50 protein-coding genes and 1 tRNA gene (2 of these 51 only partly in view) are annotated in these 57,112 nt (G+C 61.9%); 27 read left to right on the top strand and 24 right to left on the bottom strand.

Annotation, left to right across the window (positions count from 1 at the left end; genetic code table 11):
* On the bottom strand, positions 1-957 hold the start of the coding sequence (locus ABIE32_RS05245; protein WP_429014522.1) for a heavy metal translocating P-type ATPase. It extends 1,290 nt beyond the left edge of the window; the window shows 957 of its 2,247 coding nt (coding positions 1-957); its start codon is at positions 955-957; the stop codon falls past the left edge of the window.
* A 40-nt stretch (positions 958-997) separates the two neighbouring features.
* Here ABIE32_RS05245 and ABIE32_RS05250 point away from each other — a divergent pair, with 40 nt between their 5' ends.
* The 3 genes from ABIE32_RS05250 (at position 998) to ABIE32_RS05260 (ending at position 2,983) form a co-directional block, all read left to right on the top strand.
* Entirely contained in the window at positions 998-1,459 is a 462-nt protein-coding gene (locus ABIE32_RS05250; RefSeq protein WP_429014524.1) for a Cd(II)/Pb(II)-responsive transcriptional regulator, read from the top strand.
* A 198-nt stretch (positions 1,460-1,657) separates the two neighbouring features.
* Positions 1,658-2,473: an MlaE family ABC transporter permease gene (locus ABIE32_RS05255; protein ID WP_224152130.1), complete on the top strand. Its 816-nt coding sequence runs from the start codon at positions 1,658-1,660 to the stop codon at positions 2,471-2,473.
* A gap of 78 nt (positions 2,474-2,551) precedes the next feature.
* Positions 2,552-2,983 (top strand): helix-turn-helix domain-containing protein, encoded by a 432-nt coding sequence (locus ABIE32_RS05260; protein ID WP_224152131.1) that lies wholly within the window; start codon positions 2,552-2,554, stop codon positions 2,981-2,983.
* A gap of 46 nt (positions 2,984-3,029) precedes the next feature.
* Here the strand turns inward: ABIE32_RS05260 and metE are convergent, their stop codons facing one another.
* Positions 3,030-5,387, bottom strand: coding sequence for a 5-methyltetrahydropteroyltriglutamate--homocysteine S-methyltransferase (metE, locus tag ABIE32_RS05265; protein WP_429014526.1), 2,358 nt, complete (start codon positions 5,385-5,387; stop codon positions 3,030-3,032).
* A gap of 136 nt (positions 5,388-5,523) precedes the next feature.
* On the opposite strand from metE, the gene ABIE32_RS05270 reads away from it, so the two are divergent.
* Positions 5,524-6,417, top strand: coding sequence for a LysR family transcriptional regulator (locus ABIE32_RS05270; protein WP_429014528.1), 894 nt, complete (start codon positions 5,524-5,526; stop codon positions 6,415-6,417).
* A 32-nt stretch (positions 6,418-6,449) separates the two neighbouring features.
* On the opposite strand, the gene ABIE32_RS05275 is transcribed toward ABIE32_RS05270, so the two are convergent.
* The gene (locus ABIE32_RS05275; protein ID WP_429014529.1) at positions 6,450-7,664 is read right to left on the bottom strand and encodes an MFS transporter; all 1,215 of its coding nucleotides are present in this window, start codon (positions 7,662-7,664) and stop codon (positions 6,450-6,452) included.
* Positions 7,665-7,811: 147 nt separating this feature from the next.
* Between ABIE32_RS05275 and ABIE32_RS05280 the strand changes: the two genes are divergently transcribed.
* A complete protein-coding gene (locus ABIE32_RS05280) occupies positions 7,812-8,414 on the top strand; it encodes a TetR/AcrR family transcriptional regulator (RefSeq protein ID WP_429014530.1) in 603 nt (200 codons plus the stop codon).
* A 123-nt stretch (positions 8,415-8,537) separates the two neighbouring features.
* On the opposite strand, the gene ABIE32_RS05285 is transcribed toward ABIE32_RS05280, so the two are convergent.
* The 5 genes from ABIE32_RS05285 to prpC all read right to left on the bottom strand — a co-directional run bounded on the left by ABIE32_RS05285 (position 8,538) and on the right by prpC (position 15,088).
* Entirely contained in the window at positions 8,538-9,398 is an 861-nt protein-coding gene (locus ABIE32_RS05285; protein ID WP_429014531.1) for an isocitrate lyase/PEP mutase family protein, read from the bottom strand.
* Positions 9,399-9,484: 86 nt separating this feature from the next.
* Positions 9,485-10,702, bottom strand: coding sequence for a 2-methylaconitate cis-trans isomerase PrpF (gene prpF, locus ABIE32_RS05290; RefSeq protein WP_429014532.1), 1,218 nt, complete (start codon positions 10,700-10,702; stop codon positions 9,485-9,487).
* A 90-nt stretch (positions 10,703-10,792) separates the two neighbouring features.
* The gene (gene acnD / locus ABIE32_RS05295; protein ID WP_429014534.1) at positions 10,793-13,420 is read right to left on the bottom strand and encodes a Fe/S-dependent 2-methylisocitrate dehydratase AcnD; all 2,628 of its coding nucleotides are present in this window, start codon (positions 13,418-13,420) and stop codon (positions 10,793-10,795) included.
* A 21-nt stretch (positions 13,421-13,441) separates the two neighbouring features.
* Positions 13,442-13,876, bottom strand: a complete 435-nt coding sequence (locus ABIE32_RS05300; protein ID WP_429014536.1) for a GntR family transcriptional regulator — start codon at positions 13,874-13,876, stop codon at positions 13,442-13,444.
* A gap of 27 nt (positions 13,877-13,903) precedes the next feature.
* Positions 13,904-15,088, bottom strand: coding sequence for a bifunctional 2-methylcitrate synthase/citrate synthase (prpC, locus tag ABIE32_RS05305; protein ID WP_429014537.1), 1,185 nt, complete (start codon positions 15,086-15,088; stop codon positions 13,904-13,906).
* Positions 15,089-15,283: 195 nt separating this feature from the next.
* On the opposite strand from prpC, the gene ABIE32_RS05310 reads away from it, so the two are divergent.
* The 3 genes from ABIE32_RS05310 (at position 15,284) to ABIE32_RS05320 (ending at position 19,318) form a co-directional block, all read left to right on the top strand.
* Positions 15,284-16,765, top strand: coding sequence for a short-chain fatty acyl-CoA regulator family protein (locus tag ABIE32_RS05310; RefSeq protein ID WP_429014539.1), 1,482 nt, complete (start codon positions 15,284-15,286; stop codon positions 16,763-16,765).
* A gap of 152 nt (positions 16,766-16,917) precedes the next feature.
* Positions 16,918-17,331, top strand: coding sequence for a hypothetical protein (locus ABIE32_RS05315; protein ID WP_429014541.1), 414 nt, complete (start codon positions 16,918-16,920; stop codon positions 17,329-17,331).
* A 118-nt stretch (positions 17,332-17,449) separates the two neighbouring features.
* Positions 17,450-19,318, top strand: a complete 1,869-nt coding sequence (locus ABIE32_RS05320) for a diguanylate cyclase (protein ID WP_429014542.1) — start codon at positions 17,450-17,452, stop codon at positions 19,316-19,318.
* A gap of 591 nt (positions 19,319-19,909) precedes the next feature.
* Here the strand turns inward: ABIE32_RS05320 and ABIE32_RS05325 are convergent.
* Positions 19,910-20,000, bottom strand: a tRNA-Ser gene (locus ABIE32_RS05325).
* 285 nt (positions 20,001-20,285) lie between these two features.
* Here ABIE32_RS05325 and ABIE32_RS05330 point away from each other — a divergent pair.
* The gene (locus tag ABIE32_RS05330) at positions 20,286-20,942 is read left to right on the top strand and encodes a GDSL-type esterase/lipase family protein (protein ID WP_429014543.1); all 657 of its coding nucleotides are present in this window, start codon (positions 20,286-20,288) and stop codon (positions 20,940-20,942) included.
* A gap of 183 nt (positions 20,943-21,125) precedes the next feature.
* Complete coding sequence (locus ABIE32_RS05335; RefSeq protein WP_224152158.1) at positions 21,126-21,320, top strand: hypothetical protein; 195 nt, start codon at positions 21,126-21,128, stop codon at positions 21,318-21,320.
* Positions 21,321-21,377: 57 nt separating this feature from the next.
* Here ABIE32_RS05335 and ABIE32_RS05340 read toward each other — a convergent pair whose 3' ends face one another.
* Entirely contained in the window at positions 21,378-22,337 is a 960-nt protein-coding gene (locus tag ABIE32_RS05340) for a LysR family transcriptional regulator (RefSeq protein ID WP_429014545.1), read from the bottom strand.
* Between the two features lie 152 nt (positions 22,338-22,489).
* Between ABIE32_RS05340 and ABIE32_RS05345 the strand changes: the two genes are divergently transcribed.
* Positions 22,490-22,735 (top strand): hypothetical protein, encoded by a 246-nt coding sequence (locus ABIE32_RS05345; RefSeq protein WP_429014547.1) that lies wholly within the window; start codon positions 22,490-22,492, stop codon positions 22,733-22,735.
* A gap of 113 nt (positions 22,736-22,848) precedes the next feature.
* Here ABIE32_RS05345 and ABIE32_RS05350 read toward each other — a convergent pair whose 3' ends face one another.
* The 14 genes from ABIE32_RS05350 to ABIE32_RS05415 all read right to left on the bottom strand — a co-directional run bounded on the left by ABIE32_RS05350 (position 22,849) and on the right by ABIE32_RS05415 (position 37,135).
* Positions 22,849-23,157: a hypothetical protein gene (locus tag ABIE32_RS05350; protein WP_429014548.1), complete on the bottom strand. Its 309-nt coding sequence runs from the start codon at positions 23,155-23,157 to the stop codon at positions 22,849-22,851.
* A gap of 80 nt (positions 23,158-23,237) precedes the next feature.
* The gene (locus tag ABIE32_RS05355; RefSeq protein WP_429014550.1) at positions 23,238-24,146 is read right to left on the bottom strand and encodes a ZIP family metal transporter; all 909 of its coding nucleotides are present in this window, start codon (positions 24,144-24,146) and stop codon (positions 23,238-23,240) included.
* A 30-nt stretch (positions 24,147-24,176) separates the two neighbouring features.
* Positions 24,177-24,803 (bottom strand): superoxide dismutase, encoded by a 627-nt coding sequence (locus tag ABIE32_RS05360; RefSeq protein ID WP_429014552.1) that lies wholly within the window; start codon positions 24,801-24,803, stop codon positions 24,177-24,179.
* 51 nt (positions 24,804-24,854) lie between these two features.
* Positions 24,855-25,328 carry a hypothetical protein gene (locus ABIE32_RS05365; RefSeq protein WP_429014553.1) on the bottom strand — a complete coding sequence of 158 codons (474 nt, stop codon included), beginning with the start codon at positions 25,326-25,328 and terminating at the stop codon, positions 24,855-24,857.
* A complete protein-coding gene (locus ABIE32_RS05370) occupies positions 25,325-25,855 on the bottom strand; it encodes a DUF2325 domain-containing protein (protein WP_224152164.1) in 531 nt (176 codons plus the stop codon). Before ABIE32_RS05370 ends, ABIE32_RS05365 begins: the two co-directional genes overlap by 4 nt.
* A 177-nt stretch (positions 25,856-26,032) precedes the next feature.
* Entirely contained in the window at positions 26,033-27,253 is a 1,221-nt protein-coding gene (locus ABIE32_RS05375; RefSeq protein WP_429014556.1) for a DUF1513 domain-containing protein, read from the bottom strand.
* Between the two features lie 67 nt (positions 27,254-27,320).
* A complete protein-coding gene (locus tag ABIE32_RS05380) occupies positions 27,321-28,352 on the bottom strand; it encodes an imelysin family protein (RefSeq protein WP_429014558.1) in 1,032 nt (343 codons plus the stop codon).
* A gap of 16 nt (positions 28,353-28,368) precedes the next feature.
* Positions 28,369-29,847 (bottom strand): di-heme oxidoredictase family protein, encoded by a 1,479-nt coding sequence (locus ABIE32_RS05385; protein ID WP_429014560.1) that lies wholly within the window; start codon positions 29,845-29,847, stop codon positions 28,369-28,371.
* 79 nt (positions 29,848-29,926) lie between these two features.
* Positions 29,927-31,147 (bottom strand): imelysin family protein, encoded by a 1,221-nt coding sequence (locus ABIE32_RS05390; RefSeq protein WP_429014562.1) that lies wholly within the window; start codon positions 31,145-31,147, stop codon positions 29,927-29,929.
* Positions 31,148-31,245: 98 nt separating this feature from the next.
* Positions 31,246-33,396 (bottom strand): TonB-dependent receptor, encoded by a 2,151-nt coding sequence (locus ABIE32_RS05395; RefSeq protein ID WP_429014564.1) that lies wholly within the window; start codon positions 33,394-33,396, stop codon positions 31,246-31,248.
* A gap of 83 nt (positions 33,397-33,479) precedes the next feature.
* Complete coding sequence (locus ABIE32_RS05400; RefSeq protein WP_429014566.1) at positions 33,480-34,982, bottom strand: PepSY-associated TM helix domain-containing protein; 1,503 nt, start codon at positions 34,980-34,982, stop codon at positions 33,480-33,482.
* Positions 34,979-35,269 carry a hypothetical protein gene (locus tag ABIE32_RS05405; RefSeq protein WP_429014568.1) on the bottom strand — a complete coding sequence of 97 codons (291 nt, stop codon included), beginning with the start codon at positions 35,267-35,269 and terminating at the stop codon, positions 34,979-34,981. Before ABIE32_RS05405 ends, ABIE32_RS05400 begins: the two co-directional genes overlap by 4 nt.
* Positions 35,266-35,526 (bottom strand): hypothetical protein, encoded by a 261-nt coding sequence (locus ABIE32_RS05410; protein ID WP_224152172.1) that lies wholly within the window; start codon positions 35,524-35,526, stop codon positions 35,266-35,268. The genes ABIE32_RS05405 and ABIE32_RS05410 overlap by 4 nt, the downstream gene beginning before the upstream one ends.
* 667 nt (positions 35,527-36,193) lie before the next feature.
* The gene (locus tag ABIE32_RS05415; protein ID WP_429014570.1) at positions 36,194-37,135 is read right to left on the bottom strand and encodes a LysR family transcriptional regulator; all 942 of its coding nucleotides are present in this window, start codon (positions 37,133-37,135) and stop codon (positions 36,194-36,196) included.
* Between the two features lie 122 nt (positions 37,136-37,257).
* On the opposite strand from ABIE32_RS05415, the gene ABIE32_RS05420 reads away from it, so the two are divergent.
* The 16 genes from ABIE32_RS05420 to ABIE32_RS05495 all read left to right on the top strand — a co-directional run.
* Positions 37,258-37,809 (top strand): alpha/beta hydrolase, encoded by a 552-nt coding sequence (locus ABIE32_RS05420; RefSeq protein WP_429014572.1) that lies wholly within the window; start codon positions 37,258-37,260, stop codon positions 37,807-37,809.
* Positions 37,749-38,186: a hypothetical protein gene (locus ABIE32_RS05425; protein WP_429014574.1), complete on the top strand. Its 438-nt coding sequence runs from the start codon at positions 37,749-37,751 to the stop codon at positions 38,184-38,186. The genes ABIE32_RS05420 and ABIE32_RS05425 overlap by 61 nt, the downstream gene beginning before the upstream one ends.
* A gap of 70 nt (positions 38,187-38,256) precedes the next feature.
* The gene (locus ABIE32_RS05430) at positions 38,257-39,195 is read left to right on the top strand and encodes an alpha/beta hydrolase (RefSeq protein ID WP_429014575.1); all 939 of its coding nucleotides are present in this window, start codon (positions 38,257-38,259) and stop codon (positions 39,193-39,195) included.
* 23 nt (positions 39,196-39,218) lie between these two features.
* Positions 39,219-39,587: an NAD(P)H-binding protein gene (locus tag ABIE32_RS05435; RefSeq protein ID WP_429014576.1), complete on the top strand. Its 369-nt coding sequence runs from the start codon at positions 39,219-39,221 to the stop codon at positions 39,585-39,587.
* 680 nt (positions 39,588-40,267) lie between these two features.
* Positions 40,268-41,218: a midcut-by-XrtH protein gene (locus tag ABIE32_RS05440; protein ID WP_429014577.1), complete on the top strand. Its 951-nt coding sequence runs from the start codon at positions 40,268-40,270 to the stop codon at positions 41,216-41,218.
* A gap of 556 nt (positions 41,219-41,774) precedes the next feature.
* Entirely contained in the window at positions 41,775-44,009 is a 2,235-nt protein-coding gene (locus tag ABIE32_RS05445; protein ID WP_429014578.1) for a TonB-dependent siderophore receptor, read from the top strand.
* A gap of 12 nt (positions 44,010-44,021) precedes the next feature.
* Positions 44,022-44,315: a hypothetical protein gene (locus ABIE32_RS05450; protein WP_429014580.1), complete on the top strand. Its 294-nt coding sequence runs from the start codon at positions 44,022-44,024 to the stop codon at positions 44,313-44,315.
* Complete coding sequence (locus ABIE32_RS05455; RefSeq protein ID WP_429014582.1) at positions 44,315-46,018, top strand: PepSY-associated TM helix domain-containing protein; 1,704 nt, start codon at positions 44,315-44,317, stop codon at positions 46,016-46,018. The genes ABIE32_RS05450 and ABIE32_RS05455 overlap by 1 nt, the downstream gene beginning before the upstream one ends.
* Positions 46,015-46,368, top strand: a complete 354-nt coding sequence (locus ABIE32_RS05460) for a DUF3325 domain-containing protein (protein ID WP_429014584.1) — start codon at positions 46,015-46,017, stop codon at positions 46,366-46,368. Before ABIE32_RS05455 ends, ABIE32_RS05460 begins: the two co-directional genes overlap by 4 nt.
* An 84-nt stretch (positions 46,369-46,452) precedes the next feature.
* Positions 46,453-47,640, top strand: coding sequence for an efflux RND transporter periplasmic adaptor subunit (locus ABIE32_RS05465; RefSeq protein WP_224152181.1), 1,188 nt, complete (start codon positions 46,453-46,455; stop codon positions 47,638-47,640).
* Positions 47,634-49,634 (top strand): ABC transporter permease, encoded by a 2,001-nt coding sequence (locus ABIE32_RS05470; protein ID WP_429014621.1) that lies wholly within the window; start codon positions 47,634-47,636, stop codon positions 49,632-49,634. The genes ABIE32_RS05465 and ABIE32_RS05470 overlap by 7 nt, the downstream gene beginning before the upstream one ends.
* A 12-nt stretch (positions 49,635-49,646) precedes the next feature.
* Complete coding sequence (locus tag ABIE32_RS05475; RefSeq protein WP_429014585.1) at positions 49,647-51,023, top strand: efflux transporter outer membrane subunit; 1,377 nt, start codon at positions 49,647-49,649, stop codon at positions 51,021-51,023.
* A 158-nt stretch (positions 51,024-51,181) separates the two neighbouring features.
* Positions 51,182-51,730 (top strand): sigma-70 family RNA polymerase sigma factor, encoded by a 549-nt coding sequence (locus tag ABIE32_RS05480; RefSeq protein ID WP_429014586.1) that lies wholly within the window; start codon positions 51,182-51,184, stop codon positions 51,728-51,730.
* The gene (locus tag ABIE32_RS05485; RefSeq protein ID WP_429014588.1) at positions 51,727-52,722 is read left to right on the top strand and encodes a FecR domain-containing protein; all 996 of its coding nucleotides are present in this window, start codon (positions 51,727-51,729) and stop codon (positions 52,720-52,722) included. Before ABIE32_RS05480 ends, ABIE32_RS05485 begins: the two co-directional genes overlap by 4 nt.
* 285 nt (positions 52,723-53,007) lie before the next feature.
* The gene (locus tag ABIE32_RS05490) at positions 53,008-55,479 is read left to right on the top strand and encodes a TonB-dependent siderophore receptor (protein ID WP_429014590.1); all 2,472 of its coding nucleotides are present in this window, start codon (positions 53,008-53,010) and stop codon (positions 55,477-55,479) included.
* Positions 55,480-55,545: 66 nt separating this feature from the next.
* Positions 55,546-57,112, top strand: partial view of a PepSY-associated TM helix domain-containing protein gene (locus ABIE32_RS05495; RefSeq protein ID WP_429014592.1) — the 5' portion only. The gene runs 35 nt beyond the window's last position; 1,567 of the gene's 1,602 nt are visible here — the first part of the coding sequence; its start codon is at positions 55,546-55,548; the stop codon falls past the right edge of the window.

The raw sequence follows: 57,112 nt of genomic DNA on the forward strand, positions 1-57,112 counted from the left end.
GTCCACACGCATCTGCAGCTCGCCTTGCTGGTTGACGCTGCCTGCATACAAAGGGTCGCCCACGGATTTTTCTGCTAGCGCGCTTTCGCCGGTGATGGGCGCCTGGTCGACCGCGCTCTGGCCCTGGGTGATTGTTCCGTCCAGCGGAACGCGTGCACCTGGTGCAATGCGCACCACCGAGCCCATGGGCACATCGGCGGCCAGCATGCGCTGCGTGCTGCCGTCGGGCTGCAGTACATCGGCCTCTTGCGGAGCGAGGTTCAGCAGGTCGCGGATGGCATTGCGTGCACGGTCCATGGCCATGTCTTCAATGCGTTCGGCAGCGGCATACAGCGCCATCACCATGGCCGCTTCAGGCCATTGGCCGATGATGAAGGCGCCAGTGACGGCAACCGCCATCAGTGCGTGGATGCCCAGCTTGAGCTGCAGCAGGCCCTTGATGCCGGCTTTGTAGACCCCGAGGCCTGAAAGTGCAATGGCCACCAGGGCCAGCGCCATTCCGCCATAGTGCAGCACGTTGTAGTTGGCGCTGCCGGGCTCGCCGCTGGCCCAATGAAAGGCTTCGGCCGCCACGGCTGCTACGAGGGCCGCGCCGATGCGGCCCCAACCGGGCAGGGCACCGTGGTCGTGGCCATGGTCATCGCCGCCTTCACTGGCGTGGTCATGGCTCTCGTGGTTGTGTGCATTGGCCTGCGCTGCCTTGCGCTTGCCAAAGCTGAGGTCGATGGTGCCGCAGTCGCAGCACCCCGCAACACCCTTGGCGGGCGTGCAGTTGCCAGCCGCAGCGCTGGTGACGGACGGGCCGTGGTGCCCATGCGCCTGGTGATCATGCCGGTGGGCATGGCCCTGTTCGCCGGTATGCGTGTGGGCGTGTGAATGGGTGTGCGCATTGGCGCGCGAAGAGGAGTCCGAGTGGAGATCCAAATGGGCAGGGGCTGTCAGGTTTTTATCGCTCATGCGAAGATTGGAAACCTTAAAGTCACTTCAAAGTCAAGCCATGGTTGCAACCGGCGTACTCTACAAAATCGGCGAAGCGGCTACGCGCTCGGGCGTGTCGGCCGCCAATATCCGTTATTACGAGAAAGAAGGCCTGCTCAGCGCTGGCGCCAGAAGCGAGAGCAGCTATCGTTTGTATAGCGATGCAGAGATTCACCAACTGCGCTTCATCCGCCTGTGCCGGGCCATGGACATGTCCCTGGACGAAGTGCGTTCTTTGCTCGCCCTCGATTGGCACAGTACGGAAGACTGCACCGCCGCCCGCACGACGGTAGATGCGCACCTGCACCATGTGCGCGAGCGCCTGCAGGAGTTGCAGACCCTGGAGAAGGAGCTGGTCGCCCTCAGGGATTGCTGCGATGGCCACTCTGGCGTGTGCCGCACCATCGAGGCATTGCACCGGCGTGCCGATACGCAGGACCTGGGAGCCACCGTAGGCTCAGCCGTCAAGCGGCATGTCTGACGCGGTGCCGTTGCCGCGCATTGGTTGGATAGAAATTTGCTATTAAATATATAGCTTATCGCCTGGTATGGGTGGGCGTTGAATGTCTGCAGCGCCTGGGTTCTATACGGCGCTGGCATGGCTCACCGGGATCTGCAGGGTGTGGGTGGAGATGGCGCCCGGGTTGGCCAGCCCTGTTCATGGCCTATGATTCTTCGTATGTTGGCAAGCCTGCTTCAACCCCAATGGCCCCACCGCCTCTGGCGCACCGCGCAGCGCTGGGTGGTGGCCTGGTCGCGCATCGTGTACCTGGGCGCCGTCGTGCTGGTGATGCTGCTCACGCCCAGCAGCTACGGCGCAGTGACCCGCGCGCGGCTTTTGCGACGCATGTATGTGGATACTGCTCCCATCCTGCTGGGGTTTACTGCGCTGGCCGCGCTGCTGTGCCTCGTGGTGGCGCGCATCGTCTTCGTGACCGCAACGAGCTACGGCCTCTCGCGCGTGGCCGTCGAGATGGTGATCCGCGTGCTGGTGCTGGAGTTGATTCCGCTCACCGCAGCGCTGTTTGTGGCCATGCGCTGCTCCATTCCGGCGGGCGCCACGCTGGCGCGTCTGCGTGAGAGCGGGCACTTTGACCGCTTGCGCGCGCAGGGGTTCGATCCGGTGCGCAGCGAGATGCTGCCGCTGGTGGTGGCCAGCATGTATGCATCCGTCACGCTCGCAGCGCTGTCCTGCGTGGTGTCGCTGGTCATGGTGTATTTCAGTGTCTATGGCTTCAGCCTGGTGGGGGTGGAGTTGTATACGCGCATGTTCGGCAATGTGTTCAGCCCCATGGTGACCTGGCTGTTCGCCCTCAAGACGCTGCTGTTCAGCCTGGCTGTCGCCTTGATACCCACGGCATCTGCCATGTATCGTCCCTATGGCATGCGCGATGAAGAGGTGCTGGGCCCGGAATCCGACCTTTCCGGACTGGCGCGCATGTTTGCCGTGCTGCTGCTGATTGAAGTTGCCTCCTTGCTCGGCAACTATTTTTGACGGGGTTTTGCGGGGCGTGCAAATGGGCTGGGGCTTGCACCATTTGCCAGACATTGGGGAGTTGCCGCAAAATGGCTCATGCCCAACATTGCTGCACTCCTCAAATCCGAGATCACGCGCGTGGCCCGCAAGGAAATCCGCGCAGAGATCGAATCCCTGCGCAAGGCGGTGAGCGCGCAACGCTCGGCCATTGCGGCACTCAAGCGCGAAATCGCCGAGGTGCGCAAGGTGGCCAGCAAAGGCGGGCAGGCGCCCAAGGCAGAGGCAGGCACGGGTGAGGCGGCAGAAGCTGGCATCCAGCGGCGCTTCAGTCCGTCGCGCCTGGCGGCGCACCGCCAGAAAATCGGGCTGTCTGCGGCGCAATATGGTGCCCTGGTTGGGGTAACAGGCCAAAGCATCTACAAGTACGAGCAGGGCAAGGCGCGGCCGCATGCCGCCACGGTGCGCAAGCTGTCAGAACTCAAGGAGCGCAGCAAGGCGCAGATTCTGGCTGGCCTGCAGGAGGGGTGAGCGAGCCAGCGGCAGCTTGCACTGCCGCCACACCCGCGCGGTACCGTCAGGCGGCTGCACTCACCACGTCCCTGTGATCCTGTGCCGCGCTGCGCAAAACCTTGGCTGCGGCCACCATCTGCGCCAGTGCCGGTAGTACCTCGCCCCATTGGCGTGTCTTGAGGCCGCAGTCGGGGTTGACCCAGAGGCGCTGCGCCGGAATGCGCTCTGCCGCTTTTTTCATGAGGCCCACGATGTGTTCCTGTGTCGGAATGTTGGGTGAATGGATGTCGTACACGCCGGGGCCGATCTCATTGGGATATTGAAAGTTCTCGAAGGCGTCGAGCAACTCCATGTCCGAGCGGGAGGTTTCGATGGTGATCACATCGGCATCCATGTCGGCAATCGACGCGATGATGTCGTTGAATTCTGAATAGCACATATGGGTGTGGATCTGCGTTTCGTCGCCCACGCCATTGGCGGTAATGCGGAAGGATTCCACGGCCCAGTGCAGGTACTGTTGCCACTGTGACTTGCGCAGCGGCAAGCCTTCGCGCAGAGCGGCCTCGTCGATCTGGATGATGCCCACACCGGCCTTTTCCAGGTCGAGCACTTCCTCGCGGATGGCCAGCGCCAGCTGGTAGCACGACTGCCAGCGTGGCTGGTCGTCGCGCACGAATGACCAGTTGAGAATGGTGACCGGGCCGGTCAGCATGCCCTTCATCGGGCGGTGGGTGAGCGACTGGGCAAACCGTGTCCATTCCACCGTCATCGCCTTGGGTCGGCTGATGTCGCCAAACAGGATCGGCGGCTTCACGCAGCGCGAACCATAGGACTGCACCCAGCCAAACTGGCTGAAGGCGTAGCCGTCGAGCTGTTCTCCAAAGTATTCGACCATGTCGTTGCGCTCGGCTTCGCCATGCACGAGCACGTCCAAATCCAGCGCTTCCTGTTCGCGCACGCTGCGCTTGATCTCGGCGCGCATGGCGGCCTGGTAGCCATCCTGATCGAGCCGACCTGCCTTGAATTCACTGCGCGCATGGCGGATTTCTGCGGTCTGCGGAAACGAGCCGATGGTGGTGGTGGGAAAGGTGGGCAAGCCAAGCCGGGCCGCCTGCCTGGCCGCACGCACGGGGTAGGCGCTTTGGCGCTGGCCCAGGGCTGTAGTGATCTGCGCCACGGCGGCGCGCACTGCAGGGTTGTGAACGCGGGGCGAATTACGCCGCGCCTGCAACGCCGCTGCGTTGGCTGCGAGCTCTGCCGCCACGGACGCTCGGCCCTCAGACAGCGCCTTGCCCAGCACGCGCAGTTCATCCAGCTTTTGCAGTGCGTAAGCGAGCCAGGATTTGACCTCGGCATCCAGCTTTTGTTCGCTGTCCAGATCCACAGGCACATGCAGCAGGGAGCAGGTGGGAGCAATCCACAGACGATCGCCCAACTGCTCGGCCAGCGGTTCCACCCAGTCGAGCACGGCGCCCAGATCGGTTTTCCAGATATTGCGGCCATTGATCACGCCCAGCGACAGCACCTTGTGGGGCGGCAGCAGCCCCAGCAGTTGCTGCACATCCCCCTGGCCCTGGATGGCGTCGATGTGCAGGCCTGCAACGGGCAGGTTGGCCGCTAGGTATTTGTTCTCGGCCAGGTCGCCAAAATAGGTGGTCAGCAGGAGCTTGGCCTTGCTGGCCTTGAGGTGGTGGTAGGCGGTGTTGAGGGCATGCTGCCAGTCGGCATCCAGCTCGGTCACCAGAATCGGCTCATCGATCTGCACCCATTCCACGCCCTGCGCGGCCAGCATGTCCAGCAGCTCGGCATAGACGGGCAGAATGCGCTCCAGCAGATCCAGCTTGCTGGAGCCGTCCTTGGCCTTGCCGATGGAGAGGTAAGTCACCGGGCCGATGATCACCGGCTTGGCGCGCACGCCCAGGGCGCGGGCCTCGGCCAATTGTTCCACGAGGCGCGTGGCATCAAGCTGGAACCGGGTGCCTGCCGTGAACTCGGGCACGATGTAGTGGTAGTTGGTATCAAACCACTTGGTCATCTCGCCGGCGGCCACGCCACCGCTGCAGCAGGCGGTGTGTTCTGCGTGGCCCCCCGTGGCAGAGCCGGAGGCTTCTGCGGTTGTTGCCGAGCGACCACGGGCGACGCGGAAGTAGTTGTCCAGTGCGTCGCCATGGAAGCCCTGTACCCGCTCGGGCAGGTTGCCCAGGGTGAAGCTCATGTCCAGCACCTGGTCGTAGAAGGAGAAATCGCCCACGGGCACCAGATCGAGCTCTTGCTGGCTGGCCCAGTGGTGTGCGCGCAGCTGGGCGCCCAGTGTCTTCAACTCGCTGCGCGAGGATTCGCCCCTCCAGTAGGACTCCAGCGCAAACTTGAGTTCGCGCCGCGCGCCGATGCGTGGAAAGCCGAGGTTGTGGATGGTGGTCATACAGATCTTCCGGTATCAATGAACAGGCCCTGCCTGTGAACGTGAGCACGTTCCGAGAGCGACGGACGCATCGTCTGGGATTTGATGTATGAAGTAAAATGGTTTTATTTCACATATCAATGAATTTTGTTCACTTATGCTGGAACGTATCCATCTCGCCATCGTTCAAGAGGTTGAAAAACAAGGCTCATTGACCGCCGCAGCCGATGTGCTGTGCGTGACCCAGTCGGCCCTCAGCCACAGCATGAAAAAGCTGGAAGGCCAGCTGGGCACCGCGATCTGGCTACGCGAAGGCCGCAGCCTGCGCCTGACGCAGGCCGGGCAGTACCTGCTGGCCGTGGCAGGGCGCGTGCTGCCACAGCTCGATCTGGCCGAAGCGCGCCTGCAGCAGTTTGCGCAGGGCGAGCGCGGCAGCCTGCGCATCGGCATGGAATGCCACCCGTGCTACCAGTGGCTGCTCAAGATCGTCTCTCCGTATCTGGCGGCGTGGCCGGATGTGGATGTGGACGTAAAGCAGAAATTCCAGTTCGGCGGCATTGGCGCGCTTTTTGGCTACGAGATCGACATGCTGGTCACGCCCGATCCCCTGTTCAAGCCCGGCCTGCACTTTGAGCCGGTGTTCGATTACGAACAGGTGCTGGTGGTGGCTGCCACGCACCCCTTGGCTGCTGCCAGCTACGTGCGCCCTGCCGATCTGGCGCGCGAAGTGCTGATCACCTACCCCGTTGCGGTGGACCGGCTCGACATCTATACCCAGTTTCTGCTGCCCAAGGGCATTACGCCCCGGCGCCACAAGACCATCGAGACCACCGACATCATGATGCAGATGGTGGCCAGCGGCCGTGGGGTGGCAGCGCTGCCGCGCTGGCTGGCGCTGGAATACGCGCAGAAGATGGCCGTGGTGCCACTGCGCCTGGGCGCCAAGGGCATCGCCAAGCAGATCTACCTGGGCGCACGAGAAGCCGATCTGCACATCGATTACCTGCAGGCCTTCATTGCGCTTGCGCGCCAACCGCTGGTAGCGGGGTGATACCCGCGGTCTGGCTCTTGGCCTGAAACCGGTCAGCCCGTGCAGGCAGCGTGCTCTGCAGGCGCTTCGTGACGGGCCAGGCGCCCCGCCTGCGCACCCCAGGCCCACATGGCCGCGCCCGCAACCAGCGCCACTACAAAGGACATCTGCGGGCCCAGGTGGTCGGTCACCCAGCCGGCGGCTGCCGCTCCCAGGGCCACGCCCATGGCCAGGCCCGTCAGCAGCCAGGTCATGCCCTCGGTCAGGCGGCTGGCTGCCACCTGCTGCTCCACCAGGCCCATGGCCACGGTGATCGTGGGCCCGAAGGTGATGCCGGCCAGCAGCACGGCCAGGGTCAGGGCCGTGAGGTTGCTGGCCAGCAGCAGCGGCACGGCCGTGATCGCCACCGAAGCACCCACCCAGACGATCTGGCGGTGGAGCGGCATCTGCAGGCGCAGGGCCCCGAACACCAGGCCCATCACGCAGGAACCCAGTGCGTAGAACGACAGCACCACGCTCGCCATGGCAGGCTGGCCGTGCTGAGTGGCAAAGGCCACGGCCGCCACATCGATGGTGCCCACGATGATGCCTTGGGCGAGCATGAACAGTGCGAGCGAACGCACCACGGGCTGGTGGCGCACCAGCGAACGCTGGCGTGCCTGCTGGTCGTGGGGAGTGACGGGGGGCTCGGTGCGGCGCTGCAGCACAAAGAGGGTGACGCCTGCCAGCAGCAACAGCGCGGCAGCCATGGGGCCTGCTTCGGGGAACAGCACCATGCTCAGTCCCACGGACAGTGGCGGGCCGATGATGAAGCACAGGTCATCCAGCACGGCTTCGAACGCATAGGCGGTCTGCAACTGCGGCGTGCCCCGGTACAGCACCGTCCAGCGCGCGCGCACCATGGCGGGCATGCTGGGCAGGCTCCCTACCAGCGCGGCCAGTAGCAGCAGCAGCCAGTCCGGCCCTTGCCAGTGGGCGCAGGCCAGCAGGGCGAACATGGCGCTGGCGCTGGTTGCAGCGGCCACGGGCAGCACCTTGCGCTGGCCGCGGCGATCCACCAGGGCGGAGATGCGTGGTGCCAGCACGGCAATCGACAGTGCAAAACAGGCCGCCACGGCGCCCGCCAGCGTATAGGCGCCGCGCTGTTGCGACAGCATGGTGATGAGGCCGATACCTGTCATCGACAAGGGCAGGCGGGCAATCAGGCCGGCCAGTACAAAACTGGCGGTGCCGGGCGCGGCAAACAGCTGGCGGTAGGCGTGAAACATCGAAACCTCGGTGCAGAAAAGACTCGGCGGCGGCAGCCGCAGCGCAGGGCGCATGAAAATACATACGCAGCGTATGTGAGTGATTCTACGCAAGACGGTGCCTCGACGTATCATTGGCATACGATTTGTATGTGAATGGAGTCCAGCATGCGCCAAAGCCGCGCCAGCATGATTGAGGCCACCCGCGCCAAACTGGTTGCGGCAGGCAGGCGTGCGTTTGCGGCGCAGGGGTATGCGCAGGCCTCGATGGACGAGCTGACCGCGCAGGCGGGGCTGACGCGTGGCGCGCTGTACCACCACTTTGGCGGCAAGCCTGGCCTGCTGGCGGCGGTGGTGGCGCAGATGGATGCCGAAATGGACGAGCGGCTCGAAGCCGTGCTGCAGGCCCATACCGATCCGTGGGAGGGCTTTCTGGCCTATTGCCGCGCCTATCTGGCCATGGCGCAGGAGGCGGAGATCCGCCGCATCGTGCTGCAGGATGCGCGCTCCGTCCTCACCGGCACGGACCAGGGTGAGCAGCACCGCAAGTGCATCCAGTTTGTTGCCAATTACCTGCAAGGGCTGATGGAGCAGGGCGTGATCGTTCGCGCAAGCCCCCAGGCGCTGGCCCGCGTGCTCAACGGCTGCCTCGTCGAAGCGGCATTCTGGATAGCGGAGGAAGGCGCACCTGCCTCACGTCTGGCCGACGCCATGCAGGCGCTGGAGTTGATGCTGCAGGGCTGGCGGCCACGCGGGGCGGCGCTGCCGTAGAAGCCGCCCCACGTGGTAGCTGACGGAGCGTAGTCTGCTATCGATAAGGGAGCGAATGGCGCTTTATGTACGAGCACCATAGCCCGATTTCATTCAGATTCTCAATCGCCATAGCTCTGGCGCTTACCTGTACTTCTGCTCCAGCGAATCCCAGAAATCCTTGTTCACGAGGCGCTGGCGTTCCAGAAACGGGGCGACGATGGCCGGGTCTTCGTTCACCTGATGGGTATCGCGCAGCAGCGTCAGGCACTTCTGCATACCGGTCACGGCGCCCTGCAGGGCCGCGTTGGCGTAGAGCACAAAGCCAAAGCCCAGCTGGCCCAATTCATCGGCATTGAAGATGGGGGTCTTGCCGCCGATCACCATGTTCATGAGCTGGGGCGCCTTGACCTGCTGGGGCAGGGCGCGCACCTGTGCCTGCTCGGTCACGGCTTCGACGAACAGAATGTCGGCACCTGCTTCCTCAAAGGCCTGGGCGCGTTCGATGGCGGCCTCGAAACCGTGAACGGCGGCCGCATCGGTGCGGGCCATGATGAGGGTGCCTTCGTCGCGCCGGGCGTCGACGGCGGCCTTGATCTTGCCCAGCATCTCGCTGGTCTCGATCACCGCCTTGCCATTGAAGTGGCCGCAGCGCTTGGGGCTGACCTGGTCTTCGAGCTGAATGCAGTCAGCGCCTGCGCGCTCCAGCGTGCGCACGGCCTGGTAGGTGTTGACGGCGTTGCCAAAACCCGTGTCGGCGTCGACGAGCAGCGGCACCTCCACCGCGTCGCGGATGCGGGCTGTGTGGTCGGCAATGTCGGTCAGGCCCATGAAGCCCTGGTCGGGCATGCCGAACCACATATTGGTGACACCGGCGCCGGTCACGTAAATCGCTTCAAAGCCCAGGTCGGCGATCAGCCGGGCCGACAAGGCATTGAAGGCGCCCGGTACGATGACGCCCCGGCGTGCATCAGCCAAGGCTTTGAGTTGTTGCCTGGAATTCATGGTTTCTCTCTTGTCTTCTCTGTTTTTGATAGCGTAAGGCGCGCTTGTGTAAAGCGCGGAAGAGTGGTTGGGTATGTTGAGACCCGCTACTTGGCAAGCAGCACCTCGCCGGGTACCCGAATCCAGCCTTCCATCAGAATCCGCGCGCTGCGGCTCATCAAGGCCTTGGTGACCTGCCACTCGCCGTTGACGAGCCGTGCCTCGGCGCCCACGCGCAGCGTGCCGCTTGGGTGGCCAAAGCGCACGGCCTGCCGCTCGCCACCGCCTGCGGCCAGGTTCACCAGCGTGCCGGGTATCGCCGCTGCGGTGCCGATGGCCACGGCTGCGGTGCCCATCATGGCGTGGTGCAGCTTGCCCATGGAGAGGGCGCGCACCGTCAGGTCGATGTCCCTCGCGTCAATGCTTTTGCCGCCTGCCGCCTGGTAGCCCACGGGTGGTGCCACAAAGGCAATCTTGGGCGTATGCTGGCGCGTGGTCGCCTCTGCCAGATCGTGAATCAGGCCCATGCGGAGCGCGCCGTGGGCACGGATGGTTTCCAGCCTGGCCAGGGCGTCCGCATCGTTGTTGATGGCGTCCTGCAGTTCGGTGCCGTTGTAGCCCAGGTCACCGGCGTTCAGGAAGATGGTGGGGATACCGGAATTGACCATGGTCACGGCAAAGCGGCCGATACCGGGCACGTCCAGCTGATCGATCAGGTTGCCAGTCGGGAAAATCCCGGCGCCTGCATCACCCGCGTCGCCTTCATCGGCCGGGTCAACAAACTCCAGCGCCACTTCGGCAGCGGGGAAGGTGACGCCATCCAGCTCGAAATTGCCGGTTTCCTGAACCTGCCCTTCGGTGATGGGAATGTGCGCCACGATGGTCTTGCCGATATTGGCCTGCCAGATGCGCACGGTGACCGTGCCGTTGTGCGGAATTCTCTCCGGGCTGATCAGGCCCATGTGGATGGCGCAGGGGCCGACGGCGGCGCTGAGGTTGCCGCAGTTGCCGCTCCAGTCCACAAATGGCCTGTCGATGGAAACCTGGCCGAAAAGGTAATCCACATCATGGCCTTCGCGCGTGCTGCGGCTCAGGATGACGCCTTTGCTGGTGCTGGACGATGCATTTCCCAGGCCGTCGATCTGCTTGCCATATGGGTCGGGGCTGCCCAGCGCGCGCAGAAAGATGGCATCGCGCACGGGGCCCGGCTGCTGGGCGGCGGCTGGCAGGTCCTGCAGATGGAAGAAAACACCTTTACTCGTGCCACCGCGCAGGTAGGTGGCGGCAATCCTGATTTGCGGTGCTGTCCGCTGCTTGTCTCTCATGCTGTCTTTCTGTATGGGTTGCGTGCAGGCTGCGGCGCACCGCATATTGGTTGTATCTGGTGCATCAAATTTGATAGCGTTTGGCGCTTTCTACGCTTGCGGCTCCAGCAGTTTTTCATCATTTTCTGCCAGAAAATCCTGTGCAAAGCGCTGCAGCACGCCACCCGCCTCGTAAATGCTGACTTCCTCTGCGGTATCGAGGCGGCAGATCACCGGCACCTCCAGGTGGGAGCCATCGCGGCGGTGCACGGCCAATACCAGGCGGGCACGCGGCTCGCGCGTGCCAAGCACGTCAAAGGTTTCCGTGCCATCGAGGCCCAGTGTCAGGCGCGTGGTGCCGGGTACAAACTCCAGCGGCAGCACGCCCATGCCGATCAGGTTGGTGCGGTGGATGCGCTCGAAGCCTTCCGCTGCGATGGCTTCCACGCCTGCGAGGCGCACGCCCTTGGCTGCCCAGTCGCGGCTGGAGCCCTGGCCGTAGTCGGCGCCCGCAATGATGATGAGCGGCTGCCTGCGGTCCATATAGGTTTCTATGGCTTCCCACATGCGCATGACGCGGCCTTCCGGCTCCACGCGTGCCAGAGAGCCTTGTCTTACGCTGCCATCGGCGTTCCTCACCATTTCGTTGAACAGTTGGGGGTTGGCGAAGGTGGCGCGCTGGGCCGTGAGGTGGTCGCCGCGATGGGTGGCGTAGGAGTTGAAGTCTTCTTCCGGCAGGCCCATGCGGTGCAGGTATTCGCCTGCGGCAGAGTCCATCAGGATGGCGTTGGAGGGCGAGAGATGGTCGGTGGTGATGTTGTCCGGCAGGATGGCCAGGGGCCGCATGCCGCGCAGCGAGCGCTCGCCAGCCAGGGCACCCTCCCAGTAGGGTGGGCGGCGGATGTAGGTGCTTTGCGGGCGCCAGGGGTAGAGCGCCTCTTCCTGGGCGCTGGCGTTATGGTGAATGGCGAACATGGGCTCGTACACGGCGAGGAACTGCTCGGGCCTGACAGCCGCTTTTGCCACCGTGTCGATCTCTTCATCGCTGGGCCAGATGTCCCTGAGCCGGATCTCGCGCCCCTGGTGCATGCCCAGCACGTCGTTTTCGATGTCAAAGCGGATGGTGCCTGCAATTGCGTAGGCCACCACAAGCGGCGGAGAGGCGAGGAACGCCTGCCTGGCGTAGGGGTGGATGCGCCCGTCAAAGTTGCGGTTGCCCGAGAGCACAGCTGTGGTGTAGAGATCGCGGTCGATGATCTCCTGCTGAATGGCCGGGCTGAGCGCGCCGCTCATGCCGTTGCAGGTGGTGCAGGCAAAGGCGACCACGCCAAAGCCCAGCGCTTCCAGATCGCCAAGCAGCCCCGCCTGCTGCAGGTACAGCGGCACCGTTCTGGAACCCGGAGCCAGCGATGACTTGACCCAGGGTTTGCGCGCCAGGCCCAGGTTGCGGGCATTGCGCGCCAGCAGGCCGGCGGCGATCACGTTGCGCGGGTTGCTGGTGTTGGTGCAACTGGTGATGGCAGCGATGATGACGGCCCCGTCTGGCATGCGGCCATCTTCCTCCACCCATGCACCGGCAATGCCTCGCGCAGCCAGATCGGTGGTGGGGAGCCGCGCATGCGGGTTGGAGGGGCCCGCCATATTGCGCACGACGGAGGACAGGTCGAAGTGCAAGGTGCGCTCGTACTCGGCATGTTCCAGCGTGTCGGCCCACAGGCCTGCCTGCCGGGCATAGGTTTCCACCAGTTGCACCTGCGCGGGATCGCGGCCTGTCAGCCGCAGGTAATCGATGGTCTGCTCGTCGATGGCGAACATGGCGGCCGTGGCGCCGTATTCGGGCGCCATGTTGGAGATGGAGGCGCGGTCGCCAATGGTGAGGCTGCGCGCGCCGTCGCCAAAGAATTCCAGGTAGGCGCCCACCACTTTCTGCTGGCGCAGAAACTGCGTCAGCGCGAGCACGATATCCGTGGCGGTGATCCCCGGCTGGCGCTTGCCTTGTAGCTGCACGCCGACGATCTCGGGCAGGCGCATCCAGGAGGCGCGGCCCAGCATCACGCTCTCGGCTTCGAGCCCGCCCACGCCCACGGCGATGACGCCCAGTGCATCGACATGCGGCGTGTGGCTGTCGGTGCCCACTAGGGTGTCGGGGTAGGCCTCGCCGTTGACGGCGTGGACCACGGGGCTCATGCGTTCCAGATTGATCTGGTGCATGATGCCGTTGCCCGGTGCGATCACCTCCACATTCTGGAAGGCGCGCTTGCACCAGTCGATGAAGTGGAAGCGGTCTTCATTGCGCCGGTCTTCAATGGCGCGGTTCTTCTCAAAGGCCTGCGGGTCGAAGCCACCGCACTCCACGGAGAGCGAATGGTCCACGATGAGCTGCACGGGCACGACCGGGTTCACCGCCGCCGGATCGCCCCCCTGGCTTGCAATGGCATCGCGCAGGCCGGCCAGATCCACCAGCGCGGTCTGGCCCAGGATGTCGTGGCACACCACGCGCGCCGGAAACCATGGAAAGTCGCGTTCGCGTTTGCGCAACGTGATCTGGGTCAAGCATTCGGTGAGGATGGCAGGATCGCAGCGGCGCACCAGGTTTTCGGCGTGAACGCGACTGGTATAGGGCAGCGTGGCCCAGGCGCCGGGGTGGATGGCATCCACTGCGGCCTGGGCGTTGTAGTAGTGCAGCGATGTGCCTGCCAATGGCTGGCGGTAGAGATTGCTGCTGGGAGGCGTACGCATGGTTCGGTCTTCTCGTGGTTTTCAGTCGGCCAATGCGGGTTGGGCCGGCGCGGATGGTGTGGTGGAAAAGTTCAGCGGCATGCAGGCATCCGGCTCGCGCGCCAGTTGCAGGCGGGCGTGGGCCACGCCATAGAGCTGGCGCGTCAGCCCCGTGCTGGCGGCGGAGGGCTGTCTCTGCAATTGGGCCAGGTGGCTCGCCAGCAGGCTGCACAGCTGCTGGGCTTCGGCCACCTGGGCGGGGGTGAGCCGTGTCACGCTCATGCCTCGCCGGGGCTGTGCGGTCAGCAGGCCTTCGTGGCACAGGAGCTTCATCGCTTCACGCACCGGCGTGCGGCTCACGCCGAATTCCCGGGCCAGCGCACCATCGTTGATGTCGCTGCCGGGCGGCATCTGGTGGTTCAGGATGCGCGTGCGCAGCTTCTCGGCAATGGCAATGCACAGGGAATGGGGTTGCATGGATGACGCCGTCATGGGGCTCCGTACTTATTGACGCTCGTCAATCGGCACAAACTGCTGGTCGTCCGGGCCGGTGTAGTTGGCGCTCGGGCGGATGATCTTGTTGTCCTGCCGTTGCTCGATGATGTGGGCCGCCCAGCCGCTGGTGCGCGCAATCACGAACAGGGGCGTGAACATGGCAGTGGGCACGCCCATCATGTGGTAGCTCACGGCGCTGAACCAGTCGAGGTTGGGGAACATCTTCTTGACGTCCCACATCACCGATTCCAGGCGCTCGGCAATGTCGTACATCTTGGTGCTGCCTGCTTCATCGGACAGCTGCCTGGCCACGCCCTTGATCACCACGTTGCGTGGGTCGCTGACCGTGTAGACCGGGTGGCCAAATCCGATCACCACCTCCTTGGCTTCCACGCGCCGCCGGATATCCGCCTCTGCTTCGGCCGGGTTGTCATAGCGTTTCTGGATCTCGAAGGCCACCTCGTTGGCACCGCCATGCTTGGGGCCGCGCAGCGCGCCGATGGCGCCCGTGATGGCCGAATACACATCGCTGCCGGTACCTGCCACCACGCGGGCGGTGAAGGTGGACGCATTGAATTCGTGCTCGGCATACAGATTGAGCGATGTATGCATGGCGCGCACCCAGCTGTCCGATGGCCTGGTGCCATGCAGCAGGTGCAGAAAATGGCCGCCAATGGATTCATCGTCGGTCTCGACCTCGATGCGGCGGCCCGAATTGCTGAAGTGGTACCAATACAGCAGCATGCTGCCAAGCGAGGCCATCAGCCGGTCGGCGATATCCCGGCTGCCTGCCAGGTTGTGGTCGTCCTTCTCGGGAAGCGCGCAGCCCAGGGCAGATACGCCGGTGCGCATCACATCCATGGGGTGGCTGGCGGCTGGCAACTGTTCGAGCGCGGCCTTTACGCTGCCGGGCAGACCGCGCAGTGACTTGAGCCGGGTCTTGTAGGCCCTGAGTTCGGCGCGCGTGGGCAACTTGCCGTGCACCAGCAGGTGGGCGATTTCCTCGAAGTCGCAAACTTCAGCGATGTCCAGAATGTCATAGCCACGGTAGTGCAGATCGTTGCCAGTCTTGCCGACGGTGCATAGCGCGGTATTGCCGGCCGTCACGCCCGACAGGGCCACGGATTTCTTGGGTTTGAAACTGCCAGCCGCCGGGGCTGCAGGCTGGATGCTGGGTTCTGCCACGATGCGCATACGAATCTCCTGAAGTAGGGGGCAGTCACGACCAGCACAGGTTTGAAGGCGCTGGTGAATCTGCCATACTTCGCAATCTACGCAATTGCATGCGGTAAGCCCAGGCCTGAATTGGCGAATGATTGCGAAAGAGAAATGAAAAGTTTGCGAATTTTGCAAATTTCTCGGTGACTCACCAGAGTGGAGACGGAAGAAATGGCCAAGACCTTCATGGGCGTGCGACTGCGGAGCCTGCGTGCCGAACGCGGCATGACCCAGGCCGCGCTGGCGCAGGCGCTGGAGCTATCGCCCAGCTATCTCAACCAGATCGAGCAGGACCAGCGCCCGCTCACCGTGCCGGTGCTGCTCAAGATTCACAAAGTGCTGGGCGTGGACATTCAGCAATTCTCCGAAGACGAGGAGGCGCGCCTGCTGGCCCGGCTGCGCGATGCCATGGCCGCCATGCCCGCGCCGGAAGGTGCTGTGCCGCTGCCGGAGCTGCGCGAGGTTGCATCTCGGCTGCCGCAACTGGCGCAGGCGCTGCTGGCCATGCACCAGCGTCACCTGGCCGATACCGAACGGCTGGAGGCGCTGGCTGCGCGCCTGGGTGACGGGCGTGCCGAGCTGGACGAGGGAGCGGTTGCCATCCAGGTGCACGGGCCCCACCGGCAAATGCCGTTTGAGGCGGTACGCGACTTCTTCTTTGCCCATCGCAACCATTTTGATGCGCTGGACCGTGCAGCCGAAAATCTGGCACAGCAGGCCAGGGAGCAAGCCAGCTCGCAGGCCGGCAGCCAGCAGGAATGGCTGCAGTACCGCTTGCAGGCGCGGCACCAGGTGCTGGTGCTGCGATCTCCGAACCACCAGCGCCACCGCTACTTTGATGCCGCCACGCGAACCCTCCATGTGGCCACCCAGCTGCGCCCTGCCCAGCAGGCGTTTCAGCTGGCTACGCAACTGGCCCTGCTGGAGTTTGACGGCTTGATCGAACAAGTGCTGAACGCCAGCCATTGGCAGGACGATGCCACGCGGCGCCTCGCGCGCATGGGGCTGGCCAATTACGTGGCGGGGGCGTTTGTACTGCCCTATGGCGAGTTTTTGCAGGCGGCGGAGCGTCTGCAATACGACATCGATCTGCTGGCGCGTCGCTTTGGTGTGGGGTTCGAGACCGTGTGCCACCGCCTCTCGACCTTGCAGCGGGCTGACGCACCGGGCGTGCCGTTCTTCTTCATCCGCGTGGACCGCGCAGGCAACATCAGCAAACGCCAATCGGCCACGCATTTTCATTTCTCCAGGACGGGCGGCACCTGCCCGCTGTGGGGTGTGTACGAGGCCTTCACCCAGCCGGGCCGCATCGTGCCGCAGCTGGCCAGCATGCCAGACGGCCGCATCTACCTGTGGATTGCCCGCACCATCAGCCATGCCGGTCATGGCTGGGGGGCCCCGGGCAAAACCTTCTCCATCGGCCTGGGGTGCGATCTGCAGCACGCGGCGCGCCTCGTGTATTCGAAAGGCCTGGACCTGCGCAACCTGGAGGCTGCCACGCCCATCGGCATGGGCTGCAAGGTGTGCGAGCGCAGTGCCTGCCCCCAGCGCGCCTTTCCCTTCGTGGGCAAGCCGCTGCGGGTCAACGAACATGAAAGCGGATTCGTGCCCTACGGGGGAGCGGGCGTTGTGGGCAGCTCACAAGCCCGGTGAAGCACAGTGATGGGGCCAAAATCCCCTTGGCGCTTCTGCCCTTGTGCGGACATTGAGTGATTGATAGGTTGACGGATGGCTATGCTGCGACAAAGTCTTAGCCAAGGGGGATGTGCCTTTCAGGCGCTGAACCCTACCCAAGTGAGCGAACCATGAAGCCAAACGCGAAAAAGGACAGTGACGAGCTATATCTGGATTTGTTTTTGAGCGAGTCGGCATCGGTCACGGATGCACAGATCGCTTACTTTCGAGAACACCCGGAACAGATTGACGAAGTCTCCGCACCTCTCAATATCTATCGCTTTTTCCTGTGGGCCGGAGCGCTCCTGGGTGTCGTGCTTGTAGCAATCGCCAAGTTTCTGAAGTTCTCTCTACTGCTGGGGTTCATGTCGGAGGGTGTGAGGGAGTTTGTTGTCGACATTCTGTACGAGAGCGGCGTTGCGCTCATCAGCGCGGTGATCACTGCATATATCCTCGGCATTCTGCTGAAGAAGCACCAGGAAAATGCGGTGGCCTGGAGGGCAGAGCTTCGCCGAAAACTGGGTGAGCAGCCGCCTTCCAAATGATGGGATGGGAGATGAATGCATCGGGAGAGTACTCGCCGCGTGTATTGATTGCAATCGCAACTTTTCTTTTGCTGATGAATTGAATTGGGATGCATCGTGAATCAGGTACAACTCGGGGTTGGAGGGCCTGGGATGGGAGTACCATCCGGAAAAACGATCCGTGCAGTTGGAAATGCCTAATTTGCGCCAGATTTCCGATAACAGCTATGCCACACCGGCCATGTCCGACTGGTTGCGGGCACAGGCAAGTCTGGATTGGCATGCAGTCGGACTGCCTGATTTTGACCAGTGGGATCAGGCCATTGTCTCCGTGGCCTATTTGATGGCACATTCTCGTTCGCCCATGGCTTTGATGCTTGGTGCTGAAGGCGTGCTTTTTGCCAACGAAAGCGCCCAGCATCTTTTTGCCGGGGATGTGGGTGCATGCAATGCGCGGTCGGTGCTTGAGGTGGTGCCGCAGCATGTCTTGCTGTTCTCTTCGGCACTCAGCAGGGTGATGAGAGGTGAATCATTCAGCGTGCAGCAGCAGCCGCTGAGTGTGCAGAAGCAGGGTCGGGTGCACAAGCAATGGCTTCACTTTGACTTCATGCCAGTTCTGGGATCGGATGGCCGGACTGTTGCCGCTTTGTGCATTCCATTCGATGTCACCGACATGGTGCTGCGCATTCAGCAGCTCACGGATTCCGTGCATGGATTGCGGTATGCCCTGGAAGGGTCTGGTCTGGTGGGAACCTGGGCCGTGGATCTGGCGACACAGATCAGCAAAGCAGACGCCAATGTTGCAAGAATGTACGGCTTGCCGGAAGGCGATTGCAAAAAGGGCATTCCGGTCAGCCGCTTCCATGAGGCGATTCATCCAGAGGATCGGGAGCGGGTTGCTGGGGCCATCAGGCAGCCTGTCGAAACCTCCAATGCGTACCGGTGCCGCTACCGCGTAGTGGATCTCGGAGGCCAGATTCGTTGGGTAGTTTCCTCAGGCAGGCCGAGCAGGTCGGACGATGAAAAGGCCACCCAGTTCCTGGGTGTGGTGGTCGAGGTGACGGAGCAGATGGAGACGGCGTCCGCATTGGCTGCAAGCCGCTTCCATTTCGAAACCTTGACGGAGGCCTTGCCCCAGATTGTCTGGAGTTGCAATGAAACAGGCCAGCATGACTATTTCTCCAGACGGTGGAGCGAATTTACCGGCATCAATCCGCAGGACGCCGACGAGCACACCTGGAAGACGCTGGTTTTTCCTGATCATTGGGATCGGGTCTGGACAACCTGGCAAAACGCCTTGCACACGGGCGGCGCCTACGACATTGACTACCGCTTTCGTCATTTTTCAGGGGAATACCGCTGGTTGCGGGTGATGGCCTTGCCCATCCGCGACGAAGAAGGGCGCATCGTGCGCTGGTTCGGCACCAGTACCGACATTCATGAAGCCTACAAGGCAACTGAAGAGCGGGAGCGCCTTGCGCATGAGCTGGAGCGCATTGCTGCAGAGGATCAACTCACCAGTGTTTTGACGCGGCGTGCTTTTTTTGCGCAAGCCGAGCAGTTGATCAAGGCCGCGCAGGGGCATCGCAGGCACCTGAGCCTTCTGATGCTCGATATCGACCATTTCAAGGTGGTCAACGACACCTATGGGCATGTCATTGGCGACAGGGTGTTGGCCGCATCCGCCGAAAGGATTCAAGCAGCAGTGCGGGCGCCGGATCTGGTCGGGCGCCTGGGAGGAGAGGAGTTTGCGGTGCTGCTGCCAGGATGCTCGAAAAGCGAGGCCATCAAAGTGGCGGAGCGTATCCGCTCCTTCGTGGAGGACAACCTGATTCAAATGGAAGACGGCCGCGTCATTGCCGCAACGGTCAGCGTTGGTGTGGCCACTACGCTCAAAAAGACAGATGTGATTCACCATCTGCTCTCTTCTGCAGATGTGGCGCTCTACAAGGCCAAGTCGAGCGGCCGCAATCGGGTCTGCATTTTTGACGGAGCCTGCAAATCGTAGATGAGGTGTGAGGTGCGCACGCGTGGCTGGCGCTCTGCCTTTCTTCAGCCTGTAGTCCTCAAGCCCGTGTCTCGCCCAAGTGGCGCGTGGAAGGAGCAATGAAGGGCTCTCCGCGATGCATTTGTTTATCCAAATCGATCAATCGGCGATGTGCAGACCGGTGACGGTCAATCCTGCCACCTTTGCCTCGCGGGCCTCGCCATGGGGGCGCGCAACTGTTGTTCTCTGCGAATCGGGCCCAGAAAGTGGCCGAGCAGCTCAAAGGCAGAAGCGGCGCTCATTGAGCCAGTAAAACCCCCATCCGGTCACATCGGTGGCACAGGCCCTGGATGCCAAATCTTCAAGAGGTTTTATTTCCTCATTCATCCCAATGCAGCAGATTGGCCCTGCCGTTCGTGCCTATCTGGCCAGCTTTGTGTTCCGGTACAAAGGAATGCGCGCAAACCCAATGACTGGGCGGCATCCCTATTGAGCGCCGGCACTTGACTTCCGAGACTGAGAGCCTGCGCACAAACAAAAAATGCCGCAAGCCAAAGCTTGCAGCATTTCTATGGAGAAAATCAAATGCGGTATTTGACCTTCTGTTTATCTTGGCGGAGAGGGCGGGATTCGAACCCGCGGTAGGCTATTAACCTACACACGCTTTCCAGGCGTGCGACTTAAACCGCTCATCCACCTCTCCGGGAAGCCGCTATTCTAGCACTGCTTTTGGACACGAAATTTAAAACGTCGAAATTTCTGTCGTTTGCTACGAGGCAGGTGACGGGCTGTGGCTGGTGCGACAGAAACCGCGAAGGCAGCAGTGTAAGGTGGATGCGAACCGTCGCTTCGGACTGCTTTGCCGCGATGGAGTCTGCCGGGCCGGCAGCCCGGGCTCCTGCATCGGCTTTCAAACATCTTTCGGGTAAGGGTAAGGCTTGGCATGCCACATGTCCGGCCATTTCCTGGCCCTGTAAGGAGCAATGAATTGGGTATTCGTGAATTGATCTGCAGGCTTGTGCGCAAGTTTTGCGTGCGATGTTGCCCCCTGTCTGTGGAACTAAATGGAGACAGTATTCTGTTTGGCTGGGATTGTCCGGATACTCCGGTTCTGCAGATGCGCGCCCGACGCCCCAAATGGACGATCACGGACCGCAACGCCTGCGGGCTGCGCATGGCAGATTTCATGGTGGGTTACCAGGAGCCATTTCCAGGTGCGCCGTCCAACATGTTTCCCGCGGGGCCGCAGCCAGCATTCGGGGAGGCGGTGCATGCCTCGCAGGTCATTATGCTTGGGCTGGGGCTGAACGATTCCTACGGCCTGCTTTCTCCAGAGGGGTACCGCCAGCAATTGCTCGATGCGCTGGCGATCATTCGCAGTAGCGGAGCAGTGCCCGTCTTTACAGGGCTTGCCCACATCCCCAGTGGCTACTACGATCCGGCGCAGGATGCCAATCTCGATGCGTTCCACCAAGTCATGCGCGATGTCGCACAGGAGCAGGGCGTCATTCACGCAGGCTGGGACGAGGAGTACCAGGGAGAGGGGGATCTGCAACCCGATCACATCCACCGTACGCAACCGGCAACAGACCGACTGACTGCGCGGTTGATTGCAGCGATTGATCGGGCCGCTCGGCGCGCTTGAAAACGGTTTACCAGAATCAGGGCGCGACGGGTCTAGGCGTGGCCTGGGTCATCACCATGGAGTTCTCTCTTCAAGAGAGGAGTGTAGGAATCGTTCCCCTTTTCACATGGCCTTGACATAGATCGGTTAGCATTTATTTACTTTTGCGGTAAAGTTTGACTACCTAGAACTAGGAGGTGAACCATGCAGCGATCCAAACAGGATGATCATCCAGAAGACACGTACCTGGACCAGCTCAAAGGTGAAGGGGCGGAGCTTCTGATTCGAAGCCCACCAGAAGGCACGGTCGACCGGGCCAGGCTTTCGCTCATCGATGCAAAGATTGAGCAATTGACCAGCCCCATTGTGGTGGCGGACTGGAAAAAGCCAACGGCCTAGCAACTCCGGCGGTTCTGGCTGTTCCGCATTGCACGGTGTCGAAGGGCGTTGGGTTCTTCAACCGGCGTGATCGGGCAGGCGCTTCAGGGAAGGGTGCTCTGGCAGAGCCTCCAGCAAGAAGTCGACGAAGGCTCGCACCTTGGCGGGCACATATTTTCGATCCCGGAAGCAGGCAAAAAAATCCAGCGTCTCTGCCCGGAACTCCAACTGCCCCTTCTGCCTTCTGCCAGCAGGTTTGAGCGCCAGAGGCACAAGCCGACCCTCCTGTATATGGAGGCGGGCGACGAAGGCTCCCACCCAGGCAATGCCGCCACCCGCTGCGGCAAGCGCCGTCACGGTGTCGATGTCGGTGCCTATGGCGGCGATCTTCAACGGCGGATCTGTACGCCGCCCGTCGCGAAAGAAGGGCCAGCGCATGGTGCGGCCATCGCGCTCGCGCCGATAGAGCAGGCAATCGTGCTGCAGCAGATCCTCGGCCACCTGCGGATGACCATGTTGTATCAGATATGCGGGCGAGGCGCACAGGATTCGAGGCACCTCCGCCAGTGGCCGCACCGACATGCCAGGCTCCAGCACGTCGCGGTAGCAGAGGCTGATGTCCACATCCTCCTTGAGTACATCCACGTGGCGATCGGTGACCAGCAACTCCAGGCTCAACAGGGGATGGCGATGCTTGAAGGCCGGCAGCAGTGGCGCAAGGATATGGCGGCCAAACGCCGCCATGCAGGCCACCCGCAGGCGCCCATGCAGTTCTCCTTGAGCCAGGGATGCATCAGACTGGGCCTTTTCGAGCTCGTCCAGCACCGGGGCCACACGGGCCAGATAGCGTTCACCAGCTTCTGTGAGTGCCAGGGAACGCGTCGTGCGTGTAATGAGGCGCGTACCCAGTTCGCGCTCCAGACGCGCGAGGTTCTGGCTGGCGGCGGCCGGGGAGATTCCCAACTGGCGCGCGGCAGAGGCGATCGAGCCGCCTTCGAGGGCTTTGACAAAGGTTTCGATGGCACGCAGATTTGGCATAGAGACAAATATATTGCCAAATCCATTCGTAAGTCCAGCTTATGACTGCCGCAAGCTTTGGCCGTCTTCTGCAGAAGTACTGCACTGCTTACAGTTTCCGATAGTTCCATGGGCCGCGTGTGCGCACGGCCTGGATTGTCTGAGGAGATGGTATGCAGAATGTGGTCGAGGCGGTGACGCCAAAGGGTGACGTGGTTTTTCGCGTTCCCGACGGAAGTTATGTGGTGGCACAGCAGATAGATGCAAAGCCCTTGAGGCGCGAGCAGATTTTGGAAGGCGCTTTGGACAGCATCGGTATCGAGAGTGCGCGGGACCCGGCCACGGGGGCGATCTACGAGTTTTTCATTGCAGCCTACGGCCTCTCACGCGAGGGAGCATTCGGGGCACCGGAGTCGTGACCTCGGCAGTGCTCCCATGGCGCAATTTTTCCGACCCGGATCGCCATGCGAATCGATTCCGCAGTTGTCTTGTGCCCAGGCGCTGCCGAATGTGACGACGATGGCTCTCGATGCTAGCCAGTCATGAAAGAGCCCATGTCGTTCTTTTCGAGCGACTTCAGCAAGGCCGCCACGGCAGGGTCGGTCACAACGCGCGACGAAGTGGTACAGATGTTCAGGCGGGCCGCAGGCACACGTCCTGGCCTGGAATATCGTTCGTGGGAAAACGGCCTGTATGGCAGCAGGGCGCGTGCATTGTCATGCGATACCAGGAAACGCATCGACGTGACGGCGTTGCATCCTTGCGCATGTCGCTCGTCCTCCTGACCTGCTCCGAAAACGTCGCTCTGTGGCACTACCTGCATGAAACGGGCTTGAGCCACTGGCGTTCGCTCCAGACCAATGCACAGCCGCGCTGCAATGCGACCGTGCAAAGATCACACATGCCTTTGCTCATATGCGCTTACGCCAAGGCGGTGTCCAGCACCATCATCAGTACAAATCCTGTCATCAGGCCGGCGGTGGCGAATGCCTCGTGGCCCTTGCGGTGGGACTCGGGAATGATCTCGTGGCTGATGACGAACAGCATGGCGCCAGCGGCGAAACCCAGACCCCAGGGCAGGAGCAGGGCCGAGTGACCAACAACGGTGGCTCCCACGACCGCTCCCAAGGGCTCCACCAGGCCGGATGCCATGCCGAGCGCAATGGCGAGGCCGCGGCCATATCCGGCAGCGATCAAGGCTGCTGCAACCACAAACCCCTCGGGCACATCCTGTATGGCAATGCCTATGGCCAGGGCATTGGCGCGCAGACCTTCGTTACCGGCGTAGCCGACACCGATGGCCAATCCTTCCGGGATGTTGTGCAGCACGATGGCGAAGACGAAGAGCCATGTGCGGCGCAATTGCCTGGCGTCGCTGCCCTCGCGGCCTTTGATGAAATGTTCATGGGGCAGCAGATGGTCCAAAGCGAGCAAAGCCAAACCGCCGAGCAGGATGGCGATGCCGACGATGGCACCTGCTGCCCAATTGCCGCCGCCGAAGAGGTGTGCGGAGCGGGCCGCATTGAGCCCTGGTATGACCAGCGAGAAGGCACAGGCCGCAAGCATCACGCCAGCGCCGAATCCAAACAGCGTGTCTTGCACCCGTCCCGATGGCCGTTGCGTCAGCAGCACAGGCAAGGTTCCCAGCGCAGTAGCCAGTGCCGCGACTGTTCCGCCGAGCAAGGCGGCCTGGGCCGATGGCTGGCTCTGAAGCGCAGCCCACATTTGCCCGCACAGCGCCAACAGGCCGACTGCACAAATGGTCAATCCGATCCAGATCCTCAGGCGTGGTAGCTGAGAGCTGAGTGCGGCAGGATTTTCAGTGGGCATAGAGGCTCTGCTGTTGGGCTGTTGGTTGCTTCAGCGGCCAAGCGCCGCACTGTAGCGGCGCTCGACTTCTTGCCACGCCACGACGTTGTAGAACGCCGCGATGTAATCAGGGCGCCTGTTTTGGTATTTCAGGTAATACGCATGTTCCCAGACGTCGAGTCCCAGGATGGCGGTGTTGCCCGAGCCGATGCCCTCCATGCGAGGGTTGTCCTGGTTGGCACTGCTTTCCACTGCCAGTTTGCCCTGCGGGTTCACGGTGAGCCAGGCCCAGCCGCTACCGAAGCGGGTGAGCGCGGCTTTGGTGAACTCGGTCTTGAATGCGTCAAAGCCACCAAGATCGGTGTCCATGGCCCGGGCCAGGTCGCCGCTGGGCGTCCCGCCTCCCTGGGGAGACATGACTTCCCAGAAAAGACTGTGGTTGGCGTGGCCGCCGCCGTTGTTGCGCACGGGCGAGCGCAGCTTTTCTGGAAGCGTGTCGATCTGGGCGATCAAGGTCTCGATCGGCAACTCGGCATACTGCGTTCCTTCCAGCGCGGCGTTGAGATTGTTCACATAGGTCTGGTGATGGCGGGTGTAATGAATCTCCATGGTTTGCGCATCGATATGAGGCTCCAGCGCATCGTAGGCATAGCTCAAAGGGGGAAGGGAGTAGGGCATAGGCAGTCTCCAGTGGGGATGAACATGGGAAGAGATTCGCTCGCGCGTCAGTCAATGCAGCAATGACCCGGTGGGTGGCATGAATGAAGGCAGCGTTTGCGATGTTGTTACGCAGACAGGGGTAGGCTGCCTTTGTGCAGCAAAGGTCTGGTGCAACTGCCGGTAGGCAGCTTGCCGCAATGGATATGGGGTCGCTTCGTCTTGCAGAAACCTGAGGAGCCGGTGGTGTGCGCAGTCCACGCATTCCGCAGCTTCGCTGTGCTGCCCCATGTCGGTATAACAATCCGCGATATTGAGGTGTGCGACGACGAAGGCTGCCAGCCTGTCGTCGTCTGCCACGCCATCGAAGGGTTGCAGCAGCAGCCGGTTTGCCACGCGCAACGCCTTCACGTGCCAGGTCAGCGCATGTGCAGCGCAATGTGCGCGGCTGGCCTGAAGTCCTGCCTGGGTCAGGCGCTTCCACTCTTCGAGTAGCGGAAGGACGGATGCGTTGGCGCTGTCGTGAGCGCGGGCATGGAAGGTCATGAAATATCCTTGATGGGGATCTGCTCTGTGGGACGAGGTGCGCTCAGGTCGGCTGGCTGGATACGCACGATGCGTAGCGCATCGGGTTGGTCTACCAGTACGCAGGTCTTGCCGGTACGCTTGCAATGGTTGGCCAGGCGCCAGAAGGCACCGTGGCTGATGCAGCCGGTCTGGCAGATCACCAGATCGGCTTCGTGCAGGTTGTGCCCCAGCCACTCGAGTTCAGTACCAGCAGGCGCGCCTTCCACGGAATGTTCCGGCTCGGTGTGGTCTGTTGCAGGCGGGTGGGCGGTGCTGTCGGAGATATTGGCCAACGCTGAACGCGGTCTTGGGCATTCCCAGGCAAGGGCACTCTGGAGGACGACGAGTTGCGCGCGCATCCGCAGAATCTGGGCCTGCAGATGCTGGATCTCGTTGAACTGGCTCTGCATCTGCGCCGAGCAGCGCTGTTGCACCTGGGCGTAGTGGCGCAGCAGTGCACCATGCTCTTGCATCACATGGTCAATGTCGTCCTCGGGGTAGGGCACGGTATTCCTCTCCATCAACCCAGGCGATGCCTTGCATGACGCCGATGACCGGCAATCGGAACACCTCAGCAACGGAATTGGTTGATGGATGAATATTAATAATAATGATTATCATTATCAAGTATGGGGAATTTTTCAACCCTCACCAGACTTGCCTCCACTCGCGAATTCCGTTGCTCAGCGGGACAGTCCGGGCGATTGCAATGCTGACGCCAACATCCAGTGGTTGTCCAGCTGCAGGGATTCCAGCCTGTGCTGTTTTTGACCCCGAGAGGTCTGCTCCAGTACCGAGTGCTGGCCACCAATCCAAAGTGGCTCGCCCGTCGGGGAGGGGCCATGGCGGCCCGCATTGCTGACGCAGTAAGCGCCTGCCAGTGTGGTGGTATCCATCAGAGACCATGCCTGCTCGGCCGATCGGGGCATGCGCCAGCGTGTGACCAGATCGGCGCGGGGGCAGCTGACCACAAAGCCCTGGGCATGGGCGCTGATATCGCCGCCATAGCCCAGATGCCGGGCGCCAGGCAGGGCTGCTTCGCCCGCCGCACCGAACGCGACGGGACGCAGATCTTTGCCATCCCATACGGCAAGTACCGGCGCGGCCTGTCGCTGCACCGGATCATCGTGCTCGGCCTGCAGAGCGATGCCCAGCCATTGCTGGTCGGGGTTGGCGGCGACTGCAGGGCCCCAGCTCAGGTGGCGCAGGCTCAGTCGTGGGTCCTGCAGGCGCCAGAGCCCGGCAATCTCTCCACCAGTGTCGGGCAGCATGCGGACGATGGACGAATCCATACGGTCCAGCTTGAGTTTGCGGCGCCCGGTTTCTGTCTGGCTTGGAATGCCGCCGTTGGCAACAATGAGCTGACCCTGGCCATTGAGCAACAACTGATGCGGGTCCATGCCGCCGGTTCGCCATTCGGCCACTTTTTCCAGAGTCCGGCGGTCCCGCACACCAATCAGCCCCTGGCTGTCGGCAAAATCGGTTTCGGTCGTGTAGAGATGGCGACCGTCCCTGCTGGCTATGACATGGCCATTGAAGCAGCGGTCGGGCTCTATCCAATGCCACTGTTCAGGCTCGGTGCTGCCCGGCGGAGGTAGACGCACCAGCCAGTCACCCGGGCGGCGGCTGGCAAACACCAGACTGCTATCGCTCAGGCAGCACATGCCATGTGCCCGTGAAGGCACCCTCTGCTGGCTGACAACCTGGAGAGGTTGCGTGCCGGTCGCGGGTACCTGCAGCCTTCCGACGTAGTGCTCGTCTTCTGCTGTCCAGGCCGCTGCCAGATGCGCGGCTTGGGCGTGCGAAGCGGCCTTGGCCAGCACCGGGCTGGCGGGTAGGCACAGGCCCAGTGAAACGCTGCCCAGCCACTGGCGCCGATTCAGCAGGAAGTGCTCAGCCGACATGGTCAGTCTCCGTCCGCATCCGAAAAACCGATGTTGATCTCCAGCGCAGGAGCCACCTGGGTTTCCATCAGTTTCTTGAGTTTTTCAGCGACGCGGAGGCCTGGCTAACGTTGGCAGGCGAGAGATCGCGCAATCCCGTCATGGCCTGGTTGGCTTGACCGACGGTCTGTGCCCATTCATCGGCCAGCTCCTTGAGGCCGCGCCCTCGCAAATAGGCTTCGATGGGCACCAGATCGGTGCCTGGCTGCGGTATCTGCTGGCGGTCGAGCACCATGGCGAGTTGTCGCAGCCCTTGCCACTGTGCCTGCAGGGCGTTCAAGGTACTGGCTGCGTCGGCTCGGTGCCAGACAATGGGTTTCCTGCCTGCGCTTTTGACAGGTTTTTCCAGCCGCTGCCAGCGCAGGCGTTCCAGGCCACCCACCCATTGGTTGATGAACTCGGCCATGGTTTCGGTGGTGGCTTCGGCCTCCTCGCTCCAATGGGTCTTGCCCAGGCTCTGAAAACCGGCGGCAATGGCCTCGGCTTCCTGTGCAACGCCTTGCGCGGCAACCACTGCATATCGACACGACGCGGCATCGGGTTTGTTTGCCTGCTGTGCCAACAGATGCTCCAGCGCGCCAAACCCTTTGGCGGGCCCTCCGATGCGCTCCAGCGCCCGCGTGTCTGCTGGCGCACTCTGGACAGCCTTTTGCAGTGATGTGAGACGAAAGGGTTGAAAGTCGATATTGCGTGCAGAGCGGCGCTCGATCAGTGGCCCCAGCGAGACCGCCGAGACTGTCTCCCAGGCAAGGATGGTGGTGCGCAGCTGTTCTGCGGCGGCCATCAGTTGTGCTGCCTTGTCTTGCTGCGGCGCCGCGCAGTAGCGTTCGATGGCCGGTGCCAAGGCGAGCGCTGCGGCTTTGAACCTTTCTGACTGTGGCGCATACCAGCTCCCATACACGCCTTGGGCGGCATGGGCACTGGTGTAGAAGGGAATAGCGACGTTTGGCGCCATATCCTGCGCCTGGGCCGACGGAGTCGGCGCGATGGCAAGCAGCACGGGAGCAATGGCCGCAACGAGGCGCTTTACCGCAGGCACATGCATGGTGGGAGGGTTCATCGTGATCTCGGGTGACTCAAAGCGAATTGACAAATTTCACCAGCGCATCGCGGTCATCGGCGCCAAGCTGGCGTACCGACTCGCGGGCTGCTTCGGCCTCGCCGCCGTGCCACAGAATGGCTTCGAGCACACCGCGGGCGCGCCCATCGTGCAGGAGGCGCTGGTGGCCATTGACATCGGGGATCAATCCGATGCCCCATAGCGGCGGCGTGCGCCACTGGCGGCCATTGGCCATGAAGTCAGGACGCCCGTCGGCAAGCTCCGGGCCCATGTCGTGCAGCAGCAGATCGGTATAGGGCGTGATGGTCTGGCCCGACTGGCTGGGGCTACTCAAACGCGGGAAGGGCGGCTGGCCGGTGCGATAGCTTGGGCGGTGGCATTGAGCACACTGCATGGCGTGAAAGAGTTTCTCGCCGCGCAGCACCTGCGGTGCATCCGGGTTGCGCCGGGCAGGTGGCGCCAGCGTTGCCTGGTAGAAGATCACATCGTCCAGCGCCTTGTCGTCGATTTCCACGCCCTGATGGCTTTTGCCATGCGGGGCATCGAGGCAATCCTTTTGCTGCAGTGTGCATGCGGGCTGCGCAAAGCGTGAAGAGGTGATGCCAATGTCACCGACAAAGGCACTGGCCGTTTGGTGCGCCAGCGTGGCTACATTGGCCTTCCAGCCAAAGCGCCCGAGCATCATGCGCTCGCCGTAGGCGTCCCAGACCAGGTTGGCCTGGCCCTTGATGGGCCCTGGTGCTGCGGCCTGTGCGGCCGCATTGGCATGGATTTCAGACTCGGGAATGGCTTCGAGCAGGCCCAGGCCAATCACCTGCGGGGCGATACGGGGGCTCACCATGGTGGCCGGTGATAGCGGGCCGTAGCCCAGCTCCGTGATCTGGTAGAGGGGCTTTTCCAGCGAGTAGGGTGTCCCGTCGCCAAACTGGCCGGTAATGCTCTCGTAGTGGATACGCACCTGTCCTTCCGGTTTGACGCCCGTAATGCCAAAGGTGTTGAGCTGGTCGCCATAGACAGGTTCTGGCAAAGGGCCTCCGTGGGCATCCTGACCTGGAATCGACAGACGCAGCAGCAGCCCTGCAATGGGAGGGCGTTCACCCAGCGCATTGCGAAAATCGGGCGGCTGCGCGCGCCCATCCTGCACATGGCAGCCTCCGCAGGAGCGGGCCAGAAAATGCGGACCGAGCCCGTCGCGGGCCTTGGTCGAAGCAGGCGCCTCCACCCAGTTGCGCTTGAAGAACGAGTTGCCAATGACAAAGCGCGTGCGCTCGGCATCGGCCAGGTTCGACGCTGGCAGGGAGAAGGCGTTGCGACCGGAGGCATGCACGGTCGTGTCACCGCCCGGTTGCGCAGTCCGGGCAGGGGGCTCGAACAAAGGTGCCGCAGTTGGCGCTTGCTGGCCGTGTGCCAGATGCATGAGCCACAGCACGCCACAGGTGGAGGCGGCTGCGGTACCCAGAACAGACAGGAGACGGGGGCGAGACAATGATTGCATGGGGAAGCTCACGCCGGCACCGCTTCTGCTGGTGCCATCGCCGGGCTGAAGACGGCGCCTCTGGTTGGTATTGCTGGCATCAAGGCTGAACCAGATTCAATTGATGGATGCCGATGGCACTGGCCGCTTCAACCAGGTCCTTGCTCTGCTGGGTCAGGCTGTCGATCGTGACCTGGATTTTGCTGCGCGCTTCGGGGTTGCGTTCGCCCTGAATCGCCTGGTCAAAGGGAGCAGGAATCGCCTCTGCAGCCTTGACCGAAGCGCTGATCTGCTGGCCGGTCTTGGCGGCCAGTTCCGCATTGCGCGTGGTGACCAATTGTTGCAGGCTGGGGCCCTGAAGCAGGGTTCCATCCAGTCGTTTGTACTCCCCCAGCCACACGTTTTTGATGCCCAAAGCGTTGGTGACGGCGTCCCGGTGGGTATTGTCCGAAAAGCACGAGTGCTCGTCTTCCTGATCGCGACTGGCAAGCGCCACTTCGAGCCGCTCACCTGCGAGTTCGCTACGCGAGAGCGATCCAAGGCCTACCAAAATCTTGCGCAGCGACTCCTGCCCACCTTTTTCAAACCGGCTGCGGTAGTTGTTCTTGGAGCCCTTCTGCCACTGGCGGGCAACCGCCTGCAGGTCATCGATGAGCAGGCTGGTGATCGTCTGCAGGTACAGGCGGCGTCGTTCGGCGTTGGGTTTCTTGCCGGTGACGAAATCGGTGTAGGGGCGGTCGCCCGGACCGTCGGCGCTCAGGTCCTGGCCCCAGAGCATGAATTCGATGGCGTGCCAGCCCGTGGCGATATTCTCCTCGCCATCACGTTCGTTGAGCGCCGACAGGTTTTTCTTGGTGATCGCAATTTTGGGATTGTTGATGAGGCCCGCCTTGGCATTGCCTTCGACGTAGTCGACATAGGACTCATCCATGGGCCAGGCGTTGATGCGCCCTTCGGGACCATTGTCGTCGTCGATCGGTCCGCCATAGAAGCGAAAGGCTTCGGATTGACCGTAATATTCGCGCGCTCCAAGCCAGGCCTTGCGAGCTTCTTGCAAACCGGCCTCCGAGGGCTTGGCCAGGAACTGCGCAATCACCTTCTGCATGGCCTTGGCCGAGGTGATGCTGTCCTCATAGTTGGCAGACACCAGGGCTGCGTAGTGCTTCACCACATCCTCCGGTTTGACACTGGCGGCGGCAACGAGGACGTTGGCGTGCGCGGAGCCCTGTACGTCTGAAGAAACGGTCGAAGCTGCATGAACGGTGTTTCCCACAGTGATGACACTCAGGGAAAGAAGGCTTGCGGTAAGGAGCTTTTGCATGGCTGGAAAGAATGGTTTGGATGGCAGTTGCAGATCAGAAGGTGCGGGCCACGGAGCCCTGAGGGCACCGTGGTCTGGTCACCTTCAGTGCGTATTTTTTAGAACGACACGGTGGCCGACAGTTTGAAGGTGCGTGGCGCACCCGGCATGACAAAGCCATCGCCAAAGATGCCGATCCAGTACTTTTTGTCGGTCACGTTTTCCACGCTGGCATTGAATCGCACTGGCGTGTTGCCAAACTTGGTGGCGTAGCTGGTGTTCAGGTCAAAGCGATTCCACGATGGCACCCGCAGTTTGTTGCCCGAATCAGACCATTGCGATCCGGTGTAGATCATCCTTCCGCCGACCTTGAGGCCTTGTACCGGAGTTTGCCAATCCAGGCCGATGCGGGCACGCCACTCGGGGGTGCCGTAGGTGTCGCGGCCGGTATTGCGCTGCTCTGATTTGATATGGGTGATGCCACCCAGCAGTGCCAGCTCCTTGGTCAGGTTGCCGTAGGTGCTCCATTCCAGGCCTCTGAGGCGTTGCTCGCCGTCGCCGGTCAGCGTGGGTAGGGTACCGCCGTTATTGACGCTGATGAACGATGGGCGCTTGATCTCGTAGGCGCTGATGGTGTGGGTCAGCTCGCCGGTCTGCAGTTTTACGCCCAGCTCGACCTGTTTGGTGACCTTGGGAGCCAGGGCCTGGCCTTCATTGGCGTAGCCCAGACCCACGACCTGGCCCGGCTCCAGACCTTCCGTATAGTTGCCAAAGAGTGATACTTTGTCGCCCCAGGGTTGCAGTACGCCGGCAATCATGGGCGAGAAGCGGCTTTCGCTGTAGTTGGAGTAGGGCATCTTCACGGTCTGGTGGCGCCCGCCGATGGTCAGCAGCACGGTGTCTCCGGCAAATCCCATGGTGTCGGCAACGGCCAGCGAACGGAAGTTGTTCTTCGTGGCCACGCGCGCAGATCCGTAACCAGTCCACTCCGGAGCCGGTGGGAATACGGGCGTGACCGGGTCGTACATGTTGGTGGTGTAGCAGTAGTTGCAGGCGTTGTTGTTGGTGCCCTCGGTGATCCGCAGCACATTGGCGGAGAGTTGCAGCCTGTGCTTGATGCTGCCCGTATCGAACTTGCCGATCACTCCGGCCTCGGCGGTACGGCGCTGCGAGCGGGTGTCCACGTTGTAGATGGCACCGCGTGTGGTGCCGTCTACACCGGTGACAAAGGCGCGGGTGCCGAACATCAGACCCTGGCCCTCGGAGCTGGAGCCGCCTGCGGCCGCATAGCCTTGCCAGTTCTGATTGAAGTCGAACTCGGCGCGGGCCAGCACGCCGCTGTTGTCATACTTGCCATGGGTGCCCCGGAACATGTTGGTGTCGCCCTTGGGCGGATCCAGCAGGCGACCTACGCCGGGAATGGCCGATGTTCCCAGAAAATTGAACATGCCGGGGCTGCCGTTGTCGATCGTGTTGACGCTGTTGTACAGATCCAGCGAGAAGCGGGCATTGTCTCCCAGGTAGTCCAGCGCCAGTGCGCCGACTTGGCGCTTCTGGCTTTCGTCCTTGGCACCCATCTCGCCATCGCCATAGACGCCGTTGAAGCGCAGACCCAGGCGCTTTTCGTCGCCAAAGCGCTTGCCCACGTCGGCGTGCGCCTGGAAATAGGAGTGCGAGCCATAGGTGACCGTCAGGTCGGCAATGGGCTGCGCCAGCGCGCGCTTGGTCACCATGTTGACCGTACCGGCCACACTGGACGCTGGGGGCATGCCCGAGAGCAGAACATTGGGGCCGCGCAGCACTTCGATGCGCTCGAACATCTCGACGGGCACCGAGTTGGCCGGTGCAATGCCATACAGGCCATTGGTGGCGATGTCGATGGCTCCCATGTCCAGGCCACGCAGATTGAAGTTCTGCAGCATGTGGTTCTTGTTGGTGGTGAAGACGACGGCAGACTCGTTCTCCAGCACATCCTGCAAGGTCAGCGCCGACCAGTCCTCGGCCAACTCGCGCGTGTAGGCGTTGACATGCACGGGCGCTTCCATGATGGATGTGGCGCCCAGGATGCCCAGACGTGCACCCGACGCCGCCTTGTTGCCTGGCGCGCGATTGGGTAGATCTTCGCGCTCGTACTTGCTGCGCACCGTTACGGTAGGCAATGCAGCTTCATTCTGCGTGGAGGCGGTTTGAGCGAGCGTGTTGGTGCCGGCGGCGGTCAGGGCCAGCGCAATCGGGGTGAGTCGCAGTCGGCGTCGGATATTGGCGTTCATGGAAGGTGCTTTCTGTCAATAAATCGATTGAGATTTGAGAATGGGTTTCAATGAATTCGTACGCCTGAGTGACAACGCTGCCATCACCGCTGTCTCCAGGCCAGCCAGCCAAAGAACAGTGCCAGCACCATGCAGGTTGCACCCAGCAGCACGCCATCCGGGCCCGGGCTCAGCGCCACGGCTAGGGGTACCAATGCATTGCACAGCGCCGTGAACCACAGCAGGCTGCGTGCTGCACGCTCGGTTCCGCGCCAGATTGCCCAGGTGATGCAAGCAGCAAAGACCGCGTAGAACACGCTTTGGTGCAATACGTTCAGATCGGCCAGGCGGGGTGCAAACCAATGGGCGAGCACCAAGGTGGCTGGCAACGCAGCGGCACAACCCAGGCAGACGCCCTGTGTGAGGGCAGAGACAATGCGCACGTGACGCGGACGCTCCATGGCGCCTCCGTCTTGCGGTCGCCGTGCACGCTTGGTGCGCGTCTCGATCCACAGGAGGTTGCCGGTGTAGAAAAGCAGTGCGCCCGACAGACCCAGCAGCAGGTACAGCACACGCACCGTGTCGCCGCCATAGCTGCCAAAGTGCAGCGAAAACAGGCTGCTGAGCAGCGCGGTGGAGACGGCGCCGCTGGCTCCCGGCAGGTAGTTGCGGTCATAGATTTCGCCGTTGCCCAGATTCACGAAAGCGAGGCCGTAGCGCGAGGCGCGCTGAAAGTTGCGCTCGTCACTGCCGCCAACCACTGCCACCGTCCCTGTCGGCTGCATGACATAGTCCAGCGCAAGAGGCCGGAAATCCGGAACCTGTTGCTGCACGCGGTGCCTGATCTCGCTGGGCGGCAGCCAGTCGGTACGAACCACCTTGGGCGGCGCAATACTGTCGCGCGCCACGGTGGGGCGCAGGCCATCCTGGTAAATGAACTTGTCCTGCGCCAGATACACCATGTCGTGCAGGCCGAACACAGCCGCGCTCAGCGCGATCACCAGATGGAATGGCAGGCTGGCGACACCCAGCAGGTTGTGAACGTCCAGCCACATGCGTTTGAGGTTGGCGCCCAGACGCAGGTAGAACAGATCCTTGACCAGTGAGGGCAGCAGCACCACGACGCCTGACACCAGCGCCAGGGCATAGGCAAGGGAGACGAGACCAATCAACGGCTCGGCCACCTCAAGGGGAATGGGCAGGCCGCCCTTGCGGTGCAGGTAGTCCACGAAATTACCGCTGGTGTCGTCATCCCGCGGCATGCTGTCCATACGCAGGAGTTGACCATCCGTGCCGAGCTGCCACCAGACCGGGTCCTCACCGCGCACCATGTGCGCCAGCGCGGGTTGGGCATTGTCGGCGCCAGGCCAGCGCAAACGCACGCGCCCCTTGATGCCGGGGTTGGCATCCAGAAAGGCCTTGGCCAGTGCATCGCCGTCGTTGCTGATGGCGCTGGAGGCCGGTGCGGGAGGCTGCGTCCAGCGGGTGATTTCGGCTTCCAGCATCGAGAAAGCGCCTGCATAGAAGGCCACATACAGCACCAATCCGCAGAGAATTCCGACCCAGGTGTGAACAGCCAGGTAGTCCTTGACAGTCTGCGCCTTCATTGCAGCACCTTCCAGGCTGCAAAGGCTGCAGCATTGGCCAACAGGAGCGCCGTCGTGCATTGCCTGCGGCTCTGGGCCAGAAAGGCCACGCATGGTGCAACGGCCCACAGCAACACCGCCAACCACATGGCAATCTGGTCGCGTACGGGTACGAAAGCGGGCAGCAAGCCGCCATACATCAGCAGCCAACTGAGCCACAGCGCCAGTGGAAATCCCAGCAGGAAGCCTGTCAGCCCCTTGAACAGCAGATGGCGCGGGATGGGCGCAGCTTGGTCGGTGCGACTCATCGGGCGCCTTTCTTCGCCTGGCGACGTGTTGCTTGCCAGTAGCTCAGGCAGGGCAGGATCAGGATCATCACGGACAGCGCCAGCGCAATGGAGACGGCCAACCCCAGCCCGGAGGCATGCACCAGCCATACCGCCAGCATGGCCGCCAATGAACCCAGCAGAGTGCCCGGCCAGCCGCGTAGCGGGCCATCAACGCGATGCGTGGCACAAAGAAAAAGCCAGCCGCATACAGCAGCCAGCACAATACCAATCCACATGAATAGAATTAATAATGAGAATAATTATCAATTATATTATCAATGAAAAGATGAGGAACCCTTCCGGCCACGCGATGTTGCTTAAATCCATCTTTCGCAGAAGCGCGCCGCTGGCTTCCGGCTGTTTCAGGAGAGGCTGGCCCATTGCGCCCCGGTTGTATTCCGCATGCAGTCTGGCGGCCGCGGCAGATTCGGCCGGTGTGTATACGGTCTGGAGTCGAAGGTGACTGTAGAAACTACTCTGCGGCGCGGTGTCAGTCCTGGAATGTGGTTCCTGCGGAGACGTTCATGCGCGAGATGGGACTACATCGCGCCAAACGCATGTGGTTCACACTTGGAGTCAAGACAGAACGCAGGAGCCAAGCCATGATTCAGCCCCCAGACCCGATTCTCCCCGAGAACCCAGATCTCCCCAATCAGCCCACGCCGGTGCCTCATAAACCGAACGAGCAGAATCCGCACGTCCCGCCACCTCTGCATCCGTATCCGGGAAGCCCTGACCACCCTAGCCCGGGTCATGCCCCTGGTGAAAAGGAACCGCAGGCACCTCAGCCGCTCGGGGACAACTCCCATCGCTGACGCCAGAGGTCCCCTGTGGAATCCGTGCCAAATGTACGCGGATCGCCCGAGCCCGCGTTCAGACCACGGCAGGGGAGGGGGAGATTTTCTAAGGATGTTCTACAGAACGCTGTGCCAACCGCTCCCGCTGCTCTGCCAGGAAATCCATCAGCACCCGGATCTTGGCGGGCATCTGCGCGCGCGAGGGCACGTACAGATAGAAGCCAGGAAATGGTAGACACCAGGCACTGAGAACCCGTATCAGTGAGCCATCCGCCAGGTGCCTGCGCACGCACAGGTCGATGTGCTGCACCAGCCCCACGCCCTGCAGTGCAGCCTGCAGCATGCTGTCGTCGTCATTGAATACGGCATTGCCCTGCGGCTCGAAAACCACGGTGCGCCTTTCTTCATTGGGAGAAGTAAACGACCAGCGGTCGATGGTGCCACTAGAGGTAAAGCGGTAGGCCAGGCAGTTGTGTTTCACCAGGTCTGCGGGTGTCTCGGGCGCGGCGTGCCGCTGAAAGTAAGCCGGAGAGCCCACGATGGCCATTTCAAGTGGGGGAGTGATGGGCACTGCCACCATGTGTTCATCCAGGCTCTCGCCCAGGCGAATGCCTGCATCCAGCCCTTCTGCCACGATGTTGGAAAACCCATCGTCCATCGCCAATTCGAGCCGCAGTTTTGGGTAGCGCGCCAGGAACGTACCCATATGCGGCTCGATCAGCAATCGCGCCGCGACGCGCGAGGTGTTCATGCGGATAAGGCCCGAGGGCTCGGCCTGTGTCTCGCCCAATTCGGACACCGCCCGCTCGACGGCAGTCAGTGCAGGCGCAAGAACATCTAGCAGCCGCTGTCCTTCCTCGGTCAGCGACATGTCCCGCGTTGTGCGGTTGAGCAGTCGTACGTTCAACTGCCGCTCCAGGGCCTTGAGTTGCTGAGACAGCGCCCCGCGCGTCACCTCCATCTCTGCAGCAGCCTTGGTGAAACTGCGATGGCGGGCGATGTGCGCAAACCAGGTCAGGGAGAACACAAGAGAAGGTTCAATGGGCATTTGTTTAGTTTAACTAATCACTCATATCTTTGAAAGCCTATTTATCAAATCCAATTGCATCCCTACCATTCAATCTAATGCTTCATCTTTCTGCACATTTGTGTTTGCCACCGGAGAATTTCATGCCAGTCTCAGCTTCCAAGGTCACGTTCAAGAATCTCAATGGCCAAGGTGTCATGATGGCCGCAGTCATCCACTTTCCCACTGGTTTCGATGAGGCCTTGAAGTACCCTGCAGTCGTCGTTTCGCACCCGGGCGGTGGGGTAAAGGAGCAGACCGCTGGTCTATATGCTCGCAAGCTGGCCGAGAGCGGCAGCTTCATCACCATCGCTTACGATGCCTCGTACCAAGGCGAGAGCACCGGCCTGCCGCGCCAGTTGGAGAACCCCTCCATCCGCACCGAAGACGTCAGTGCCGTTATCGACTACCTGACCACCTTGCCTTATGTGGATGCAGAGCGCATCGGTGCCATGGGAATCTGCGCCGGCGCCGGCTACAGCGCCAATGCCGCCATCAACGATCGCCGCATCAAGGCGCTGGGCACGGTCAGTGCCGTGAACATCGGCCAGATGTTCCGCAACGGCTGGGAAAACACCATCAAGGAGCCGACGCCGTGGGCTACATCGACTTCGGCTCCCAGGCGCGCACGGCCGACGCCAGCAAGGCTGAGCTAGCCACCTTGCCATTGGCTCCGATGCGTGAGGAAGACGCACCCAACGCCGAGCTGCGCGAGGCCTGGGAGTACTACCACACATCGCGCTGCGAACACCCCAACGCTCCTGGCTTCATGACTGCGCGCAGCCTGACGCAAATCATCACCTACGACGCTTACAGCAAGGCCGAGGCCTTCCTGACCCAGCCATTGCTGACGATCGCCGGCAGCGTGGCCGGTAGCAAGTGGATGAGCGACGACTTGCTGGCTCGCGCGGCCAGCCAGGACAAGCAGATGTATATCGTCGAAGGGGCAAACCATATGTCGTTGTATGACGTGCCCGGGTACGTGGACGAGGCTGTGTCCCAACTGGCTCCGTTTTTCCAGGCTAGGCTGTAAAGCCATTGAAGCCGTGTTGCCAGCGCAGTAGAGATCGGTGCTGGCGCCCTCAACCTTCATGAGTTGCACTATGAACAACAGTTTCACCATCCAGACCGTCCGTTACCCCAATCTGGGCTGGGACATCGCCGCTGACCTCTATCTGCCGGCAGGCTTCGACCAAACCAAGAAGTACCCGGCCATCGTCAGCACCCACCCGATTGGCAGTTGTAAGGAGCAGACGGCCGGAAATATCTACGCCAAGGGCCTGGCAGAAGCGGGTTTCGTGGTTCTTGTGCACGATGCGAGTTTTCAGGGAGCCAGCGGCGGGATGCCTCGCTTCATCGAAGACCCTTCTATTCGCGTCTCCGACATCCGCTTCGCGGTGGACTACCTGCAGTCGCAGCCCTTTGTGGATGCCGACCGTATCGGCGCCATTGGCGTATGCGGCGGTGGTGCCTACACCGTGCATGCGGCCATTACCGACCATCGCATCAAGGCCTTGGTCTCCATCACCGGCGTGAACTACGGCCGCCTGATCCGCGAAGGCTTTGCCCAGTTCAAGCCCCGTGAACTTGCCGTTGGCATCGCGCAGATGCGCATGGCCCAGGCCCAGGGCGGTCCGCGCGATGCAGCCAATCTGCTTCCCGAATCGGTTGAGGCCGCTCGAGAGGCGGGCATTACCGACATTGATGTGCTGGAAGCTACCGAGTATTACAAGACTGCGCGCGGCCAGCAGCCGAACGGCGCCACCAGCCAGTTAATGTCGTTCAGCGGCGCTGCCATGGGCTGGGACGCATTCCTGTACGCGGAGGTACTGCTGACCCAGCCGCTGATGGTGGTGATCGGTGACAAGCCCGGCGGCTTTGGCGCCTATCGCGACGGCTGGGAGATCTACAGCCGTGCCGCTTCGGCCAACAAGCGCATCATCGTCGCCGAGGGCTGGTCGCACTATGACCTGTACGACAAGCCCGAGCCAGTCGCGATTGCCATGGCGCAGATGGTTCCGTTCTTCCAGGACAATCTGTAAATCGCCACGGTCACGAAAAAGTATTGATACTTGGCGCCAGTGGCCAGATTGCCCAGTGGGTTGTCAGGCTGCTGGTCAGCGACCGGAACCTGGGCCAGGCCTTGCTGCTGCGTGATCCTGGGAGGCCTGCTGGCAGCGAACCCACCAATGCCAAGGCCGTGATCGGCAACGTGCTGGACGGAAAGCTGTTCAGGCAGGCCATGGTCGGCCAGGATCTCGTCTATGCCAATCTGGCCGGTGAAGACCTGGACAAGCAGGCGCATGCCGTGATTGCCGCCATGCCGGCGGCAGGCGTCCAGCGTCTGGTCTCCGTGCTTTCGCTCGGCATCTACGGCGAGGTACCCGGCAGGTTTGGCCAAGGTAGCCGATCCACCATCGCAGAGGGCCTCTGACCAGACTGCTGCGCGGCCAGTCTGTTCGAGGCCTCAGGCCTCGCATGCACCATTGTGCGCCCGGCTTGGTTGATTGGATGCGGACGAGGTCGACTATGAGTTGACCAGCAGGAATGGGCCGTTCAAGGGTACTGTGGTCTCGCGCCGCAGCGTAGGCCCACTGATCTCCGAGATCATCGCCAGGCCCGGGGCGCATGTGGGGGTGGTGGTTGTGGAGTCTGGGTGCGGGATGCGCCGCCCAAATATCCAACGCATTCGCCATCTTCCGGGTTTCTGGAATGAACGCTATCAACAGAGGTCATTGGGGGATACCACTGGTGTCGAGTCCTGCCCTTGATGTGCCGCGAACCTTCCCATTGTCGGCCAGCATGGATTTCAGAGAGAAGAACCTGCCACAGGGCAGTGACGGCAATTGCCGTCGTTGAATGGGTACACCTTTTCAGAAGTGTTGCACAAATCCGGCCCGCAACTGGTTGGAATCACACATGCCGAAAGAGTCTCATCCTAGGGGGCAGCCAGCTCCGGGGAGGGTAGGTGAGTTTTACCGATACTTTCAGCGAATGCTTAAATATTTGATAAATATAGATAATCTATTAAATTTTGTTAATTAATATATTAATAATATGAAAATATATATATTCGAGTTTTTATAACATTTTTAAAAATGAGGAGATGCGGTGATGCGTTCTACATCGAATCCAATGCCAGTAGCCAAGCCGTGGAGGCTCCTTGGGGTATTTGCTTTTGCCGTAGCCAATACCTTGCCCGCTTGGGCTCAATCGGTTCCCAACGCCTGTCAGATTTCTGTGGGCTACGCCCCGGTCGTAGTGCCGCCGTCTGCTGCTGTTTCGCCTGTACCAGGGCTGTCGATGCTCGGTGTGGGTTTGCTGGCTGCTGTGTTCGGACCGGTTGCCTGGAAATATCGTGGTCGGATCAGTGCAGGCAAAGTGCTGTCCGTACTTCTGGCTGTGGGCGCGATGACGGCATTTGTGCATAGCGAAAACTCCCTCATCGCCGCTGTTCGGGCTGCAGCGCTCTATGAGCTTGGCGATGCCAATGGTGGAACCATGGCGGACTCCCAAATTTCCTTTGCGTCACCTTCGCCACTTGTCACTCTCAGCAATACAAGTGGGAAGCGCATGCGTATTACCAGCAATGGAAACACGTCTGAGACAGGCACCTGTGTCGTGGGTTCCGAGTTGGCACCTGGTGCCTCGTGCACAACACAAGCGGTGTGCCCAGTCGTTATCCCTATCGAGGTCGCAAGTGAGCCGACATCGGGATGTGACACGAATGCCCAGATTGACAGCTTTTCATGGGCGGCAACTGACGGCACCTCCAGTGGTTCCGTGACTGATTTTGCCCCGCTGCTGGCTACGCCCCCTGCTACCAATCCTGCGGTGTCAGGTATGGTGACCGACTTCACCTACACGCGTTCGGCGACGCAGCCTGAATATGATGCCAACAGTGTTCTGACCAATGCCTTGGCTCTTGGGTCTGGCGTTGTCACCATTACTGCGACCGCGCCACAAGGCTATGGGTTTGGAAGCACCCTTTCGCCAACACAGACATGGACGATTCCGTATTTCTGCCAGTCCAGCGGTGGCGGCGGGAGCGGAGGGAATAACTAGATTGCGGGTGTTGCAGTCAATCCAAGATCCGACCCATCGGAGATGGTAGGGCATTTGCGCCAATGCAGGGTTGGGTCTCTGGATCGCTCAGGCTGCAGGGCAGATGCTTGCCATCTGATCGGAAATCGGGGCATCAAGTCGAAAGCGCCTGTTCGCCCTTTGCCGAGGCTGGCTTCAGATGAGGTGGGGCATCGCAGCCAGCCCAATGGTGGGTTTCAGTTCAGATGTGGAGCGCAAATCTGAACTTACTACACCAGTACCCGTTTTCAATGTGCGCTGTGTTGGAGCCCGATCCATTGAGCAGCAGCAACGGCTTGAAGCGATTGCTCACGGCTATCTTCTGGCAAGCTGGCTTTTAAAATAAGTGGGGAAAATCAAAAACCAGTAGCAATCCCTGGGAGTTTTCTTTACAATCCGCCGTGATTTTTGAATGAGATGTATTCTCGTTAAAAATTGCTGCCAGCCCCCATACGGTTTCCGTTCCAGCCACAGCGCCATGCCTCTTGGTCGACCACATCAGGTCGCCAAAAGCCCTCTGTTTGTTTCTGAGTTGCTCATGCTGGAACGCTTGTACCACCCCGCAGGCGGGGTTTTGCCTTTTCGTTTTCGCAGCACCGCTATCGCCGTCGCTGTTATTTGTCTCGTGCCACAAGCCGGATTCGCGCAGCGAACTGCTGGCGAAGCGGAGGAGGCCACGCTGTCGGTGGTGAAAGTCCAGGACCAGGCAGTGCCCACGGTATACGGTGAGGGCACTGATTCGTACATGGCCAAAGGGGTGGAAGTGGGCAAGGCAGCGCAGTCGCTGCGCGAGATTCCCCAGTCGGTGACCGTGGTAACACGCCAGCGCATGGACGATCAGGCCATGCGTACGCTGGATGATGTGATGAACTACACCACTGGCGTGACCCGCGAGGAGAGCTGGCTGGACACCAGCTATCTATCGCGCGGCATGGCGATCACAAACATCCGTTTTGATGGGGGGGCTGCTGCATCGACGCGGGCAGGCACCCGAAGCCTGGATATGGCGCAGTTCGATAGCGTGAGCTTGTTGCGCGGCGCCGATGGCCTGTTTGGCGCGGGCGATGCAGGCGGCGTGCTCAATTTCACCTACAAGCGGCCGCTGGCCCAGCGCCAGACGCAGGTGATGCTCTCGGGCGGCACCATGAACAATTACAGGGCCGAGCTGGATACCAGTGGTGCCCTGAATCAGTCGGGTAGCCTGCGCGGGCGGCTTGTAGCGGTGAACCATGACAGGCGCGAGATGGCAGATCCCTCGCGTGTCAAACGGCAGATGCTATATGGGGCGCTGGAGTTGGACATAACGCCGCAGACGATTTTCACCCTGGGTGGCAGCTATCAGAAGGATCGCAATACCGGCTTCAATGCGAGCTTGCCGCGCTATGCAGATGGATCGGACATTGGTCTGCCGCGCGATACCAACTTTGGCGCACCCTGGAACTGGATGAACCGGGAAAACAAGACTTTGTTTGCCAAGCTGGAGCACCAGTTGAACGACAACTGGTTGATCAAGGGCCAGTTGCGCCATACCCAGTTTAACGAAGGTGTGAACGCTGCGGAGATAGAGAGCGCGCCGGAGCCGGGCTCCCTGTTGGGGGCGGATTGGTGGATTCATCAGGCCAAGTCGCGCGAGCGCGAGACAAGTTTCGATCTGAACCTGCAGGGCGCCTTCGATGCCTGGGGCAAAAAGCACGATGTGATCCTGGGGATCGACCAGCAACGCACCAGCAACCATTCGCGCAGTCTGTGGCCGCGCATTGGCCCTGCTGATGTATTCGATCGTGTGCCGCCAGTCGATCCCGGCTACCCGCTGGGGGACTGGACGAGCGGCTCGCGGCAGCAGACCCAGAAATCGGGCCTGTATGGCTCGGTGCGCTTGCGCCCCGTTGATCGCTGGGCGGTGGTGCTGGGTGGGCGCTACGTGCTGCAGGATCGCAACAATCAATACGATATGGATGGCCTGCAAACGGCCAGGAGCCGCGAATCACACGTGGTGGTGCCTTACGCAGGCCTGGTGCATGAGCTGACGAAAACCACCAACGTGTATTTCAGCACGGCCGAGATCTACCAGTCGCAGGCTGGCAAGTTCTCTGCGCCATTGCCGGGTGCGCCACTCGACCCGGTGCGCGGCCGCACCTATGAGTTGGGCATCAAGAGCGAAGTGAAGCCCGGCATGATTGCGAGTGCGGCGTTGTTCCATACGGAAAAGAAGGGGGAGGCGGTCTATGACCCTGCCTATCCGCAGACCGATTGGCGCGGCGGCTGCTGCTATTTCCGCGACGGCTACAAACTCAGCAAGGGGATTGATCTGGAGCTGACGGGGCGCATCACACCGCAATTGCAGTTGGCCGTGGGCTATACCTACAACAGCAACGAAGACCGGCGCAAGGACGATGCGCAGTTCAGCACCACCACTCCGCGTCACCTGTTCAAGGCCTGGGCGGACTACCGTCTGGACGGGGAGCTTGCCGGCTGGAGTGTGGGCGGCGGCGTGGTGGCGCAAAGCTCCAACTACCGCTCGGGAACGCTCAATGCCTATAACCCGGTGAGTGGCCGCTACGACGGGCCCTCGCGCGCGTACAAATTCAGCGCACCGGGCTATGCCGTGTGGTCGGCGCGGGTGGGTTATGCCATCAACAAGGATTGGAGCGTTGCGCTGAATGTGGGAAACCTGTTTGACAAGACCTACTACAGCACGGTCGGCTATGCGGGCTACGGCAATTTTTATGGTGAGAAACGCACGGCCACCGTGTCGCTCAAGGGCAAGTTCTGAGAGGGCTGGGCAATGGTGTCATCTGCTGACTCGTCATCAGGTTGGAGTCTGGTCTCGCGCATCGCAGCAGCCGTATGCGGGGGGTATGCACTGGTCAGCGCCTGGGTGGTGCTGTGCGGTGCGATGAGTGCCGAGCGCACGCAGACCATTCTGGGCGGTATGCAAACGAGCTGGCCGTGGTACGTGGCGGTCGTGGTATGGGCTTTTTCGCCGGTACCGCCGCGCCGCATTTGGGGTGTGCTGTTGGGCTTGCTGGCCTTCATGCTGGGCACTGCTGCATTGCTGGTGCACTGGGGAGGCCGCTGATGGTGCAGTCCAGACAATCCTTTGGGGCAGGGCAAGGCGGTTTTCGTCAGGCCCAGTCCTGGCTTCACACCTGGTGCGGACTGTGGTTTTCCTGGCTGCTGTTTGCGGTGTTTCTCACTGGTACGCTGGCGGTGTTCGAGGAGTCGATCAGCCATTGGATGACGCCTGAGCATCACGCAGACGAGGCCAAGGCCGCAGATGCGCAAGCCAGTGTGCCCGCGGTTTCGCTGAGCCAGCGCCTGCAGTGGGGTCTGGCCTATATGGAAAGGCACCATCCGGGTGCAACGATGTGGGAGCTATGGCCGGCCGATCCCCAAGGCGGAGGCGATTTGCGCGTCTACTGGTTTGATGCCAAGGGCCAGTACGCGGCGGCCCAGCTCGATCCCCTGACGGGCGAGGAGCTGAAGGCGCAGCCTGGTGCCCGGCAGAGGCAAACCTTGGGCGGGCACCATTTCGTCACCTTTCACTATGAACTGCACGCCGGCCAGATCGGTTTGTGGATCGTGGGAGCCGCTGCGCTGGCGATGCTGGTGGCGCTGGTGAGCGGGGTGATCACGCACCGTCGCATTTTCAAGGATTTCTTCACATTCCGTCCGCACAAAGGACAGCGCAGCTGGCTCGACGCACACAATGCCGTAGCCGTGCTGACCCTCCCTTTTCAGCTGGTGATTGCCTATACCGGGCTGGCATTGTCGAGCTTGACATTTCTGCCTGCCGGTATGGTGACGTACTTTGGTGCGGACGAGGCGGCGCGCAAGGATTTTGTCACCAGGCTCAATGAGCCGGGCAAACCACAGCGTTCGGGCCAGCCGATGGCGGTGCCAAACCTGGAGCCCTTGGTGTTGCGTGGTCAGAAGTTGATGGGGCAGCCCGTGCGCGCCGTGGTGGTGGACTACCCGGGTGACGCCGCAGCGCGCGTGGGAGTCTATGGCTGGAATGATCCGCAAGAGCTGCGCAGACGCCTGAGCCCGACCACTGGCATGGTCATGTTCTCGGCTGCCAGCTCGGAGGTGTTGCAGCTGCGCCAACCGGGCGGGGTCGAAGGGGGCTCGCCTGCGCTGACACAGTCGGTGATTGGCAGCTTGCACATGGTCAACTCGGGCGGTCTGCTGCTCAAGTGGCTGTACTTTGTTTGCGGCATGGCAGGCAGCGCCATGATGGCGACGGGTGCCATCCTGTTCGTGGTCAAGCGCCGAGGAAAGCACCTGACGGAGTTTGGTGGTGCCTCTGCCAAGGTATACCGTTTGATCGAAGGACTGAACGTGGCCGCCATCGCCGGTCTGGGCATTGCCTGCATCGGCTATCTGTGGGCGAACCGCCTGGTGCCACTGGGGCTGACGCATCGCGACGACTGGGAGCTGGCGGTGTTCTTTGTCATGTGGTTGCTGGCGTTGGTGCACGCCTGGCTGCGTCCTCCCGCCCTGGCGTGGCGCCAGCAGATGGCGCTGTTGGCGGCGCTGTGCCTGTTGCTGCCGGTGCTCAATGTACTGACCACCGGCGACCAGCTGTTGGCATATGTGCAAGAGGGCGATTGGGAGAGTGCTGGTGTCGAGTTGACCGTGGTGGCCTTTGGGCTGGCGGCGGCTGCTGCGTGGCACCGGATGCGGCGTGCACCAGCCATCACCGTGCGCAACCGGCGAAACGTGACGCTGCCAGCGGCCACTGTGACGGTGGCCGCTGCCGAGCAGAAAGGGCTGTCATGAACGTCTGGCAAGCTGGTTTGCTGGCCACCGCCTGGGCGCTTGGGGGCATGACTGCCTTGGCTTTGGCCATGGACCGCCACTACACCCAATGGAAGGCAGCGGACGAAGTGCCCGTGGCAACACGCCGCTGGCTGAGGCTGTGTGGGGCGGTATTGCTGGCGGCCGTCTGGTGGCCAGCCGTTACGGGTTGGAGCGTAACGATGAGCAGCATTTTCGTGCTGGGCTTCTGGAGCCTGGGCGCGCTGTTGACCGTTGCCGGCCTGGCGCTGTCTCCACGCTGGCTTGCAAGACTGGCAACGGCAGCTGCCTCGCTTGGCGGCGGCGCCAGTCTGTGGCTGTTGGCGCGCTAGCGCCCGAAATCGCTTGAGGCGCCTGCTGACTGGTGGCCAGAGGCAGGCGCAGTCAGGCACCCATTTCTTGAAAGTACAAGGTCCATGATTTTGAGACAGGGCAAACGCTGGGGCGTTTTCGCTTTGGCGCTGGTGTGCGTCAGCGCTGCCGTTGCAGCCACCTGGTGGGGAAGCCGGCCGCATGTGGAATACCAGACAGCGACGGTGGTGCGCGGTGAAGTGGAGGCAACCGTCACTGCCATTGGTACCTTGCAGCCCCGCACCTATGTGGATGTGGGCGCCCAGGTGTCCGGGCAGATCACACGCCTGATGGTGAGTCCGGGCGCGCAGGTGGAGAAGGGCGCATTGCTGGTGGAGATCGATCCCAGCGTGCAGCGGGCCACCGTCGATGCCGGGCGCGCATCACTGGCAAGCCTGCACGCGCAGATGGCCGAGCAGAGGGCGCAGCTCAAACTGGCGCACCAGCAGCTGGAGCGGCAGCAGCAGATGGCAGCCGAGCAGGCCACGCGGGAGGAAGATGTGCAGACTGCGCAGGCACAGGTGGATGGGTCTACCGCCCGTATCGACCATATCAAGGCGCAGATGCAGCAGACGCAGGCCACCTTGAAGGCCGATGAGGCTCGGCTGGGCTATACCCGTATCTATGCACCGATGGCCGGTACCGTGGTGGCGGTGGATGCGCGTGAAGGGCAAACGCTCAACGCGACCTACCAGACGCCAAACATTCTGCGCATTGCCGATCTCCGCTCGATGACGGTATGGACCGATGTCTCCGAGGCCGATGTGCGCCGTGTGCGCAGTGGCATGCCGGTTTATTTCACCACGTTGGGCAGCGCGGGTCTGGAGCAGCCACGCAGGTGGCGCAGCCAGGTTCGGCAGGTACTGCCAGCTCCTCCGGTGAGCACGCCACCGGCCAGCGCTGGTGCGGGCGCACCGGCGGCTGCCACCAAGGCCGTGACCTACACCGTACTCTTCGATGTTGACAACGAGGACGCGGAACTGATGCCCCAGATGACCGCGCAAGTGGTATTTGTCACCGCCAAGGCCGATCAGGCACTGACGGTGCCTTTGACGGCAGTGCGGACTAGCGACGATGGCAAGAGCCAGACGGTCCGGTTGCTGGGCACCAACCAGGTGCCGCAGGAGCGTACGGTGAAGCTGGGGGTGCGCAGCCGGCATCAGGTGGAGGTGCTCCAAGGTCTGGATGAAGGCGATCGGCTGGTGGTGGGCGAGAGCCGCAGCGACGGTGGCTTGCGATGGTTGCAATGGTGAGCACGGTGCCAGACGCAGCCACAACCGTGCCATTGATATCGCTGCGTGGTATCCGCAAGCATTTTGGCATCGAGGGCAGCGGCCAGGCGCCGGTGACGGTGCTGCACGGCATCGATCTGGAGATTCGGGCTGGCGAGTTTGTTGCTGTGGTGGGCAGCTCGGGCTCGGGTAAATCCACACTGATGAACATTCTGGGCTGTCTTGACCGGGCGAGCGAAGGTTGCTATCGGTTTCAGGGGCAGGATGTCGCACAGCTCGATGCCGATGCCCGAGCCTGGCTTCGACGTGAAGCCTTCGGTTTTGTCTTTCAGGGCTACCACCTGATTGCCAGCGAAAGCGCTGCCGAGAATGTGGAAATGCCATCCATCTACGCCGGCCTGTCCAAAGAGCGTCGCATACAGCGCGCACAAGCCTTGCTGGTGCGATTGGGGCTGCAGGGGCGGCTGGAGCACCGGCCCAACCAGCTCTCCGGCGGACAGCAGCAGCGCGTGTCCATCGCCCGGGCGTTGATGAATGGCGGCAGCATCATTCTGGCAGACGAGCCCACGGGTGCCCTTGATTCGCACAGCGGTGCCGAAGTGATGGCATTGCTGGGCGAGCTGGCCGATGCAGGCCACACCATCATTCTGATCACACATGACCGGGGGGTGGCAGCGCAGGCGCGTCGCATCATCGAGATCGGCGACGGGCGCATTGTCAGCGACACCGCGGCGCATGGCACAGCGGGTTTGAAGCCAGGCCTGCTGACCATGCCCGACCTGGCTGAGTCGCACAAGGGCAGTACATCGAGCGGTCGCACCTGGTTTGCAGAAGTGGCAGAAGCTGCGCGCAGCGCCTGGCGCGGCATGTGCATGAGCCCGATGCGTACCTGCCTGACTCTGCTGGGCATTGTGATTGGCGTGGCATCCGTAATTGTCATGCTGGCCATCGGCGAGGGCGCGCGGCGCAAGGTGGTCGAGCAAATGGGCACCATGGGCACTGCCATCCTCTACATGGGCAGCAAGGCGCCGTCCACTGGCGGGCCGGCCGGGCAACTGACCGAGGAAGATCTGGCGGCTGTGCGTGAGCTGGCCGAGATTCGCCGCGTCATGCCGGTGATTGGTGATCCGGTCACCGTACGGTACGGCAAAGCCGATAAGCAGATCTACGTATTTGCCGCCAGCGAGGAAATGCCGCTGGTGCACCACTGGAAGCTGGCCCAAGGCCGCTACTACACAGGGGCGGAAGATCGTGATCTGGCACCCTTGGTGGTACTCGGCCACAAGGCACATGCGCACTTTTTCCCGGACACCCCCAACCCATTGGGAAGGCAGCTGGTCATCAACAACTCGGCTTTCGAGGTGATTGGTGTGATGAGCGAGCGCGGTGCGGATTCTGGCGCGCAGGACTATGACGACATGGTGTTCATTCCGTACCAGTCGGGCCGTGCGCGGGTGTACCAGACGCAGACCCAGCCCGACTATGTAGTGGTCGAGGCCATGGCATCGGAGCAGGTGCATGACGCCGAGAAGGCCATCCGGCAACTGCTGCTGGCCCGGCATGGTGGTCGCGAAGACTTCGGCATTGGCAATGCGGCCGCGCGCATTCAGGCCGAGGCGGCTACGCGTGAATCGATGGCGGTGATGCTGGGACTGATTGCCGCCGTTTCGCTGGTCGTTGGTGGTATTGGTGTGATGAACGTGATGCTGATGACGGTACGCGAACGCACCCGCGAAATTGGCATTCGCATGGCTGTGGGCGCGCGGCAGCGTGACATCCTGCGTCAGTTCCTGACCGAAGCGAGCATGGTCACCTTGGTAGGGGGGGTGATGGGCTTGCTGGCGGGTCTGATGATCGGTGCGACGCTGGTCGTCTTGGGCGTTCCGGCGGTGTTCTCGGTACGGGCCATGCTGGGTGCATTTGCCTGCGCCGTGGCGATTGGCCTCTTTTTTGGTTACATGCCGGCAAAAACCGCAGCACGCCTGGACCCAGTGCGTGCACTGGCGGGAGAGTAGGAAATGGTGATGATGAAGACAGCAAATGCCCTGGCAGCTGCGGTGCTTTTGTCGGGCTGCATGAGCATGCCGCAGGAGGAGTTGTTGCCGGTGCCCCTGCAGCACGCGGAGATGCCGGCGCGATGGCCTGCTACCCAGGGTTTGCCTCGCGATGTGCTGAACGAGGACTGGTGGCTCGGCTTTGGGAGTTCCGAGCTCAACCGCGTGGTGGAGCAGGCACGGGCCCAGAGCCTGGACATGCAGGGGGCTGTGGCCCGGGTAGCGCAGGCCAGGGCGCAAGCCGAGCAAGTCAGAGCCAATGCTTCGCCAGAACTGAACGCGGAGTTGAGGACCGCCAGAACCCGTACCCTGGGCCATGGCGACCAAAGTGATGGCCAGCGTTGGCGCGGCGCGCTGACGGCCAGCTACGAGCTCGATCTCTGGGGGCGGTTGCGCAGCGGCAGTACAGCCGCTCAGGCCTTGTGGCAGGCAAGTGTTTATGACAGCGAGGCCTTGCAATTGAGCGTGACGGCAGCGGTGGCCAATGCCTGGCTGCAATGTGTAGCCCTTGGCGAGCGGGTATCAATGGCACAGCAGAGTCTGCAGATCGCCGAGCGACTGCTCCAATTGGTGGAGGCCAAAGCACGTCTGGGCGCTGCCACTTCGCTGGACCTGGCGCAGCAGCGTGGGTTGGTCGCTGCCCAGCAACGCACCCTGGCCGCAGTAGAGCAGCAAGAGGCGGTAGCTCGCGCTTCTCTGGCCGTCCTATCCGGTCACTGGACTGTGCAAGCACCTGAGCAAGATAGCGTGTTCGACCTGGCTGTGCCGCAGATTCAACCTGGCGCGCCGACTGAGCTGCTCACGCGCAGGCCAGACATTGCGCGCGCCGAGGCACAGCTGCAGGCCGCGGGCGCCAATCTGCAGGCAGCCAGAGCAGCCATGCTGCCTCGGCTGAGTTTGTCGGCCGGCGTGGTGTCCGAGCCTGAATCGCTGCGTCGATTGCTGGATCGTCCATTGCTGTCCCTGGCGCTTGGACTGACTGCGCCCATCTTTGATGCCGGTCGGCTGGCCTCCCAGCGGGACGCAGCAGTGGCGCGGCGGCAGGAACTGCTGGCCAGCTATCGCCAGGCGATTATGGCGGCCTACGGTGATGTGCAAATCGCGCTGGATGCCAGCCATGGTGCGCAGCAGCAGGAGCAAGCCCAGGCGCAGGAGTTGGCGCAAGCGCGTCGCGCGCTTGGCCTGGCCCAGAGTCGCTACCGTGCAGGGGCCGAAACCATGCTGACGCTGCTGGAGACACAGCGCGCGTCTTTTGTCGCGCACGACCTGGCGATTCAAATGCGCCTGGAGCGGCTGCAGGCCAGCGTTGCCTTGTACAAGGCATTGGGCGGCGGCTGGCAACTCACTTGAAGTTGCACTGGCCTTGCTGCGCAGAATTGGTTGCCCTTTGGGCACTTGGTTCCTGACCCCAGCGACCGAATCTGTATTAGGTTTGAATACAATCAAATGAAAATGATTCTTGTTTAATATTTATGCCGCCACACTGCGGCGGCATACCTGCCAGATCCATGGTCTTCCATTCAAACCACACAGAGATTGCCGCGCTTTACGTTGACCACCATGGCTGGCTGCTGGGCTGGCTCCGCCGGCGGCTGCATTCGGCCGCAGAGGCGGCAGATCTTGCGCACGATACCTTTTTGCGCTTGCTTACCGGCCAGCGCAGCCGAAGCTTTGCCAGTGCCGGGGAGACACGGGCGTATTTGCGTGTGACGGCGCAGAACCTGTGCATCAATCTTTGGCATCGCCAGGAGATCGAGCGCGCCTGGCTCGACATGCTGGCCTCGACTCCCGAGGCCAGCTACCCATCAGCCGAGCGACAGGCCATTGTGTTGCAGGCGCTCGAAGAAATAGGACACATGCTCAGCGCACTCTCGCCCAAAGCCGCGCGGGCTTTTACCCTGGCGGTGGTGTGCGAAATGACCGATGACGAAGTGGGCGCCGAACTGGGGGTCTCCGGCCGCATGGTGCGCAAGTACGTGGCGCAAGCCATGCTTGGCTGCCTGACCTTGAGCGCCCGTCAGACGGCGACCGAGTTGCAACAGGAGCCACAGGCGTGAGCGATGAAGACCGAGCGTTGCCAGGCATGCCTTCGCATGAGCAACTGCAGCAGGCGGCCCATTGGTATGCATGCCTGCGCGATGGCCAGGCCCGCGCCAGCGAGCGTGCTGCCTGGCAAACCTGGCTGGCCGCGGCAGAAGGCCATGCGCTGGCCTGGCAACAGGTGCAGGAGATCAGCCGCGCGTTCGAGCCCGTGCGAGCTCTGCCCAATGTTCGCGAAGCTGCGGAAGGGCTGCAGGCGGCAAATCAGCGCATGCGTGTCCGCCGCAGGGTGCTCGCCAGCTGTGCTTTGCTGACAACGGGCGGTCTGGCAGGAGCACTGAGCTGGCGCCAGGGCTGGTTGCCAGATCAGGTGATGGCCTGGGGGGCCGATGCACATACGCATACCGGTGAACTCAAGCAGATGCGACTGGCTGACGGATCCACGCTGTGGCTCAACACCGGCAGTGCGGTTGATGTGCGCTTTGGCGCATCCGAGCGTCGCCTTGTGCTGTTGGCCGGCGAAGTGTTTGTGACCACCGCGCATGATGCGCGCCCCTTGCTGGTGCAAACCACGGATGGCCAGATGCGAGCCCTGGGCACGCGCTTCAACGTGCAGTTGGGCAACTCGGCGACGGAGCTGACCGTGTTTGAAGGTGCGGTGGAGGTGTGCACTACCAATAGTGGCAGCACTCTGGTAGTGGCCGCTGGCCAGCGGACGAGATTCACCAGGGCCCGCATTGAGCAGCCAGACATCGCCGACTCCGCTCGGCAGGCCTGGACGCAGGGCAGGCTGATCGCCAACAACCTGCCGTTGCGCGAATTCGTCGTGGAGATGCGGCGCTATCGCAAAGGCTATCTGGGAGTTGCCGATGCAGTAGCGGACCTGGAGGTGTACGGCAGCTTCCCGGCCCAGGACAGCGACCGGGCGCTGAAGATGCTGAGCTTGGCCCTGCCCGTGCGGATCGAGCAAAGGCTGCCATGGTGGACGTCTATTGAGGCCAAGGCATAGGCGATTTGCCAGGTCTTGGCAGCAGCGGCCTTTCAATTTTTTCAAATATTTTTTGAAAACGGGTTCCGGGTTTGTGCGTCTCATTGGTTTATGTCTGTGAGAAGACAGTTTTCCATTGCTGCCAAGCACAGCCAACCTGGCCTCAAACGCGCTTCGGATTTCGATTGCCGGTGCCTGGTTTGCCAGACAAGCACTGGCGCAGCCATAGCCACAGCTGCAGCTGCAGCGATGGTGAGTGATGGTCTTCGCCCCGTTGTGATTGCATCCTTTCCATTCGGAGTCTCCATGCCTGTTCGTCATTTTGAGCGCGTCCAGCGTCTGCGCCGCTTGCCAATTCCTCGCCCGTGGGCCAGCTCCTTGCTTGCTTTGGGGGCGGTACTTGGATCGCTCCAGGTATCACCCGCGTCGGCGCAGCAGCCGGCAGCTGCAGTGCAGACAATGCGTCAGTACGACATACCGGCGGGCCCCTTGAGCCAGGCATTGACACGCTTTTCGAGCGAATCGGGCATCTACCTGGCAGGCAATGCCAGCACGGCCGAAGGCAAGATGAGCCCGGGACTCAAAGGCCGCTATGGTGTGGCGGCCGGCCTGGCGGCACTGCTGGCCGATACCGGGCTGGAAGCCTTTGTGCAAGCTGACGGCAGCTATGGGCTGCGCATCAGACGTGCCCAAACACCGGCTCCGGCACTGGACGGCGCAACACTGCCAACCGTGACAGTCACTGCCAGTGCAGAGCGAAACGGTACGACGGAAGGTACGGGCAGCTATACCCAGGAAGGGCCCAGCCGTACAGCCACGGGGTTGGGTCTTTCGTTGCGGGAGACGCCGCAGTCGGTCACGGTGATGACGCGCCAGCGCATGGACGATTTCAAGCTCGAAACCTTGACCGATGTGATGGAACAGACGCCTGGAATTGCGGTCTACCGGCAGAACAACGCCACCGATTTTCAGGCGCGCGGCACCAGCGTCAATCTGCAGACCGATGGTATGGCTCAGGTCAGCAGCGGTTGGTACTATCTCACCAGCACCTTGTTCTCTCTCGATGACATGGCCGAGATCGACCGCATCGAGGTACTCAAGGGCTCATCCGGTCTGGTGGTGGGCAAGGGCAATTATGGTGCCACCGTGAACATGGTGCGCAAGCGTCCAACGCGCGAGTTCCAGGCCAATGTGCGCGCCAGTGCCGGCAGCTGGGACACTTATCGCGCGCAGGCCGATATCGGCGGACCGCTCAATGAGGCAGGTACGCTGCGCGGCCGGCTGGTGGCTTCGGCCATGGATGCGGGAAGCTTTCGTGACCACGAAAAAAGTGCCAGCCGGATGCTGTTTGGCGCGCTCGAAGCCGATCTCTCGCCGAGTACGCAGCTCAATCTGGGTCTGACCTACCGCCAGCGCGACGCAAAGGGAATCGGCACCACCCAGCCGATCCAGCGCTACACCAAGGCAGGCGCGGAAGTGGGCTGGATGCCACGCTCGTTCAACACCGGAGCGCCCTGGGGCGGCTATCGCCAGGACAGCCTGAACCTTTTTGGCAGCCTGGAGCAAAAGCTTGCCAATGACTGGACTGCCGAGCTCAAGTTCTCGCACCAGCGCGCCACCATGGATGATATGCGTGCGGGCTATTACTACGATCAGGACCGCGCCAGCTTTGGCCGCTGGCGTGACATGGACAACAACAACTGGACGGTGAATTTCGACATCAAGGGCCCGTTCGAGCTGCTGGGCCGCTCGCATGAGTTGCTCGCTGGTGCAGGTATCTCCCGTTTCAGCAGCCAGGTGCAGTTGCCGCTCAATTCGCTCAACCTGGTGCCGCTCGAAGATCTTGGCATTCACATGGGGCAGGGTGGTGCCGTGTTGCCCGAGCCCGATTACAGCACCTTGTACTATGGCGACAACAGTTTCAGCCAGAAGCAGCGCTACGCATATGCGGCTGGACGTTTTCGCCTGAGTGACCCTCTGCAACTGATCGCCGGTGCACGTGTTACCCGCTTTGAAGAGCGCGACATTACACCTTATTGGTGGAATTACGACATGAAGGAAAACGGCGTAGTCACGCCCTACGCAGGCCTGGTTTACGAAATCCACCCCAATGTCTCGCTGTATGGCAGCTATGCCAAGATATTCCAGCCGCAAACTGCCCAGGATGAAAGAGGCAGTACTCTCCCAGCGGAAGAAGGCAGCACCTACGAAGTCGGTGCCAAGGCCGAGTTTTTCGACAAGCGCCTGAATGCCAGCATTGCCCATTTCTGGATGAAGACCAGGAACACGGCTGAAGAAAGCGGTGGCCTCACACCCGGTGGCGATACTGCCTACCGCGCCGTTTCATCGGCGACGCGCCGGGGCTGGGAGCTGGAGCTGTCGGGACAATTGGCGCGTGGCTGGCAGGCGCAAGGCAGCATGGTGCAGCAAGACAGCTCGCTCAACAGTGCCAGCAAGTACCCCAAATACCAGTTCAAGCTGGGAACCACCTACCGCTTTGAGGGTGGGATGCGCGGTCTGACCGTGGGGGCCTCCACGCGCTGGCAGGGGAAGACCGCGGTCAGCAATGCCGCAGCCACGCTGGCGCAGGACGGCTATGCGTTGGTCGATCTGATGGCCCGCTACCAGGTCAACCAGCACCTGTCGTGGAGCCTGAACGTCAACAACGCGTTCGACAAGCGATACCTCTCGGGCCTGACCAACTTCTCTGCCGCGGGCCTGTTCTACACCTGGGGAGCTCCGCGCAGCGTGAACGTGGGGATGCGCTATGACTTCTGAGACCTTGGCCATGGCTACCAGCAAGCGTAGGCTGCCTCATCGCCCGCAGATTGAAAGCAGGCGGTCATGAAGGAGGGCTTTCGCCAAAGCATGGCCTGGCTGCACACCTGGGCGGGCCTGGTGGTGGGCTGGGTGCTGTTTTTCGTATTCGCGACGGGAACCGCGGGATATTTCCAGCACGACATCACACGCTGGATGCAGCCCGAGCGCCCACAACAGCAACGCGTGCCGATACCGGAGGCCAGGCTTGAGCCGGTGCTGGGCGTGGCGCTGGCGAGGCTTGAGCAGCTGGCTCCGGCGGCTGCCAGTTGGCGCATCACGCTGCCACACGAATCGCTCTCGCCGCGAGGCTGGCAGGGGCTCTCGATTCGCTGGGAGGAGATGCCGCGCGAGGGTCACCGGCGCGGCGCCAGTGGTTCCGAAGTGCTCGATCCCACCAATGGCTCCCTGTTGCCGTCTGAGCCGCAGCCGCGTGCAACGGCGGGAGGCTTGGGCCTGTACCGCATGCACTATATGCTGCATTACGTGCCCTATGACTGGGCGATCCGCATTGTGGGCGTCTGCACGATGCTGATGCTCATCGCCATCATCAGCGGGGTCATTGCACACAAACGCATCTTCCAGGACTTCTTCACCTTCCGCCCTGGCAAAGGCCAGCGCAGTTGGCTGGATGCGCACAATGCTGTCAGCGTGATGGCATTGCCGTTCTTTTTGATGATCACCTACAGCGGGCTGGTCTTCTTTCTGTTCACCTATATGCCTGCTGGGCGCGATGTGCAGTACGGCAACGATTCCGAAGCGAACCAGACGTTCTATGACGAACTGCTTGATCGCCGGGCTCATTCATCCATCAAGTTCCCCCAGGCTGATGTGGCAGCTATGGTGCGACAGGCGCAGGGTGTTTGGGGCGAGGCACAGGTGGCATCAATAGCCATCGAGCGCCACGAAGCAGAACCAGCAGAGGTGATATTGACTCGAGCTAATGGAGGCAAGCTTGATTTCTGGAGCCCGGAGCAGATGCGCTTCAAGGCAGATGACGGTGAGCAACTCCCCGAGGAAGCGCCCCCTGGCGGCAGCGCACGCTTGACGCAAAGCGTGGTGCTGAACCTGCATGAAGGCCTGTTTGCCGATATCTGGGGACGGTGGTTGTACTTTTTTTCAGGCTTGCTGGGCTGCGCGATGATCGGCACCGGGTTGGTGCTGTGGACCGTCAAGCGGCGCAGATACCACCTGGGTAGCGGCCGAGAAAAGCCGGGGCTGCGTCTGGTGGAAGCACTCAACGTAGCCACCATTGCTGGCTTGCCATTGGCGATGGCCGCATATTTCTGGGCCAACCGTCTTTTGCCGCTGGAAATGGCCGATCGCGCGGCCTGGGAGTTCCACAGTCTTTTTGCCGTGTGGCTGGGCAGTCTGTTCTATGCGTTGGCCCGGCCTCTGGCACGGGCCTGGGTGGAGTTGCTGTGGGGCGCGTGCCTGGCCTTTGCCGCAGTGCCGCTGCTCAACTTTCTCACCACGGATCGTCACCTGGGCCGCAGTCTGGCCACGGGCGACTGGGTGTTTGCCGGATTCGATCTGACCCAGCTGGCACTGGCTGCCGTGTTCGCAGTGATGGCTCTGAAGGTGCAGCGCAGGC

This window comes from Comamonas sp. 4034, from assembly GCF_050434545.1.
In the GTDB taxonomy this organism is placed as follows: Bacteria; Pseudomonadota; Gammaproteobacteria; order Burkholderiales; family Burkholderiaceae_C; genus Comamonas; species Comamonas odontotermitis.

Bases quoted from the DNA above. Each gene is read 5' to 3' on its own strand.
- ABIE32_RS05395 (WP_429014564.1), bottom strand. From the start codon at position 33,396: ATGAACGCCAATATCCGACGCCGACTGCGACTCACCCCGATTGCGCTG.
- ABIE32_RS05415 (WP_429014570.1), bottom strand. From the start codon at position 37,135: ATGCCCATTGAACCTTCTCTTGTGTTCTCCCTGACCTGGTTTGCGCAC.
- ABIE32_RS05480 (WP_429014586.1), top strand. From the start codon at position 51,182: ATGGTCTTCCATTCAAACCACACAGAGATTGCCGCGCTTTACGTTGAC.
- ABIE32_RS05440 (WP_429014577.1), top strand. From the start codon at position 40,268: ATGCGTTCTACATCGAATCCAATGCCAGTAGCCAAGCCGTGGAGGCTC.
- ABIE32_RS05315 (WP_429014541.1), top strand. From the start codon at position 16,918: ATGAAGCCAAACGCGAAAAAGGACAGTGACGAGCTATATCTGGATTTG.
- ABIE32_RS05420 (WP_429014572.1), top strand. From the start codon at position 37,258: ATGCCAGTCTCAGCTTCCAAGGTCACGTTCAAGAATCTCAATGGCCAA.
- prpC (WP_429014537.1), bottom strand. From the start codon at position 15,088: ATGCGCATCGTGGCAGAACCCAGCATCCAGCCTGCAGCCCCGGCGGCT.
- ABIE32_RS05460 (WP_429014584.1), top strand. From the start codon at position 46,015: ATGAACGTCTGGCAAGCTGGTTTGCTGGCCACCGCCTGGGCGCTTGGG.
- ABIE32_RS05280 (WP_429014530.1), top strand. From the start codon at position 7,812: ATGCGCCAAAGCCGCGCCAGCATGATTGAGGCCACCCGCGCCAAACTG.
- ABIE32_RS05490 (WP_429014590.1), top strand. From the start codon at position 53,008: ATGCCTGTTCGTCATTTTGAGCGCGTCCAGCGTCTGCGCCGCTTGCCA.
- ABIE32_RS05360 (WP_429014552.1), bottom strand. From the start codon at position 24,803: ATGCCCTACTCCCTTCCCCCTTTGAGCTATGCCTACGATGCGCTGGAG.
- ABIE32_RS05365 (WP_429014553.1), bottom strand. From the start codon at position 25,328: ATGACCTTCCATGCCCGCGCTCACGACAGCGCCAACGCATCCGTCCTT.
- ABIE32_RS05475 (WP_429014585.1), top strand. From the start codon at position 49,647: ATGAAGACAGCAAATGCCCTGGCAGCTGCGGTGCTTTTGTCGGGCTGC.
- ABIE32_RS05355 (WP_429014550.1), bottom strand. From the start codon at position 24,146: ATGCCCACTGAAAATCCTGCCGCACTCAGCTCTCAGCTACCACGCCTG.
- ABIE32_RS05285 (WP_429014531.1), bottom strand. From the start codon at position 9,398: ATGAATTCCAGGCAACAACTCAAAGCCTTGGCTGATGCACGCCGGGGC.
- ABIE32_RS05250 (WP_429014524.1), top strand. From the start codon at position 998: ATGGTTGCAACCGGCGTACTCTACAAAATCGGCGAAGCGGCTACGCGC.
- ABIE32_RS05375 (WP_429014556.1), bottom strand. From the start codon at position 27,253: ATGTCGGCTGAGCACTTCCTGCTGAATCGGCGCCAGTGGCTGGGCAGC.
- ABIE32_RS05345 (WP_429014547.1), top strand. From the start codon at position 22,490: ATGCAGAATGTGGTCGAGGCGGTGACGCCAAAGGGTGACGTGGTTTTT.
- ABIE32_RS05465 (WP_224152181.1), top strand. From the start codon at position 46,453: ATGATTTTGAGACAGGGCAAACGCTGGGGCGTTTTCGCTTTGGCGCTG.
- ABIE32_RS05405 (WP_429014568.1), bottom strand. From the start codon at position 35,269: ATGAGTCGCACCGACCAAGCTGCGCCCATCCCGCGCCATCTGCTGTTC.
- ABIE32_RS05390 (WP_429014562.1), bottom strand. From the start codon at position 31,147: ATGCAAAAGCTCCTTACCGCAAGCCTTCTTTCCCTGAGTGTCATCACT.
- metE (WP_429014526.1), bottom strand. From the start codon at position 5,387: ATGACCACCATCCACAACCTCGGCTTTCCACGCATCGGCGCGCGGCGC.
- ABIE32_RS05380 (WP_429014558.1), bottom strand. From the start codon at position 28,352: ATGAACCCTCCCACCATGCATGTGCCTGCGGTAAAGCGCCTCGTTGCG.
- ABIE32_RS05255 (WP_224152130.1), top strand. From the start codon at position 1,658: ATGTTGGCAAGCCTGCTTCAACCCCAATGGCCCCACCGCCTCTGGCGC.
- ABIE32_RS05275 (WP_429014529.1), bottom strand. From the start codon at position 7,664: ATGTTTCACGCCTACCGCCAGCTGTTTGCCGCGCCCGGCACCGCCAGT.
- ABIE32_RS05385 (WP_429014560.1), bottom strand. From the start codon at position 29,847: ATGCAATCATTGTCTCGCCCCCGTCTCCTGTCTGTTCTGGGTACCGCA.
- acnD (WP_429014534.1), bottom strand. From the start codon at position 13,420: ATGCGTACGCCTCCCAGCAGCAATCTCTACCGCCAGCCATTGGCAGGC.
- ABIE32_RS05455 (WP_429014582.1), top strand. From the start codon at position 44,315: ATGGTGCAGTCCAGACAATCCTTTGGGGCAGGGCAAGGCGGTTTTCGT.
- ABIE32_RS05430 (WP_429014575.1), top strand. From the start codon at position 38,257: ATGAACAACAGTTTCACCATCCAGACCGTCCGTTACCCCAATCTGGGC.
- ABIE32_RS05400 (WP_429014566.1), bottom strand. From the start codon at position 34,982: ATGAAGGCGCAGACTGTCAAGGACTACCTGGCTGTTCACACCTGGGTC.
- ABIE32_RS05270 (WP_429014528.1), top strand. From the start codon at position 5,524: ATGCTGGAACGTATCCATCTCGCCATCGTTCAAGAGGTTGAAAAACAA.
- ABIE32_RS05450 (WP_429014580.1), top strand. From the start codon at position 44,022: ATGGTGTCATCTGCTGACTCGTCATCAGGTTGGAGTCTGGTCTCGCGC.
- ABIE32_RS05260 (WP_224152131.1), top strand. From the start codon at position 2,552: ATGCCCAACATTGCTGCACTCCTCAAATCCGAGATCACGCGCGTGGCC.
- prpF (WP_429014532.1), bottom strand. From the start codon at position 10,702: ATGAGAGACAAGCAGCGGACAGCACCGCAAATCAGGATTGCCGCCACC.
- ABIE32_RS05300 (WP_429014536.1), bottom strand. From the start codon at position 13,876: ATGCAACCCCATTCCCTGTGCATTGCCATTGCCGAGAAGCTGCGCACG.
- ABIE32_RS05310 (WP_429014539.1), top strand. From the start codon at position 15,284: ATGGCCAAGACCTTCATGGGCGTGCGACTGCGGAGCCTGCGTGCCGAA.
- ABIE32_RS05445 (WP_429014578.1), top strand. From the start codon at position 41,775: ATGCTGGAACGCTTGTACCACCCCGCAGGCGGGGTTTTGCCTTTTCGT.
- ABIE32_RS05470 (WP_429014621.1), top strand. From the start codon at position 47,634: ATGGTGAGCACGGTGCCAGACGCAGCCACAACCGTGCCATTGATATCG.
- ABIE32_RS05335 (WP_224152158.1), top strand. From the start codon at position 21,126: ATGCAGCGATCCAAACAGGATGATCATCCAGAAGACACGTACCTGGAC.
- ABIE32_RS05340 (WP_429014545.1), bottom strand. From the start codon at position 22,337: ATGCCAAATCTGCGTGCCATCGAAACCTTTGTCAAAGCCCTCGAAGGC.
- ABIE32_RS05410 (WP_224152172.1), bottom strand. From the start codon at position 35,526: ATGTGGATTGGTATTGTGCTGGCTGCTGTATGCGGCTGGCTTTTTCTT.